The organism is Blautia massiliensis (ex Durand et al. 2017), from assembly GCF_051861785.1.
GTDB lineage: Bacteria > Bacillota > Clostridia > Lachnospirales > Lachnospiraceae > Blautia_A > Blautia_A luti_A.
In genome coordinates, this window is record NZ_CP146725.1 from 3,198,015 (window position 1) to 3,255,685 (window position 57,671).

Sequence of the window (57,671 nt, forward strand, 5' to 3'; positions counted from 1 at the left end):
TTTACAGCGACGATCTTGGAATTGCTGCTCTTCCAGGTGATTTTCTGCCCTTTTTTGAGACCGGTGATCTTCAGTGTTCTGCTCTGCCCCTTGATCATGGTAAGCTTGGAAGAACTGATCCTGGGAGCGGCCTCTGTAACACAGACTGTGCCAGGCAGAATTGCCGATTCTGCCGGAAGCATGGCCAGTACAAAGACTGTTATCAGAGATATCAGGATTTTTTCCATTTTTTCATAGAAATCCCTCCTTCGAAAAAAATAGGATGGTTCTCTTTATTGATTATAAGTAAAATTCCGGAGAAGGGCACTGGCATTTGTGACAGTAACTTGGTTATAGAAAAGAGAAAGTTATGTATGCTGTTCCCGATAGGCAGAAGGGGTGATCCCCATTTTCTTTTTGAAGCTGGTGCTGAAATAATATTGATTGGCATAACCACATTTCAGGCTGATCTCCTTCAGACTCATAGTAGTCGTAGTCAGGTAACGGGCGGCTGCGGAAATTCGCTGAGATGTGATAAAGTCACTGAGACTGATTCCCTGATTTTTTTTGAAAAGAGCACTTAAATAAGCAGGGCTTACATTGGCAGAGGCAGCAATATCATTGAGGCAGAGCGTATTGTCAGTGTAGTGTTCGTTGATATAGGAAATCACCAGTTCGCAGAGCTTCTGGTGATAATCATTCATGGAGGAATCAAGCTTCCGGCATAAAAGATGGCACAGATCCTTCAGCCATTGACATAGCTCTTCCGTATTATGAAACTCATTTATGTGGTTGTAAACATACAAAATTTTAGCTTCAAGGTCATGCGTATCCAGATTTAATTCATAGAAAAATTTCAGGATCCGGCCAAGAAGAGAATAAATCTGTATGAAAGCGAAATTCTTTGTGCGAAATTTCTGAGTGAGCCAGTCGGAAAACTTCTGAAACCAGAGATCTATGGCAGCGGTATCCTTTTTGCAGAGAAGCCGGATCAGTTCATCCTCCTTTGTATCTGAAAAATCTGCAACAGACAGATCGGAACCCAGAGCCTCTCTTCCGTCAAAGATATTCTGATGCGGGAAAAAGAATCTGTATTCCAGTGCATGTACGGCGCTTTTATAAGAATGGTTCAGGTTCCAGAAATCCTGGACAATTGTTCCGATACCTGCATTGAGAGAAAGTCCCAGTGGCTGGCAGGCATCTGCGATTGAGGAAATAAGTCCGCTGGTAAGCTGGCGGAAGCTGTTGGACTGACAGCCGCTGTGTCCCAGAATGCACAGATAGCCATCCATATCCGGGAGAAGATACACAAAATCAAGAGAAGCGGTTTCCTCAGTTATCAGATCCTGAAGGTTGAAAAGCTCCATCTGAAACTTTTCAATCCCGTAAACAGCTTTTAGATCCGGAGCATTTTCAAGCTCCAGAATAACAACTGCATAAAAATCATAATTCAGCTCCAGGTTCAGATACTTAAGATAAGGCTTCAGTCGGTAGGCTGCTTCAGAAGACGGAAGGTGTGTGATCTCGCGGAAAAATTTTTCCGTAAGAAGAGGCCTGCTTTGTTTCAGAAGCTGGAGATTTTTCTGTTCCTTTTCCATCAGTGCAAAAGCGTTTTTTACCTTCTGGATAAGATAGGCATAATCCAGAGGCTTTTCGATATAATCCAGAGCACCGAGGAGCAGAGCGCGTCTTGCATATTCAAATTTATCATAGGCACTGATCAGGATGATCTTCACCATAGGATTGATCTCAAGAGCCTGACGGCTCATGGAAATACCGTCAAGATCAGGCATTTCAATGTCAGAAATGATCAGATCTGCCGGTTCTTTTTTCATGGCTTCGATAGCAGAGGTTCCATTGTAGCAGACATGGATGATCTCTGCATTCAGCGTTTCCCAGTCTATGTTTTTTTCGATACCTTCTGCAGATAAGTAATTATCATCTACGATCATTATTTTTTTCATCGATATCTTCCTCCATCTGTTCGAATTCAATGGTGACGTATGTGCCGTTTCCGGGGTTGCTGCGGATCCTTACGGAACCGTTTCCGTATAATGGGTTGGAAATACGGGAACTTACGTTGGAAATTCCAAAATGCTTCTCATAATCAATAACATTATGCTCAATAGCATGGCGCAGCTGTGCAAGGGTTTCATAGTCCATGCCGGCACCGTTATCCTCAATGGAAATCACAACCGTATCATCGCCATAAAGAACATGGATCGAAATGAAAACAGCTGGTGTGCCTGAAGAAATCCCGTGCAGAATGGAATTTTCGAGAAATGGCTGAAGTGTAAACTTGCAGATCAGGAAATTTTCGATTCCATCTTCTGCTTCGATCTCCCAGTCCAGATTATCTTTATGACAGAGCTTTTCCATTTCCAGATAAAGCCGGGCAATTTCCAATTCATCTTTAATAGGAATAAGTTCCTTTGATTTACGCAGGGTAAGACGGTAAAAGGCAGTCAGATCTGCGATCATCTGATCAGCAATGTCAAGCTTTCCAAGGGACTGGCAGGTACGGATCGATCCCAGGATATTATAAAGAAAATGCGGATTGATCTGTGACTGGAGCAGCTGGTATTTCAGACGCTCTTCGTTTACGGAAAGATTTACAATGGACTTCAGGTTTCCGGCTATTGTGTGCTGCATATCTTCAAAGGTGATGCCCAGTCTGTCAATCTCATCATACCTGGAAGGGTCATCCGGGTGGGGAACAGTAACGATAGACAGATGTTCCGGGTCATGTCCCAGCTGAAAGGCTTCCATTGCATAGGAAAGTGCAGTGATCTTCCGGGTTAGATTTTCGGAAAACAGGATCACGATGATAACAGTAAGGGGCAGAAAAATAAGGACAGTGATCAGTAAGGCACGGATCAGGATGTGTGTGTTGCCCCTAATGTAGCTTTCAGGGATTTCGGTAACATGGAGCCAGCCATTGCTTAAGGTGCAGCAGTTATAATATTTGTCGCCGCTGTGAAAAGAAGAATCTGCATTTTCTTTGAGTTTCTGAAACTGTGCTTTGGAAATTTCGGATAAATTCAGTGAGGATGTATTTTTCGCTGCAATCTCTCCGTGATCTGTGAGAATGTAGCTGTATATGCGGGAATCCAGAGCAGCAGGCTGCAGATAAGTGGTAAGCTCTGAGGTGTCCAGAGCAATGCCGTAGGCGTATTCCAGAATACCGGTGGCCTGATTTTTCAGTGCCCGGACGCAGAGGATCACATCGGCGGATGATTTTTTTGTGGACAGTATTTTAGGCAGCGGCATATTGGAAACCGGTATCCAGACAGAGGAAAAGCCTGAACCGGAAACAGTATTTTTATCCAGACCATATGCAGAAAGCTCATCTGTGGAAAAGAAGTACAGGCCTTCTTTTGAACCGAGCTGAGCGGGCTGCAGAAAAACATATATATGGAAGAAATCGAATGTGGATTTATACAGCGAAATATTGTTTTTCACAGCGGTGAATTTTTTCAGTGCATCTACCTTATTAGAGGAAGGCTGATTTAGGGAGTACATTTGAAACTGTATGGTATCTGCTACATTTTCAACCTGACCGAGGCGGTCGTTCAGCTGAGAGACCAGCTGCTTGTCAGTCATTACGGCAGAATCGATGATACGATCTCTGGCAATGTTATAGGAAATGTGATAGCTGATGAAGGTCAGGGAAATCAGAGGTACCATAGTTGCAATCAGAAATGCGAGCAGGAGCTTATAGCGAAATGAGGAAAAACTGGGTGGGATACATTTGTGGAATTTCATAGTACATATTCTCCTTTATGTCAAAAACAAATTAATGAAACCGAATTCAGCTGTGAAAAAAGCCGTTACAAATATAGATTATATAAAAGGATTATAAAAAATTAACAACAAAAATACAAGAGAACGAAAAATAATATAAATAAATCATAAAATATTGTATTTAGAATGAGGGGGCTCTCTGGTATCCTTAAACCATCAAAAACAGGTGTGGACAAACACGAAAATGTCCAGAAAGGAAGAAAGATATGAAGAAAAAAGTAATGAGTGCAGTTTTGGCAGCAGCGATGGTTGTGGGTATGGCAGGTAACGTGGTTACTGTTTCCGCAAAGGAAAAATATGATCTTACCTTATACAGCGTCAACACCACAGACCCGGATTTTGAGGACTGGCTTGCAAATGTGGAAGATGCCACGGGCCTGAACATTAATGTAATTGCGGCACCTACAGATACAGATACCCGTCAGCAGAAGATCACCACAATGCTTTCCACAGGAGATACTTCCGTGGATGTCATTGAGATCAACGATGAGATGAGCGCGGCATTTAAAAATTCCGGATGGCTGGAAGGACTGAATGATACAGTAATGACAGATGATATCATTGATCAGTTTGCTCAGGGATATGTAAAGGATATGATCACAGATAAGGACGGAAACATCGTCGGTGTTCCAGGCTATACAGGATATCTTGCATTCTGGGTAAATCAGGAGATCATGGATGAGGTCGGAATCAAATCCATTGATACAAAAGAGGATTTCATGAAGTATATGAAGGCTGTTTCCAAGGACGGAAGATTCGGCTACGGCGGTTCCTGGGAGAAAACCTATGCATTTAACGAGCTTGCACAGTTTGTAAACATGTTCGGCGGCGATTATTTTGACTGGACCAAAGAGGAAAACAAGGAAGCAGTTCAGTTCCTTCACGATCTGGTTGCTAATAAAGAAACATCCATCGAACAGATTGCAGATAAATATGACCAGATGAATCCGAAGATCAATGACGGAAAATACGGATGCTGGTTCATGTGGGGCCTTGGAACAGATTATGCAAAGGCAGATATGCTTGGCGCAGATAAGATCCACATGGAAATGGTACCGGATTTCAGCGGTAAGGGAGAGCGTGCAATCTTTACAGATTCCTGGAACTATGTTCTCAACAAAGCATCCAAGAATAAAGATGCAGCTGTGAAATTCCTCCAGTATATGGCTGATGAAGGCGGAATGGAAGCTTCCTATAAAGCATTTGACAGATATCCTGCAAGAAAGGATGTTGCAGAGAAGGTAGTTCCGGATTCTGACCCGGCAAAAGAAATGTACAGCAGATATGCAAATGAATGCAATGTACAGGGACGTCCGATGGTGGCACAGACAATGGAATTTATCAGCGATATGGGAACAATCTTCCAGTCCTGTATGAAAGACGAGATCACAGTTGATGAGTTCTGCAAGAAGGCTCAGGATGTGGTAGATATGTATAAGTAAAAGATATAAAAAAACAGCAATGTAAAGCAGAGGTAAAAGTCTGCTTTACATTGCCTGATGAACAGGGAGGAAAGTTCCATGACAATAAGCAAAAAAACTATGAAGTGGATACCGTGGCTTTTGATCCTGCCAGTTGTACTGATTCGAGGTTTTACAACAGTATATCCCATTCTGATGACTGTAAAAAACAGCTTCTTTAATATCAGTATCCTTGCAGGTATCAATGAATTTATAGGCTTCAAGAATTACCTGAAGGTATTTTCTGATCCTAAAGTGCTCACATCGATCAGCTTTACGGCAATATTTGTGGTTGCTTCCATGATCCTGCATGTGCTCCTCGGAGTTATCCTGGCACTGATCCTGAATATGAAATTCAAAGGTCGCCGTTTTCTGAGGACCATCGTGCTGATCCCGTGGGCTATGCCTGCAGTAGTAGCCGGTATGGCTGCAAAATGGGCATTTAACAATGATTATGGTCTGATCAATGATTTTATCCGCTGGTTTGTACCGGGTTACCAGAACAGCTGGCTGATCAATACAGGTACTGCAAGAGCAGCGGTAATTGCAATGGACCTGTGGAAGGACCTTCCGTTCTTTGCAATTCTTGTACTTTCCGGACTTCAGTTTATTTCCGGCGATATCTATGAGGCAGCAAAGGTAGACGGTGCAAACGGGATCCAGAGCTTTTTCCGGATCACACTTCCGCTGATCACAAAAAATGTCCTGACTTTATGTATTCCGTTCACACTCTGGAGACTGACAACCTTCGATCTGGTTTATTCCATGACATCCGGAGGCCCTGGAGAGGATACTGCGCTGATCGCATACAGAATCACAACAGAAGCATTTACAAATCTAAACGTAGGATATGCTTCGGCGCTGGCTATGCTGCTGTTTGTTGTAATGGCGATCTTCAGCTGGCTGAATATACGTGTTATGAATAAGTTTGACAGTTAGGGGGAATTATCGTGAAGAATACAGGAAAATATAATGTTTATCATGGAGTGGTAGCCGTTGGAAGATGGGTTCTGTTTGCAGTCGTGGCTTTTCTGATTCTGTTCCCGGTCTACTGGATCTTTATTTCTTCGATCACACCGGCTGGAGAACTGTTTAAAACACCGATCGATTATCTTCCGGATCATCCTACACTGGAAAGCTATAAATTCCTGATACAGAATGTAGGACTGCTTTCAAAGATCGGAAATACAGTTCTGATCGTCGGCCTTACACTTGTGATCAGTACCGTGCTGTGTGCAATGGCTGCCTATGGTTTCTCAAGATTTAATTCAAAGGGAGTTTCTGTTGCATTTGCATTTGTTCTGGCTACCATGCTGATCCCTGAGGTTGTCACAGCCCGCCCGCTGTATGAGTTTATGCAGAAGGTAAAGCTGTATGATACATATCCGGGACTTATCCTTCTTTATATCAGTACCGTTATACCGTTTACGGTTCTGATCCTCAGAAACTTTGTCGGTGAGATCCCAATCTCACTGGAGGAGGCAGCTGCTATTGACGGCGCATCTTTTTCACAGAGACTGTTTACGATCGTTCTGCCGCTGATGAAGCCGGCGATCGCTACGGTTTGCATTATCAACTTTATTACCTGTCTGAATAACTTTTTCACACCGTTGTTTTATTCAAACGGTATTCAGGTACTTTCCGTTTCCATCGTACAGCTTCCGTTACGTGACAATATGTATGGAGTTCCGTGGGATCTGGTCAGCGCCATGGGATGGATCATCCTTCTTCCGATCATTATCTTTGTAGCTGTTTTTGAGAAACAGATCATGGATGGTATCATGGCAGGTGGAGTAAAAGCGTAAATATTTTTAATTTCCAAAAGAGAGGAGAAAACAGATATGTATCAGGCATTTACAGGCGGACTGGGAGGAATCGCACTTGCAAAGCATGGAAAAAGCCGTGCGATCAACGCGGAAAATCCGCATGGAGAAAAAGGCAGAGGCGGTATGGCTGCAAGTCATCTGGGACCATCCAGAAAAGGAAGCCCGTGTCTTAAGGATATTGAGCCGGGAACTGTGGTAACTCTGGCAGAAATGGAAGGACCGGGACAGATCAATCATATCTGGATCACCGTTGATAACAAGACTACAGAGGCAGATTGCTTTGTACTGAGAGATCTTGTGATCCGTATGTACTGGGATGACGAGGAAACTCCTTCCGTGGAAAGTCCTCTGGGTGATTTCTTCTGCTGCGGATTCGGAAGAGAATGTTTTGTAAATTCTGTTCCGGTGGCTGTTGTTCCAAACAGGGGCTTTAACTGCTATTTTCCGATGCCGTTTAAGAAGAAAGCAAAGATCACACTGGAAAACCAGCATGCAAATAAAATCCCGGCTTTCTTTTATCAGGTAGATTACTGTCTCTATGATGAGCTTCCGGACGATATTGCTTATTTCCATGCGCAGTGGAGACGGGAACGGTTGACAGAAAAAACAAAAGATTATACAATTTTGGATGGAGTAAAAGGAAAAGGCCATTATATAGGAACCTATATGGCACTTACCACACTGGAACGTTACTGGTGGGGCGAGGGAGAAATGAAGTTTTATATTGACGGAGATGAGGAGTATCCGACCATCTGCGGAACAGGAACGGAAGATTACTTTGGAGGTTCCTGGAGCTTTGCCAAACAGGTGGATGGAAAAACCGTGGAACAGAATTATAACACACCATATCTGGGATATCCGTATTATTCTGCCCATGACGAACTGATCCACAATTTTTATCATAATGATGACTGCCCGCCAATGCGAGGCTTTTACAGATGGCATTTACAGGATCCGATCTGCTTTGAAGAGGATCTTCGCGTTACGATTCAGCAGATAGGTGTCGGATACCGTGGCCTGTTTGAACGACAGGATGATGTGGCAAGTGTAGCGTACTGGTATCAGACACTTCCTCATGCACCGTTCCAGCCGTTGATGTCAAAAGAGGATAGATGGCCCAGATAAAAAGGGTGGTAGAGATTGAAAAAACAGGTATTTTGCGGGGTATTTGCCCTGGCTCTGGCAGTGACAGGATGTGGAGCCCAGAAGAAGGAGACTGCATCTGATATTGTGCCGGAGAATAGACAGGAACTGACGATCCTTCATGTGGATGCAGACACAGAGGGCTTTGATTCTTTTATCAGTCAGGCGGAAAAGGATCTTGGAATAGAGATCCATATCGAAAAATGTCCGTCTAATGCGGACAATCGCCAGGCCAAAATAGCAACTCTTCTGACATCAGGAGATGATTCTGTTGATCTGATCACAGTAAATGATGAGATGATATCCGAATTTAAGCATAAGGGATTTCTTCTTCCGCTGGAAGATACGGTTATGACAGAGGAGACAGCGGCGAATTTTCCACAGGAATACCTGAAAGAAATATGCATGTCAGACGGACATATTTTTTCGGTACCGTTCAGGATGGATATCATGGCATTCTGGGTGAACCAGGGATTGCTGGATCAGGCTGGTCTGGACAGACTCTCCGGTTTCAGTGATCTTGAGATCCTTCAGAAAAAGCTTCAGAATACGGGAAAATATGCATACGGGGATGCATGGGAGATTTCCTACATATATAACAGTATCAGCGAGTATGTCAATTTTTTCGGAGGAGATTATACAGACTGGACGGATCCGAAAACCAGAGAAGCGGCAGAATATATGAAGCGAATGCTGGATACAGGGATGATATCAGAGGAGAATCTGATCGACCAGCATGATCAGCTGAATGAAAAATTTATAAACGGCCAGTATGGATGTATGTTCATGTATACCGGTGCGTTGAGGACCTTTCAGAATGCAGGCGTATATGGAAAAGATAAGATCCATATGGCACTATTTCCGGAATTTGCCAAGAAGGTGACCAATGTCGCAACCTGGCAGTATGTACTGAATAAAAATTCTGATCATAAAGAAGCAGCTCTGAAGTTCCTTCAGTATGTGTCCGGATATGAGGCCAGTAAAAATTACGGACAGCTGACAAAAATGTGTCCGGCAAGACTGGATGTGATCGAGGATAAGAATTTTGATCTGGATGGCATTGAAATGATCCGGCAATATCTGAAAGATTATAAGCTGAAGGCAAGACCACTGTGTGCCGATTCCATAGAAGCTGTTTCGTCCATGGGAACGGAATTTCAGAAATATGTGCTGGGACAGAAAACAGAAGCGGAATTTTTTGCCGGGGCACAGGACTGCATAGACCAGTATTACAAAAAAGCATCGTACTGATGCTTTTTTTGTTTTGAAAAAATAAGAACTTTTTTTCAAAACATATTGACAAATATTTTACATGGTGATATCTTAAAGACTGTAGATGTTAGCACTCCACTAAAATGAGTGCTAACAGATATAAAAAAAGAATCAACATCCGTCAGGAAAGAATAAAAAGGAAAGGAGATGGCTTCATGGAAGAGGTGTTGGATGAGCGCAAGCAAAAAATCTTAAAAGCAATCATCAAGACCTATATGGAGACCGGAGAACCGGTTGGTTCCAGGACCATTTCCAAGTATGCGGATCTCAATGTAAGTTCCGCAACGATCCGAAATGAAATGTCAGACCTGACAGATATGGGCTATATCGTCCAGCCTCATACCTCAGCAGGAAGGATTCCTTCAGATAAGGGCTACAGACTTTACGTCAATGAGCTGATGAAGGAGAAGGAAGCAGAGGTTGCAGAGCTGCGAGATCTGATCATTGAGAAGACAGATAAGATGGATAAGGTGCTTAAGAAGGTTGCGAAGGTTCTTGCTTCCAATACCAACTATGCTACCATGGTTTCCGTTCCGCAGTACAGCGGCAACAAGATCAAGTTCATCCAGCTGTCGAGAATGAGCGAGCTTCAGCTTGTGGCAGTGGTTGTCAGTGACAACAACACAGTCCGGAACCAGATCATCAATCTGGATGAGGAAATGGACGACCAGACGATCCTGAAACTGAATCTTCTTCTTAACACCAATCTCAATGGGATCCCAATCCAGGATATCAACCTTGGGATGATCGCCAGACTGAAGGAACAGGCAGGCAGCCACAGCGGTGTGGTGGCAACGGTTCTGGATGCAGTGGCAGCCACCATTCATGTGGAAGAGGAAGATATGGAGATCTATACTTCAGGTGCAACGAACATCTTCAAGTATCCGGAGCTTGCCGATAAAGAGAAGGCAACGGAGCTGATTTCCGCATTTGAGGAGAAGCATGAACTTGCCGATCTTGTAAAAGAACAGATGTCAGATGGAGAGAATACAGGAATCCAGGTTTACATCGGTGATGAGATGCCGATCCAGACCATGAAGGACTGCAGCATTGTAACTGCCAGATATGAACTGGGAGACGGAATGTACGGAACCATCGGGATCATCGGTCCCAAACGAATGGATTATGAGAATGTAGTGGACAGTCTGAAGGAACTGAAGAATCATCTGGATGACGTTTTGAAAAAGAAGAAAACTTAGAAAGGCGGTAGAAAAAAAGTGTCGGAGGAGACAAAGAAAACATCCGAAGAGCAGGAAGCGGAGAAGGAAATCCCCGTAACTGACGGAGATCAGGAAGAAGAAAACCTGACACCGGAGGGAGAAGATCTGCCGGAGGAAGAAAACAATACTCCAGGCGAAGAAGCTGCCTCAGAGGATAAAAAAGAAGAAAAATCAAAAGCTTCCTTCTTCGGAAAGAAGAAAAAAGATAAATCTGAGCAGAAGGTGGAGGAACTTACCGATCGCCTGAAGCGTACCATGGCTGAATTTGATAATTTCCGTAAAAGAACGGAAAAAGAAAAATCCAGCATGTACATCATCGGAGCAAAAGAGATCGTTGAAAAGATCCTGCCGGTTGTGGATAACTTCGAAAGAGGTCTTGCACAGGCACAGGAAGGCGATGCTTTTGCAGATGGAATGAAAATGATCTACAAGCAGCTTACCACAACACTGGATGAGCTTGGTGTGAAGCCGATCGAAGCAGTTGGAAAGGAATTCAACCCGGATTTCCATAATGCAGTGATGCATGTGGAGGATGAAGAGGTTGGAGAGAACATCGTGGTGGAAGAATTCCAGAAAGGTTACACTTATAAGGATTTTGTAGTACGCCACAGCATGGTAAAAGTTGCTAACTGATTAATTGTTAACAAGTTGTAATTTTACAGATACAGACTAAAACAGGAGGAAAAAATCATGGGAAAGATTATTGGTATTGACTTAGGTACAACAAACAGCTGTGTAGCCGTAATGGAAGGTGGACAGCCGACAGTTATCGCAAATACAGAAGGCGCAAGAACAACACCATCCGTTGTAGCATTCACAAAAACAGGAGAGCGTCTGATAGGTGAGCCTGCAAAACGTCAGGCAGTTACAAATGCAGACAGAACGATCTCCTCTATCAAAAGAGAGATGGGTACCGATTACCGTGTAACCATCGATGACAAGAAATATTCTCCACAGGAGATCTCAGCAATGATCCTTCAGAAACTGAAAAAGGATGCAGAGGCATATCTTGGTGAGAAAGTAACAGAGGCAGTTATCACAGTTCCGGCTTACTTCAACGATGCCCAGCGTCAGGCTACCAAAGATGCAGGTAAGATCGCAGGTCTTGATGTAAAACGTATCATCAACGAGCCTACAGCAGCAGCTCTTGCATATGGTCTTGACAATGAGAAAGAGCAGAAGATCATGGTATACGACCTTGGCGGCGGTACATTCGATGTATCCGTAATCGAGATCGGTGATGGCGTTATCGAGGTTCTTTCCACAGCTGGTAATAACCGTCTTGGTGGAGATGACTTTGATAAGAAGGTTACAGATTACATGCTTTCCGAGTTCAAGCGAACAGAGGGCGTAGACTTAAGCAACGACAAGATGGCTCTTCAGAGACTGAAAGAGGCAGCTGAGAAGGCTAAGAAAGAGCTTTCTTCTGCAACAACAACAAACATCAACCTTCCGTTCATCACAGCTACAGCTGAGGGACCGAAGCATTTTGATATGAACCTTACAAGAGCTAAATTTGATGAGCTGACACATGACCTTGTAGAGATGACTGCTGAGCCGGTTCGCCGTGCACTGTCTGATGCAGGTATCACAGCTTCCGAGCTTGGCCAGGTACTTCTGGTTGGTGGTTCTTCCCGTATCCCGGCAGTACAGGATAAGGTAAGACAGTTAACAGGCAAAGAGCCGAGCAAGAACCTGAATCCGGATGAGTGTGTTGCACTTGGTGCTTCCGTACAGGGTGGTAAACTTGCAGGTGATGCAGGTGCCGGTGATATCCTTCTTCTGGATGTTACTCCGCTGTCTCTGTCCATTGAGACAATGGGTGGTATCGCAACTCGTCTGATCGAGAGAAATACTACAATTCCTACAAAGAAGAGCCAGATCTTCTCCACAGCAGCAGACAACCAGACAGCTGTAGATATCAACGTTGTACAGGGTGAGCGTCAGTTCGCAAAAGACAACAAATCCCTCGGCCAGTTCCGTCTGGATGGAATCCCGCCAGCACGTCGTGGTGTTCCGCAGATCGAGGTAACATTTGACATCGATGCCAACGGTATCGTTAATGTATCTGCTAAGGATCTTGGAACAGGTAAGGAGCAGCACATCACGATCACAGCTGGTTCTAACATGTCCGATTCCGATATCGACAAAGCTGTCAAAGAAGCAGCTGAGTTCGAGGCTCAGGATAAGAAACGTAAAGAGGCAATCGATACAAGAAACAATGCAGACTCCATGGTATTCCAGGTTGAGAATGCTCTGAAGGAAGCAGGCGACAAGCTTGATGCAAATGATAAAGCAAGTGTTGAGGCAGACCTCAATGCACTGAAGGATCTTCTTGCACAGACAGCAAATGCACAGGAGCTTACTGATTCTCAGGTTGCAGACATCAAAGCTGCACAGGAGAAGATGATGGAGAGCGCTCAGAAGCTGTTTTCCAAGATGTATGAGCAGACTCAGGGAGCTCAGGGTCAGGCTGGTCCTGGACCGGATATGGGTAACATGGGCGGAAACGCTGGTGCCCAGGGCGGAAATGAAGCAGGATACGGCGATGATGTTGTAGATGCTGATTACAAGGAAGTCTAAGACAAGTAGGAAATAATTACAATGGCTGATAAAAGAGATTATTATGAAGTCTTAGGTGTGGATAAAAACGCCGATGACGCAACATTAAAAAAAGCATATCGTAAGCTGGCCAAGAAATATCACCCGGATGTAAATCCGGGTGATAAAGAGGCTGAAGCGAAATTCAAAGAGGCGACAGAGGCTTACTCCGTTTTAAGTGATGCCGACAAGAGAAGACAGTATGATCAGTTTGGTCATGCGGCATTTGAAAACGGCGGTGGAGGCGGAGCCGGCGGCTTTGGCGGATTTGACTTCAACGGCGCAGATATGGGAGACATCTTCGGAGATATCTTCGGAGACCTTTTCGGCGGCGGAGGCAGAAACAGACGGGCCAACAACGGACCGATGAAGGGCGCCAACCTTCGTGCACGTGTGAACATTACTTTTGAGGAAGCGGTTTTCGGATGCGAGAAAGAGCTGGAGATCGTTCTGAAGGATGAGTGTACCACATGTCACGGAACCGGAGCGAAACCTGGAACATCACCGGTCACATGTCCGAAATGTAAAGGCCAGGGTCAGATCGTTTACACTCAGCAGTCCATGTTTGGTATGGTACGTAATGTTCAGACCTGTCCGGACTGTAATGGAACCGGTAAGGTGATCAAGGACAAATGCAATGCCTGCCATGGAACCGGATATACCTCTTCCAGAAAGAAGATCCAGGTATCTGTACCGGCAGGTATTGATAATGGTCAGTGTATCCGTATCCGCGAAAAAGGCGAACCGGGAACCAACGGCGGACCGAGAGGAGATCTCCTGGTGGAGGTAAATGTAGCCCGTCATCCGATCTTCCAGAGACAGGATATGAATATCTTTTCAACAGCTCCGATCACATTTGCACAGGCTGCACTTGGCGGGGAGATGCGTATCAATACGGTAGACGGTGAGGTTGCCTATGAGGTGAAGCCGGGAACACAGACTGATACAAGGATCCGTCTGAAGGGCAAAGGTGTTCCGTCATTACGTAACAAGAATGTTCGTGGTGATCACTATGTAACCCTGGTAGTCCAGACTCCGACTAACCTTAATGAGGAGGCAAAGAAAGCTTTGGAGGCTTTTGATGCGGCATGCGGCAACCGTCCGGCAGCAGACAGTACAGCCGAGACTTCCGAAAAATCTGAAAAAACAGAAAAGAAGAAAAAAGGTTTCCGTGAGAAAGTAAAGGAAATATTTGAGGAATAAATGAACATAAAACAGGAAAGAGGCGCAAAAAGCCTCTTTCTTTTTTTTCTGTATTCGTGTATATTAAAAGAAGTGCCCGTTTTCGGGACAATAGAAAACAGGCGACAGACTGGAATGAAAATCCGTAAATGTGTATACAGCATAAGGAGATATAAAATATGAAATGGAACCGTTTTACACTTAAGACAAAAACAGAGGCAGAGGATATTGTGATCTGTACACTTGCCGAGGTGGGGATTGAAGGTGTGGAGATTCAGGACAAGCAGCCGCTGACCGATGAGGATAAGGCACAGATGTTTGTGGATATCATGCCGGAGGGACCAGCAGATGACGGGATCGCATATCTGAATTTCTATCTGGAAGAGGATGCAGATACAGAAGCCATCCTGAAAGATGTAAAAGAAGCCCTGGAAGATTTAAGAAGCTTTGTGGATATCGGAGAAGCCACTATCACAGAGTCCCAGACAGAGGACAAGGACTGGATCAATAACTGGAAACAGTACTTCCATCAGTTCTATGTAGACGATATTCTGATCGTACCGTCCTGGGAAGAAGTGAAGGCAGAAGATAAGGACAAGATGATCCTCCACATTGATCCGGGAACTGCCTTTGGTACAGGAATGCATGAGACCACACAGCTTGTGATCCGTCAGCTGAAGAAATTTGTGAAGCCGGGAATGGAGATCCTTGATGTGGGAACCGGAAGTGGAATCCTGGGGATCGTTGCACTGAAGCTTGGTGCAGGTCATGTGGTTGGTACAGATCTTGATCCCTGTGCAGTTCCGGCAGTATCTGAGAACAAGGAGGCCAACCAGATCGAGGAGAAATCCTTTGACATGATGATCGGAAATATCATCGATGACAAAGAAGTTCAGGATCAGGTCGGATATGAGAAATATGATATCGTAACTGCAAACATTCTGGCAGATGTTCTGGTACCGCTGACACCGGTGATCGTTGCACAGATGAAAAAGGGCGCTTACTACATTACATCAGGCATTCTGGATGTAAAGGAGGATGTCGTAGTGAAGGCTGTAAAAGACGCCGGACTGACGCTTGTTGAGGTGACTCATCAGGGCGAGTGGGTATCTGTGACAGCAAGAAAGGACTGATCTCATGCAGCGATTTTTTGTGGAACCTCATCAGATCGACAGGGACAGACATGAGATCCGTATCACAGGAAATGATGTCAATCATATTGTCAATGTGCTCCGCATGAAAAAAGACGAGGAGCTCTGGATTAGCGATAAGGAAAAAGAATATCACTGTGTGATCGAAAACGCAGGGGAGAATGAAGTCCTGCTTCATATCCTCTATGTACAGGAGCCGGATTATGAGCTGCAGAACCGTATTTATCTTTTTCAGGGACTGCCGAAGGCTGATAAGATGGAGCTGATCATCCAGAAGGCAGTAGAGCTTGGAGCATATTCTGTTGTTCCTGTTTCAACCAGGCGCTGCGTGGTAAAACTGGATAACAAAAAAGCAGAAAAAAAAGTATCCCGCTGGCAGCAGATCGCAGAAAGTGCGGCAAAACAGTCCAAGCGTATGCTGGTGCCGGAGGTACATTCTGTGATGACCTTTAAAGAAGCCCTTGTCTATGCAAAAGAACTGGATGTTCTATTGATCCCTTATGAGCTTGCAAAGGGAATGAAAGAGACGAAAGAACTGATCCGGTCGATCGAACCGGGAAAAAGCATAGGTGTCTTTATCGGCCCTGAGGGTGGCTTTGAAGAGCAGGAAGTGGCAGATGCCATGGAAGCCGGTGCGAAACCCATCACCCTGGGACACCGGATCTTACGGACAGAAACCGCGGGGCTCGCAGTACTTTCTGTTCTGATGTTTCAACTGGAGGATGAATAGATTATGGAAGCATATTTTGACAATTCCGCGACAACGAGATGCTTCGATGAAGTAAAGGATATTGTCTGCAAAACCATGACAGAAGATTTCGGAAATCCTTCTGCCATGCATAAAAAGGGAATGGAAGCGGAGAATTATGTCCGCAGAAGTGCCCAGACCCTTGCAAAATTACTGAAAGTGAATGAAAAAGAGATTCTTTTTTCCTCCGGTGGAACAGAATCGGATAACCTTGCTATCATCGGTGGTGTGGAAGCTAACAAGCGTATGGGAAACCATATCATCACAACTGCAGTAGAGCATGCAGCAGTGGCCCAGCCTTTTGCTTATCTGAAGGAACAGGGCTATGAGGTGACCATTCTTCCTGTGGATCATCAGGGCGTTGTAAAGCTGGATGCACTGGAAGCGGCTCTTCGTCCGGATACCATTCTGGTGTCTGTGATGTACGTGAACAATGAGGTGGGAGCCGTGATGCCGGTAGAAGAGATCGGAAAGCTTGTCCATGAAAAAAGTCCGAAAGCACTTTTTCATGTAGATGCCATCCAGGCGTTCGGAAAGTATCGTATCTATCCGAAAAAGCTGGGGATCGATCTTCTTTCCGTGAGCAGCCACAAGATCCATGGACCAAAGGGCGTAGGCTTTCTCTATATTAACGAAAAAGTAAGAGTACAGCCGCAGATCCTTGGCGGCGGACAGCAGAACGGTATGCGTTCCGGAACAGACAATGTGCCGGGAATCGCAGGCCTTGGCGTTGCCGCAGATATGGTATACACAGATTTTGATAAAAAGATACAGCACCTCTATGCTCTGAAGGAGCGGATGGCAGAGGGACTTTCAAAGCTTGGCGATATCACTGTCAACGGAATGCCGTTAATGGAGGGAGCGCCACACATCATGAGTGTAACCTTCCACGGAGTACGGAGTGAGGTTCTTCTCCATACGCTGGAAGAATTCGGAGTATATATTTCCGCAGGAAGTGCATGCTCCAGTCATAAGAGAAAACCAAGTGCAACACTGACAGCTATAGGCTTGAGCAGAGCCGATGTGGAAAGTACCGTCCGCATCAGCTTCTGTGAGGAAAATACCTTTGAAGAGGTAGATTACTGCCTGGAAGCACTGGGAAAAACAATTCCGATGCTGCGCAGGTATGCACGTCGATAGAGAATACAGAAGAAAGGGATTTTTATGTTAGTACATGCATTTCTGATCAAATATGCGGAAATTGCCCTTAAGGGAAAAAACCGCTATCGTTTTGAAGATGCTCTCGTACATCAGATGGAGATCGCACTCTCCAAGATCGAGGGAGATTTTGAAGTAAAAAAAGAGCAGGGAAGAGTTTATGTATTCTGCCCGGAGAATTATGATTACGATGAGGCTGTAGATGCGCTGCAGCATGTATTCGGTATTGTAGGCATCTGTCCGGTTATGATCTATGAAGAACAGGGCTTTGAGAAGCTTGCCGAAGATGTTGTGGGTTATATGAAGCAGTGGCATCCGGACTTTAACGGAAGCTTCAAGGTCTGGACACGCCGCGCAAAGAAATCCTATCCGATCAGCTCCATGGAAGTCAGCGCTGAGCTTGGCGGACGTATCCTGGATGCGTTCCCGGAGGCGAGTGTAGATGTTCATCATCCGGAGCTGGATCTTTCTGTTGAGATCCGTGACAAGATTTACGTATATTCCCAGACCATTCCGGGCGCAGGCGGAATGCCCATCGGAACAAACGGAAAAGCCATGCTTCTTCTTTCCGGTGGGATCGACAGTCCGGTTGCCGGCTATATGATCGCAAAACGTGGTGTCAAGATCGATGCGGTATATTTCCATGCACCGCCCTACACCAGTGAGCGCGCAAAACAGAAGGTAGTGGATCTTGCCCGCCTGGTAGCCAAATACAGCGGACCGATCCGTCTCCATGTAGTTAACTTTACAGATATACAGCTTTATATTTATGATCAGTGTCCTCATGATGAGCTTACTATTATCATGAGAAGATATATGATGCGTATTGCCGAGCATTTCGCTAAAAAAGACCGTTGTCTCGGACTTATTACAGGTGAGAGCATCGGACAGGTTGCAAGCCAGACCTTACAGAGCCTTGCTTCTACAAATGAGGTCTGCACACTTCCGGTATATCGTCCGGTGATCGGCTTTGATAAAGAGGAGATCGTCCGTATTTCCAGAAAGATCGATACCTTTGAGACTTCTATTCAGCCGTTTGAGGATTGCTGTACCATCTTTGTAGCGAAACATCCTGTAACAAAGCCGAATCTTAAGGTGATCCGCCGTTCTGAACAGAAGCTTTCTGAGAAGATCGATGAGCTTATGGAAACGGCTCTGAATACCACAGAGATCATTGAAATTCAGTGATCCGTTTTAGATAAGAAAAAACAAACAGGGAACCTCGCTGCAGAGGTTCCCTGGAATTACCGATATATCAGGAAAAGGGAGTTCATTGAGAACAGAAGAATTCTGAAAGCATGAAAAAAGAGGAACTGTATCCGATACAGTTCCTCTCAAATATACAGTATAGATTAGTCGATTGTATATTTGGAAATAATCTGCATTACGTTATCCAGAGCAGCGCCATCTGCATGGATGTTGAGGTCGATCGGCTTGGAAAGATCCAGGCTGAAGATACCCATAATAGATTTTGCATCGATCACATATCTTCCGGATACTAAATCAAAATCGCAGTCGAATTTGCTGATCTCGTTTACGAATGCTTTCACCTTATCGATGGAATTCAGTGAGATTTTAGCTGTTTTCATTATAATAACCTCCCTTGATAAATTTTTGTTGTTTTACAGCTTTCATCTTACCTGTCAGTACCCAAAAAGTCAAGGTGAAAAGAGATAAAAATTGTTCTAATAATTAGTTAAAGTGTAAAAAAAGTGAGGAAAAATGGGAAATAAAGTTGCATTACACAATCTGGGCTGCAAAGTAAATGCCTATGAGATCGAGGCCATGCAGCAGCTTCTGGAGGAGGCGGGATATGAGATCGTGCCTTTTGAGCCGGGAGCGGATATTTATGTGATCAATACCTGCACAGTAACCAATATTGCAGACAGAAAATCAAGACAGATGCTCCACAAAGCAAAAAAAATGAATCCGGAAGCGATCGTGGTGGCAACGGGCTGTTATGTACAGACCGGTGGCGAGAAACTGGAAAAAGACGAAGCTATTGATCTTGTTCTGGGAAATAACCAGAAGATCAATATTGTGGAGGCACTGTCCGAATATGCGGAAAACAAACCGGGCCATGGTTCCCATGTGATCAAGATCAATCAGACAAAAGAGTATGAGGAACTTTCCATTGATCATACAGCAGAACATGTAAGGGCATATATCAAGGTTCAGGACGGATGCAATCAGTTCTGTACGTACTGTATCATTCCCTATGCAAGAGGCCGTGTCAGAAGCCGGAATATTGAAAGTGTGCTGAAAGAGGTCCGTGCACTTGCGGAAAAAGGGTATAAGGAAGTGGTCCTTACAGGAATCCATTTAAGCTCCTATGGAGTGGATTTCCCGGAGGAGAAAAAAGAGACACTGCTTTCTCTGATCCGTGCTGTGCATGAGATCGAAGGAATCAGGCGTATCCGTCTGGGATCGCTGGAACCGGGAATCGTTACAAGAGAATTTGCGGAAGGGATCGCGGCGCTGCCGAAGGTATGCCCGCATTTCCATCTTTCCCTGCAGAGTGGCTGTGATGAGACCCTGGAGAGGATGAACCGCAGATACAGAAGCGGGGAATACAGAGAGCGCTGTGAGCTTTTAAGAGAAGTGTATGGAAATCCGGCACTGACAACGGATGTGATCGTAGGCTTTCCGCAGGAATCGGAGGAAGAATTCCGGAAATCCTATGATTTTGTGGACAGCATCCGTTTTTACGAGACTCATATCTTCAAATATTCCAGAAGACAGGGAACAAAGGCGGCTGCCATGGACGGACAGCTGACAGAGGCGGAGAAATCCTTCCGCAGTGAGAAGATGATCGAGCTGCATCATCGTCATGCAGGGGATTATGAGAAATCCATGCTTGGCAAAAACCTGGAGGTACTGATCGAGGAAGAGTATACAAAGGATGGACGGACCTGGTATCTGGGACACAGCCGGGAGTATATAAAAACTGCTGTACCGAAATCGGAAGCTTATGGCGTAAATGATATCGTAATCGTAAAGGCAGAAGGCTTTCTTGAAGAGCATATCATGACCGGTGAAGCCGTGGAGTGAAGAACGGGATCGTATGTTGAAAGGTTGTTTGTTCACTGGTAATATTTTGCGAAGCGTGTTACTGAGAACGGAGTGAACAGTAACGTTGACAGTTTGTATTCGCAATCCTCGTTAAATTTAAGATTGTAATTTATGTAAATTTATATTAAAATAAAAAAGAATATATTTTAAGGACGTGAGAGACAATGGCAGAGAATAATCTGGGAAATACACAGTATTTCAGAACAAAACCGGATCAGGAGCTTCAGGTAAAAGAAGTCCTGGATCTGGTGTACAATGCAATGGATGAGAAGGGATACAATCCGGTGAATCAGATCGTAGGATATATTATGTCGGGAGACCCGACCTATATCACAAGCCACAAGGGTGCGAGAAGCATGATCATGAAGGTGGAGCGTGATGAGCTGGTAGAGGAGCTTCTCACCGAGTATATCAAGAATAAGTCCTGGGAACGGTAATATGAGAGTACTGGGACTGGACTATGGCTCGAAGACCGTTGGGGTTGCAGTGAGCGATCCCCTTGGTCTGACAGCCCAAGGTGTGGAAACCGTATGGCGCAAGCAGGAAAACAAGCTTCGTCGTACACTGGCACGTATTGAAGAGATCATTTCGGAGTATCAGGTTACGGAGATCGTTCTGGGATATCCGAAGAACATGAACAATACCGTAGGAGAGCGGGCCGAGAAATCTCTGGAATTCAAGGAAATGCTGGAGAGACGTACAGGCCTGCCTGTTATTATGTGGGACGAAAGACTGACTACCATGGCGGCGGACCGCACCCTGGAAGAGACCGGCGTGCATAAGGAAGACCGCAAGCAGTATCTGGATCAAGTAGCAGCAGTCTTTATTTTGCAGGGATATCTGGATGCTGCCGCACATAAGAAAGAGCAGCAGGAAGAATCGGAATCATAACCCGGAAATACAGATATTTTTACAAGAACGGATAAGGAAGAATTAAATATGGAAAAAATAATATTTCAGTCAGACGACGGCACAACTGCTGAGTTTTACGTAGAGGGGCAGACCAACATTGCGGGTGTGACTTATCTTTTGGTGTCCGATTCACAGGATGAGGAAGCAGACGCATATATTCTGAAGGACATTTCCGCTCCGGGAAGCACGGAAGCCTGCTATGAGATGGTTGAAGATGAGGGTGAGCTTCAGGCCGTGTATGCGGTTTTTCAGCAGATGCTGGATGACGTGAATTTTGAATGGAGGAGCGATTTTTGAAAAGCGAGAACAACGAGGACAACAGAAACGCAGAGAGCAGAACAGTAAGTTCCGCAGGCGGCACCAGAAGACAGGTGCCAAGACAGAAAAATGCCGGATCAAGGACAAGACAGTATCGTGGAGGTAAAAACCGCCAGGATAAACCATTCCGCCCGTCAGTGAAGAAAACAGCCGCAGGCGGTGCTGTAAAGAACAGCAGCAGAAACACACAGAGACCGGTTAAGAACAGCGGCAGACCATCCGGACGGAAAAACAGCCGCAGATCATCCTCAAAACTTAAGATCATACCACTTGGCGGTCTGGAACAGATCGGAATGAACATCACCGCTTTTGAGTATGAAGACAGTATTGTAGTGGTAGACTGTGGACTTTCTTTCCCTGAGGATGATATGCTGGGAATCGATCTGGTCATCCCGGATGTAACCTATCTTAAGGAAAATATTTCCAAGGTTAAGGGATTTGTGATCACCCACGGACACGAGGATCATATCGGAGCCCTTCCTTATGTACTGAAAGAGATCAATGTTCCAATCTATGCTACAAAGCTGACACTGGGACTGATCCGCAACAAACTGAAAGAGCACAATCTTGTGCGTTCTACGAAACTGAAAGAAGTAAAACACGGACAGGTGATCAATCTCGGAGATTTTGCTGTGGAATTTATCAAGACCAACCACAGTATCCAGGATGCATCCGCGCTTGCCATTTACTCTCCGGTAGGAATCGTGGTACACACAGGAGACTTCAAGGTAGATTACACACCGGTATTCGGAGATGCCATCGATCTGCAGCGCTTTGCAGAGATCGGAAAGAAAGGTGTACTTGCATTGATGTGTGAGAGTACCAATGCGGAGAGACCGGGATTTACCATGTCTGAGCGTACGGTGGGACATGTATTTGATAATCTTTTTAATGAGTACCGTACATCCAGGATCATCATTGCGACTTTTGCGTCCAATGTGGACCGTGTGCAGCAGATCATCAACACTGCATACCGTTTCGGAAGAAAGGTTGCGGTGGAAGGCCGCAGTATGGTCAATGTTATTTCTGTAGCATCAGAACTTGGATATCTGCAGATTCCGGAGAATACTCTGATCGAGATCGATCAGGTGAAGAATTATCCGGATGACAAGGTAGTTCTGATCACAACCGGAAGCCAGGGTGAGTCCATGGCGGCACTTTCCCGTATGGCAGCCAATATCCACAAGAAGATTACCATCAAACCGAACGATACCATCATCTTCAGTTCCAATCCGATCCCCGGAAATGAAAAAGCAGTTTCCAAGGTTATCAATGAGCTGTCCATGAAGGGCGCCAAGGTTATTTTCCAGGATGTCCATGTTTCCGGACATGCCTGCCAGGAGGAAATCAAGCTGATCTACTCCCTCGTAAAACCGAAATATGCCATTCCAATCCATGGTGAGTACCGTCATCTGACTGCACAGAAGCACATTGTGGAAGATCTGGGAATTCCGAAGGAGAATATTTTTATCCTTTCTTCCGGAAATGTTCTGGAGTTGGACGGACAGGATGCCAAGGTGACAGGAAGCGTTCATACAGGGGCGATCTTCGTAGACGGACTTGGTGTTGGCGATGTGGGAAATATCGTACTCCGTGACCGTCAGCATCTGTCAGAAGATGGAATCATGATCGTAGTTATGACACTGGAGCGCCACAGTAATGTGGTTCTTGCAGGACCGGATATCGTTTCCAGAGGTTTTGTGTATGTAAGAGAATCTGAGGATCTTATGGAGCATGCCAGACAGGTTGTGGAAACTGCGCTGGATTCCTGCCTGGAGAACAATATCACTGACTGGGGCAAGATCAAAACCGAGGTCAAGGATGCCCTTGGAGAGTATCTGTGGAAACGGACCAAGAGAAATCCTATGATCCTGCCTATCATTATGGAGGCGTAGGTTCATGGATGAGATCAGCATGGAGATCGAGAAGCTTCTCGATGCTGTGCACAGAAGCGGTGAATATCAGGAATATCAGAAGCAGGCAGCCCAGCTTGAAACGGATCCTGAGCTGAAGGCCAGAGTGATGAAATTCCGTGGAGATAATTTCAGACTGCAGAATCAGTCAGATAAGGATGAGCTGTTCCAGATCGAGGAACAGCTCAACCAGGAGTCTGCAAGTCTGAGACAGAACCTGAAAGTAAATGCCTATCTCGATGCTGAGCTTGCACTGTGCAGACTGATGCAGCGGATATGCAGGACGCTGGTGGACGGGATCGACATACAGATTCCTGACTTATAGGAGGAAAGACTATGGCAGACACAAGAGACAAGGTTGGCAGGGCCGGCGTTTTTCTGGCTGGAGGGGTGTTTAAAGCAGCTGTATATATCTTTATTATCGTATTTCTGATCTGGGTTGGAAAATCAGCATATCAGTTTGGCTACGATGTGTTTAACCAGCAGGCTATGAGCCCGGGAGAGGGACAGCAGGTCACGGTAGTCATAAAAGAAGGTGCCTCTGCATATAAAGTAGGCAAGACACTGGAGCAGAAGGGGCTTATCAAGGATGCGCTTGCATTTACCATACAGGAAAGAATGTCCGCATATCACGGACAGATCAAAGCAGGTACATACCTTCTCAGTACAGCTTATACACCGACCAGGATCATTGCAGTGCTGTCAGGAGAAGAGAGCAAGGAAGGATCGAACAGCCAGTGATCGTAGAAGAACGCATGCAGACCTATATCAATTCACTGGATATGGGGAATACTCCATTTCTGCAGGAGTTGGAGACAAAGGCACTTGCAGACCGGGTGCCGATCATCCGGAGAGATATGCAGAGCTTTATGAGGATGCTTCTGGCACTGAAACAACCGAAGCGCATTTTGGAGGTGGGGACTGCCGTAGGCTTCTCCACACTTCTTATGTGTGAGTATGGGCCGGAAGATATGGAAATTGTTACCATAGAGAATTATGAAAAAAGAATTCCTGTCGCAAAGGATAATTTCAGGCGCGCAGGAAGAGAGTCACAGATCACGCTTCTGGAGGGAGATGCCGGAGAGATCCTGAAGAATCTTACCGGAACCTTTGATATGATCTTCATGGACGCAGCCAAGGGCCAGTATATCCACTGGCTTCCTGACGTGCTGAGACTGATGAAAGAGGGAAGCGTGCTGGTATCTGACAACGTGCTGCAGGAAGGGGATATTATTGAATCTCATTATCTTGTGGAACGGCGTAACCGTACAATCTATAAAAGAATGAGAGAATATCTCTGGCAGCTGACTCACAGTCCGGTGCTTCGTACATCGGTGCTTCCTCTTGGAGACGGAGCGGCTGTAAGTGTAAAAACAGGAGAACAGGTTTATGAAACGACCAGAACTATTGGTTCCGGCGAGCAGCCTTGAGGTTTTAAAGGTTGCCGTCATATATGGTGCAGATGCTGTTTACATCGGTGGAGAAGCTTTTGGACTTCGTGCAAAGGCTAAGAATTTTTCAAAAGAAGATATGTGTGAGGGAATCGCATTTGCCCATTCCCATGGTGTAAAGGTTTATGTGACAGTAAACATCCTGGCGCATAACCGTGATCTTGAGGGTGTAAGGGAATATCTTCAGGAACTGAAGGAGATCGGACCGGACGCACTGATCATCGCAGATCCGGGAATCTTTATGTATGCAAAGGAAATCTGCCCGGAGATTGAGCGTCACATCAGTACACAGGCAAATAATACCAATTATGAGACTTACCGTTTCTGGTATAACCTTGGTGCCAAACGTGTGGTAAGTGCAAGAGAGCTTTCTCTGGAAGAGATCCGGGAGATCCGGGCACATATTCCGGAGGATATGGAGATTGAAACGTTTATCCACGGCGCCATGTGCATTTCCTATTCCGGAAGATGTCTTCTCAGTAACTTTATGGCAGGAAGAGATGCCAATCAGGGAGCCTGTACCCATCCCTGCAGATGGAAATATTCTGTTGTGGAGGAGAAGCGTCCGGGAGAATACATGCCGGTATTTGAAAATGAGAGAGGAACTTTTATTTTTAATTCCAAGGATCTCTGTATGGTAGAACATATGGAAGATATCCTTACAAGCGGTATTGACAGCCTGAAGATCGAAGGACGTATGAAAACAGCTCTTTATGTGGCAACGGTGGCAAGAACCTACCGCAAAGCCATTGACGACTGTATGGAAAGTCCGGAAAAATATCATGCGAATATGCCATGGTATCAGGAGCAGATCTCAAACTGTACTTACCGTCAGTTTACCACCGGATTTTTCTACGGAAAGCCGGATGAGAATACCCAGATCTATGACAGCAACACGTATGTAAGAGAATACACATATCTTGGATTTGCAGAAGAGATCGATGAGAGAGGTCTGGCAAGACTGACACAGAGAAACAAGTTTTCTGTAGGAGAGACCATCGAGATCATGAAACCGGACGGAAGGAATATTCCGGTCACAGTGGAAGCCATTTATAATGAAGAGGGCGAAGCTATGGAGAGTGCACCACATGCTCAGCAGAGGATCTATGTGAAACTGACTGAGATGCCGGAGGTATTTGATATTCTCCGAAGAGGTGAATGATCCGAAAGGGTGGATAAGAGAGTAAAGGGGAGAACGAAAAGAACGTTCTCCCCTTTACTGATTTTCAGGAAAAAGAGTACGGAGTTTTCGAAGAGCGTTCTTTTCGATACGGGATACATAGGAGCGGCTGATGGAGAGATTTTCAGCAATCTCTCGCTGGGTCAGTGGCTCCTGGCCATTCAAACCGTAGCGGCAGCAGATCACCTGGTATTCCTTTGGGGAGAGTACTGTCCGGATATAACGGAGAAGATAGGAAATGCTGTCCCTTTTGAAACAATCATCCACAACATCAACGGGTGGACTTTCAATGATATCGAGAAGGCTGATCTCGTTGCCTTCCCGGTCTGTGCCGATGGGTTCATAGAGAGAAACTTCTCTGGAACGTTTCCTGCGGGCACGGAACATCATGAGAAGCTCATTGTCAATGCACCGTGCAGCATAAGTGGAAAGCTTGGAAGTCCGGCTGGGATCAAAGGTGGAAATGGCTTTGATCAGACCTATGGTGCCTATGGAGATCAGATCATCCGGATCCTCGTCACATCCCTGATATTTTTTTGCAACATGTGCTACGAGGCGGAGATTGTGTTCGATAAGGATATTTTTTGCTTCCGGATCGCCCCTTTGGAGCTGCAGAAGATAGAACTGCTCTTCCGCAAAAGAAAGCGGTTTCAGAAAGGTTTTCAAGGGTTCACCTCAAAGGGGATTTCCTTATAGCTTATGAGCCGGACGTGCTTTTCGTGCTTTTCCAACAGAAACTTTATAAAAAGGACAGAGGCGAACACCTGTTGCGCCACATTCTGATCTGGTGTATAATCATAAAATACGAGTGACAACAATCAGTGTATATTGATGAGGAGTATATATTTTGAAAAAGAGGATAGAACAGCTTCTTAACGGAAAATTTATTTATGAACAGCCTGGGCTTCTGTTTTCACAGGACCGTATTTTCGCTACGCTGAAGGCAGGAGAGACTACAAAGGATGAGATTTATTTCGGTACCGATGACAACCGCAGGATCAGTGGCTTTGTGACTTCATCTGACCGGAGACTGGTGCCCGGATTTGACCGCTTTTCCGGAACCACAGTGCGCATGCCTTATGGGGTAGATGCAGAGGGAATGAAGCCGGGAGAGAGCTTTGAAGGCTGGCTGTGTTTTACTACCAGTATCGGAGAATATAAGCTGCCGTTCACTGTACAGGTACAGACGGAAGAGGTGAAGAGTGCAGGCAGAAAGGTATCTTCTCTGGAAGAATTTCTGCACATTGCAAAGGAAGATTTCCATGAGGCTTACCGGATCTTTACAGAACGACATTTTTCCCTGATCCTGAGTGATCAGAGTGAGAAGATCCGTTCTCTTTATGCAGGAATGTCACAGCAGCCGGTGACCTATCAGCATCTGGAGGAATTTCTGATCGCAGCCGGTGCCAAGGAAAAGGTGACATTGAGTCTGAACAGAGAAGAGGCCGGTTTTTATGATGTCAGTGAATCTGTTCAGGAATCCCTTTATATCCACAGGAGCGGATGGGGACACCTGCGGGCAGATATTGAGGTAAACGGGGATTTTCTGGAGGCAGGCAAGCATGTGGTCACAGAAGAGGATTTTATCGGAAGTACCTGTGAAATAAACTATGTGATCCGCCAAGAAAAACTGGGAAAAGGAAATCAGTACGGCGAGATCATTGTAAAAACCCCATACCAGAAACTGGTATATCACGTTCTTGCATCCAGAGGAACTGAGAGTGCCGTGAACCTGGATCTTCTGGAAAAACAGTACAGGATAGCTCTGATGAAGGAATACCTGGGATATCTCTGTAAAAGAACAGATTTTCAGGCCTGGACAGCCTCTACTCATGAGAAGCTTGACCGTATGGGCGAAAACGGATTGAAATATCCGGAATATCAGCTTCTGGAAGCCTATCTTCTTCATCTGGAAGGAGAAGATGACCAGGCTTCAGAAATCCTTGAGCGTTATCAGAATAAATCCTTTCATCACAATGAACTGGAACTGGCAGGGATTTATTTGTATCTGTGTACACAGACCGGGCTGTACCGGGATAAGGAACAGGCCCTCCGCAAGGTACAGAATTTCCAGATGCAGAAGGAAGACAGCTTTATCCTTCTGAAACTGGTATTTGAAATGGATCATACGCTTTCTCCGTCAAAAAAGATCTTTCTGATGGAGGAACTTTTTGAGCGGGGATGTACAAGTCCTTTTCTGTATCTGGAAGCATGGAACCGTATTTGTGCAGATATGTCTCTGCTGCATCGAATCAATGGGTTCTGGGCCCAGGTATTCCTTTTTGCAGGAAAAGAACAGATGCTGACGGAAGAGCTGGTCATGCGCCTGGCATATCTTTCCGGTTATGAGAAAGCTTTTAGCGAAAGTCTGTACCGTGCTATGGCCATGGGATGTGAAGCCTTTCCGTCGGATGATACCGTGGAAGCTATCTGTAAATATATTATGAAGGGAAATCCAAGAAAACCGGAATATTTTCAGTGGTTTTCCGCTGCCGTGGACCGCGGGATCCGGATCACACGGCTGTATGAATATTATGTGGAAACACTGGATACTTCTTATCGGAGAGTCCTGCCGAAACCGCTTTTGATGTATTTTACCTATAACAACAATACTCTCGGTGATTCCAAGCGTGCCTATCTGTATGCATGCATCATTGCAGGGAAGGAACGTGATCCACAGACATACGAAAGTTATCGTGAAAGCATGGAGGAATTTGCTTTCCGTAAGTTACGGGAAGGTCGGATGAATGAAAATTATGCCGCTGTTTATCAGGAATTCATGCGGGAACCATCGGACAGCGAAAAAGCGCAGGTGATCGCCTCCAGAATGTTTACCTGCCGGCTGTATACGGATGATCCGAAGGTCCGCAGTGTGATCGTCCGTCACAGACAGATGAAACAGGAAGAAATCTATCCGTGTATCCATGGGATCGCTTACCCAAGGATCTGCAGCGAAGATGCGGCCGTTGTATTTCAGGATGAAAAACAGAGACGTTATGTTGCTACGGTAGATTATAATCTGACACCACTTTTTGATGATCGTGAGATGGTTCCGGCAGTGTTGGAAAAAGGGGCGGATGAACCGGCTGTGCTTTTGTATTACTGTCAGGGTCAGGAGATCAGTCGTAAGAATCTGGGAATTTTTCAGAAACTGGTCCTTTCACCGGCGTTTACCGATGAATATAAGAGGCTGATCCGCAAAAAGATCCTGGATTATTATCAGGATCACGTGCAGGGAGAAGATCTGGATGCCTGTCTGGAGATGATGGATTATCGGGAATATGCCATGGTCGACCGGAAAACCCTTCTGGAGATCCTGATCCAGCGGGGACTGTTTCCGCAGGCTATGAGCGTGGTGGAAGCATTTGGATTTGAAGGAGTAGAGGAGCGTGCTCTTCTGAAGCTGGTAAGCCGTATGATCATCCGCTGTGACTGTGCGGAAGACGAAGAGCTGATCGCACTTTCCTCTCATGTATACCGACAGGGAATCTATGATGAAGTGATCCTCATGTATCTGATGAAATTCCGGTTTGGACCTGTGGATGAACTTCTGGATATCTGGAAAAGTGCCTGTGGGTTTGATATGGATACCTATAATCTGGAGGAGAGGATCCTTTCTCTTCTGATGTTTAACTGGGATTACCGGCCAGAGGGTGAGGATATCCTGAAAGCATATATCCGCCATTCCGGAAAAGAGAGTGTGATCGGTGCGTATCTGACTCTGATGTCTTACGGAATGTTTGTAAAAGAAATGCCGGAGATGCCTGGACTTAAGGAGTATCTGAAAAATCGCAGAGAAAAGGAGTGGCCCGGAGACCGGATCTGTGACCTGACCCTTCTGAAACTGCTTTCCGAAGAAAAAACTTCTGATGAAGAAAATCTGGAAATGGAGGAAAAAATCCTCTCTTCCTGTGTAAAGGAAGGAATGATATTTGAGTTTTTCCGAAATCTGGATCAGAGTATCCTGCGACCGTATCAGCTGGATGATAAGACTTTTGTAGAGTATCATACTTCACCGGAGGCTTCGGTCACACTGTATTATTGCCTGGATACAGGTCTTGGAACTGTACCGGACTATAAAAGTGAACCGCTCAAAAATATCTATGAGGGAATTTTTGCCAGAGCATTTACATTGTTTTATGGAGAGACCCTGCGATATTATTTCCAGACAGAAGATGAAACCGGTGTACACAAAACGGAAGAAAAAATACTGACCATGAACCAGAGTAATGACCAGGCATCCAGCAAATATCAGCTGATCAATCAGATACTCTGTGCAAGGAAACTGGAGAAAGACACGGAAGTGAAGGAGAAGCTGGCACAGTATCTCCGTCAGGAACAGTACGTTAATGAAATGTTTGTCATAGAGAAGGAACCGGAAAGATGAATGAAATTCGTGACTTGATCATAGGAATTGATATTGGAAAAGAATACACACAGATCTGTTATTATGACAGAAAAGCAGAAGAAGCCCGTTCTCTTTCCATGAAGGTAGGAGCCAGTCAGTACGAAGCTCCGGGCTGTATCTGCTATCGTACCGATCACGGTGATTACTGCGTAGGCCTGGAAGCAGAGTATTTTGCCAGGGAAAAGGGCGGGATCATGATCGGAAATATTTATGATATCTGTCAGAAGGAAGAAAAGATCCAGGTGGCAGGAGAGGAAAAAGAGCCGGCAGAGCTTCTGGCACATTTTCTAAGGGGAATCTTGAAATTTCTGGGAATCCAGGATATCGTAAAGAATACCCGGTGTCTTTGTATCACATCGCCGGAGCTTAATACACTTCAGGTACGGAATTATCAGAAGGCCTGCAGCCTTGCAGGTTTTTCCCGTGAGAAATATATGCTTATGGACTATGGCGAGAGCTTTTATTATTATGCACTGGGACAGAAACGGGAAACCTGGAATCGAAGTGTAGGCTGGTATGCCTTTGCAGGCAATACGGTAACTTTCCGGAAGCTGACCATCAACGGCTCTTCCAGACCGGTGCTTGTAAAACTGGAGGATCCGGTCAGTACAAAGCTTGAACCGGAAGATGAGATCCGTGATGTGGAATTTTACCGTTTTATCAGTAAGACTCTCGGCAAAGAGCTCTTCTCCAGTGTGCAGATTACGGGAGAAGGATTTGACCAGCAGTGGGCACAGCAGTCTGTAAAGCTCCTGTGTCATCAGGGACGGAAGGTTTTTTACGGAAACAATCTTTTTGCAAAGGGAGCCTGCATAGCCGGTAAGGACAGGCTGGAGGATAAAAAACTCAAAGGTTACCGCTATTTAAGTGATTCGCTGGTGACTGCGGACGTAGGAATGGATATGCGGGTGATGGGCTCTCCGGCTTACTATCCGCTGATCGAAAGCGGCAGCAACTGGTATGAATGCAGTGCATCCTGCGAGCTGATCCTGGATGATACCAGTGAACTGGTATTTGTAGTAAGTATTCCGGAAGAAACCGAGAAGAAACGTGTGGCCATGGCACTTGAGGGTCTGCCAAAGCGGCCTAATCGGACTTCAAGGCTTTCCCTCACGCTGAAATACGTATCGCCGAGAGACTGTGAGATCACAGTAGAGGATCTGGGCTTTGGCGAAATGTATCCTTCCAGTGGGAAGATCTGGAGGGAACTGGTACGATGGGATGAGCAGGAAGAAAGGAAGCAGGAATGAGCGGATATATTTTATGTCAGGTAAAAAAGGCTGAGAAGCCGTTTTATATCGAAAATATCAGTACCAATATCTATTCTATAGAAGAACTCTGCTATTATCTTTATAACAATCTTTATCTTGTGGACAGCTCATTGATCAGCAGTAAGCTCTGTACCTGGCTGGAGGAAGAACTGGAGCTTCCGAAGCTTGCGGCCAAGCTGAAACCTTATATTGGAAGAGAGGCCGGACTTGAAGAAGTACTGTATCCGATATTTAAAGAGATCAATTATCTGGCTTATGAAGAGCTTAAGACCTTAAACGGGCGCATTGAAGCCAGAAAACGTGAACCTGAAGAAATACGGGAGAAACGCAAAGGTGATGCGCTGATGGAGAATCGGATGTATGTGAATGCACTCCGTGTTTATCAGAAGCTTCTGGAGCATGGCGGGAAAGAAATCACCGGAGAGATGCGTGAAAGGATCCTGCATAATCAGGGATGCGCATACAGTTACCTGTTCCAGATGGATAAAGCGCTGGATTGCTTTTGGAAAGCATGGAAGGAGAATCATTCAGAGAAAGCGATGAAGGTTTATCTTCTGGCCTACCGCAGTGTTCACAGTGAAGAAGAATACAGGAAACGACAGGAAGATCTGAAGACAGATGAAATGGTAAGGCAGGAAACAGACCAGGCTCTGAAAGGCTTTGCAGGTCTCCCGGAGCAGCATATCGCATCCGGAGAAACCGACAGGATCCTGGAGGATCTCACAAGAGAATATCACAGAAGTACCGGCTCTTAAAGCTGTTCAAGAAGTCCCAGCAGGATCTGCCGGGCTTCTTTTTTTGTATATACGGATTCTTCCTCAGACAGGGAACAGAGGTAATCATTCAGGGCCTGTCCGATACTGGTCTCTTTCAGATAGATACAGAGAAAAGTATCTTTTTCGGAAAGAAAGCAGAGAAAAACGGAATAGTCAGACAGAACTTCCAGATGGATTCCGGTTTCAGGAAGTACGGAAGGCTTCAGGATCCTGCATTTTTCATGTCCCATATCTGTGTCAAGAAGATGCTTGAGGGCTTTTTTTCGTTCTTCTTTCGGAAGAGGGGTCTGATGGTAGGAATAAGGTCCGTCAAGGAGTCCGGTACGGGCAAATTTCCGGATCCCGCTCAGTGTAAAATAATTGCAGGAAAAGGCAGCTTCTGTAAAAGAAAAGGAAGGCTGGTTCAGAACCGCTGCCAGCTGGGTATAGACCGGATCGGAAAGATCGATATCCCGGTTATCAAACAATGACTGAATAAAGCCCGGACCATAGGACATCAGTGCAAGGCAGGGATGAGATTCCAGTGCAAAATTTGTTGAGATCTTTGTCTGCATGATAGAACCAAAGATATTAAGGATCCTGTCCGGAGAATCCGACTGCAGGAAGAATTGGCTGGAATTCTCAAGAACCCGCCGGAATTCCTGTTGATATGCGTGGATCGCTTCCGGATTTTCAGTAAAAATACAGGTCATCATATCCGAGGATAACAGCAGCAGCTTTTTTTCAGTGAGTAAGAAAAAAGGAAACAGTTCATAGCTGGAAAACTCTCGGCCTGTCTGAGTATAGTAATAATATGGCTGGTAGCCCACAAAACCTGACAGGATCGGAAGGAGTGTGCAGAGAAAGGTTTCCAGATTCATGTTGTAATCCGGTGAGGCGGACGGGTTCTGGTGAAGCGGCAGGATCTGGATCACCGGTGGCAGTTTCTCATATTTGGGATAAAGATGGGAAAAGATCTGTACAAGAAGCCGGCAGTTGGCCGGAAGGTTGGTACGGATCGTTTCAGAAGAACCGGAAGACAGGATATCCTCAAAAAGGCTCAGGACCTTCTTTTCCACATCAAGAGAAAAAGTTCCACGGTAAAAGGGAAAGGATGGAAGCCTGAGAAAACCCTCCCGGGAAATGACCTGCTGGGAGCTGATAACACCCAGAAGCTCCTGTATATATTTGCGGTTGTAATATATTTCTTTTCCGATTTTTTCTATTTTATATAATTCCATCAGTTCCCTGCGCTGGGAAGGATTGATCCGGAGGGAATCGCAGAACTGGCGCACAAAATCAATACCGGGAAGACGTTTCCCTGTGATCATACGCTGTAGCGAGGTACGGTCAAGTCCCGAAGAAGCAGATAACTGATAAACGTTTTCTCCTGTATCCTTTAGGTATTCCCGGCATTTGTTGCTGAAATCAGACATAGTAGTACTCCTTTTGGTGCTTATATGACATTATTATACGAAAACAGATCATGAATTGCAATAATTTGTAAAAAAACAAGGCACAATTAGAAGCACATATTGCGCAGGTCTTTCTTTAAAAATAAAATGTTAATATCAGAAAGAGCATGAGGGAGGAAAACACGGCAATGGCAGTGATGACGATCGCGATATGTGATGAAATACGAAAGGATGCACAGAAGCTGTACAGGCAGCTTTCCACACTGGTCCCTGATGCAGAGCTCCTTCTGTATCGGACAAGAGAGAGTCTTCTGAAAGGACTGGCAGAGGGACACAAGATCTGCGATCTGATATTTCTGGGGCTGGATGGTGATCAGGGCAGGAGTCTGGAAACTGTACGGACAATGCGCCTGAAAGGACATTATATCCCGGTTGTGCTGGTGGCAGAGAATGAAAAATTCTATAAAGAAGCATTTGAAGTGTTTGCCTATAACTATCTGGTCAAACCGGTTGAAAGTGGAGAACTGGAACATGTTCTGGCACATATCCTGGAGGTATGCAGGCGTGAAGGCGGAAGAGCGCTGTATTTTCGCTACAGGACACATGTTTATACACTGCAGCACGATCATCTGGCATATATATCCAGTAGTCTTCACAGTGTGACATTTCATCTTACCGATGGAAAAAAGATCAGCTGCAGAGCCAGGCTGGGGGATTTTTCGGGACAGCTGTCAGACAGCAGCTTTCTGAGATGTCATCAGAGCTTTTGTATCAACATGGAGAAGGTAACTTCACTTAAGAAGAACAGTTTTGTGGTCGGACAGACGGAAATCCCAATTTCCAGAACATATCTGAAAACGGCCAGAAAGAAATACAAAGATTATCTGGCAGAGCAGAAGGTTTGCTCTTGACAGCTCCTTTTGGGTATGTTACTATAACCATGCGCTTTCGCGTGGTAGAGTGACCATGTGATAAAGAGATAACCGAAAAAAGGAGAATGACCATGAAAAAAAGAACAGTTGCAGTAGTAATGGCGGCAGCGATGACAATAGGAATGATGGTAACAGGAGTGAGTGTACAGGCAGGTGTTGAGGATAAGACCCTGATCGTAGGATTTGATGCTGAATATCCTCCGTTCGGATATAAGGATGATAACGGAGAATATGTAGGATTTGACCTTGACCTTGCCCAAGAAGTATGTGATAATCTTGGCTGGGAACTTGTTAAGAAGCCTATCAACTGGGATTCCAAGGATATGGAGCTGAACTCCGGAACGATCGACTGTATATGGAATGGATTTACTATCAACGGACGTGAGGATGACTATACATGGAGTGATCCATACATCAACAATGAGCAGGTGATCGTAGTTGCCAAGGATTCCGGAATTGAGAAGCTTGCGGATCTTAAGGGCAAGAACGTAGTTGTACAGGCTGCATCCGCTGCACTGGACGCATTGAACAGCGATGACAATAAGGAACTGAAGGACAGCTTTGCATCTCTTACAGAGAATCCGGACTACAACACTGCATTTATGAATATTGATTCCGGAGCTGCAGATGCTGTTGCTGTTGATATCGGTGTTGCTAACTATCAGCTTTCCCAGAGAGGCAAGGATAAATATGTGATCCTTGACGAGCCAATCCAGAACGAGCAGTATGGCATCGGATTCAAGAAGGGAAATGATGAGCTGAAGGATCTCGTATGGGATGAGGTCAAGAAGCTTGACGAGTCCGGTGAGGTTGACAAGCTTGCAGATAAGTATGAACTGGATAAGAGCATGCTCTGCATCAGCGAGGACAAGGATAAGACAGAGAATTCTGATTCAGCAGAAGCTGACACAGAAGAAAGTGCAGACAGCACAGAGAAAGAAACCGATTCTGAATCCAAATGATCCGGTACAGATCCGGCACAGTAAAAGCTGTGAAGATATTTTTTTACGATATTCGACAGCAGTAGAAATAAGAAACATAGCAGAAGCTTTTGAAGCTTCCGCATAAAAAGGAAATGAGGGTGCTTCGGCGCAGAAAGAGCTGCCGTGCACGCTCATTTCCTGTTGTTTACAGGAATTACAGGTATCAGCCCGATAAATGGGACTGATACTCCGAACCAGGAGGAAAAAAATGAGTTTTAATGTAATGCTCCAGCAGCTGGCAGGAGGAATGCTGGTCTCTATTGAGATCTTTTTTATAACCTTGCTGTTTTCTCTGCCGCTGGGACTTCTGATCTGTTTTGGCAGAATGTCCAGAAACAAAGTGATCCGTACCATTGTATCCGGTTACATATCCATCATGAGAGGAACGCCGCTGATGCTGCAGCTGATGGTTGTATATTTCGGCCCTTATTTTATCTTCGGGATCCGTATTTCCATGGGATATAGTCTGATCGCTGTATTTATCGCATTTGCCATCAACTATGCAGCTTACTTTGCAGAAATCTACCGCGGCGGCATTGAATCCATGCCGGTGGGACAGTATGAAGCTGCAAAGATCCTTGGATACAATAAGGTACAGACATTTTTCCGCATCATCCTTCCACAGGTGATCAAGAGGATTTTGCCGTCTATTACGAATGAGGTCATTACGCTGGTCAAGGATACTTCCCTTGCGTTTGTTGTGGCAGTTGCGGAGATGTTTACCATTGCCAAGCAGATCGCAAGTGCACAGACAACAATGATGCCATTTGTGATCGCTGCGATATTTTATTATGTGTTCAACCTGATCGTGGCTGTTGTGATGCAGAAGGTTGAGAAAAGTATGAATTACTACCGCTAACCGGAATGGAGAGTATAAAATATGAAATTATTTGAAATGAAACATATCAAAAAAAGCTTTGACGGACTGGAAGTTCTCAAAGATATCTCTCTTGACGTGGAAGAGGGAGAAGTTTTAAGTATCATCGGTCCTTCCGGTTCCGGCAAGTCAACCATCCTGCGTTGTGCCACAGGACTTGAGACGCCGGACAGCGGCGAGATCATCAAAAACGGTGATGTGGGACTGGTGTTCCAGCAGTTCAATCTGTTTCCGCATTTTTCCGTACTGAAAAATATAGTGGATGCACCTCTGAAGGTGCAGAAGAGAAAGAAAGATGAGGTTTACGCCCAGGCAAGAAGCCTTCTTAAGAAAATGGGCCTTGCAGACAAGGAGGAGGCATATCCTTTTCAGCTTTCCGGAGGACAGCAGCAGCGAGTTTCCATTGCCCGTGCGCTCTGTATGAATCCGAAGATCCTGTTTTTTGATGAACCTACATCTGCACTTGATCCGGAACTGACCGGTGAGATCCTGAAGGTTATCAAGGATCTTGCTCAGGAGCATATCACCATGGTGATCGTTACTCATGAAATGAATTTTGCAAGAGATATTTCCGACCGTATCATCTTTATGGATAAGGGTGTGATCGCAGTGGAGGGAACGCCGCAGGAGGTATTTTCTTCCGAAAATGGCAGAATGAAGGAATTTTTGGGAAAATTCCATCAGGGTATGGAGTAACAAACGGTTGCTTTTAAAGAGGCAATGTTATATAATTTCAAGAGGCGTGAATTAACCAGAACCGGGCAGATAACGGATCTTTCGCCATTCCGGCCCGGAGGTATGTGATCAGGAGGTAGTAATGAATACAGACAGATATGTTAGCCCGCTGTCAGAGCGGTATGCAAGTAAAGAGATGCAGTATGTTTTTTCCCCGGACATGAAGTTCCGCACATGGAGAAAGCTGTGGATCGCACTTGCTGAGACGGAACGTGAGCTTGGCCTTAACATTACTCAGGAGCAGATCGACGAAATGAAGGCTCATGCGGATGATATCAATTATGATGTGGCTAAGGAGCGTGAGCGTCAGGTTCGCCATGATGTAATGTCTCACGTGTATGCGTTTGGCGTACAGTGCCCGAAGGCAAAAGGCATCATCCATCTGGGAGCAACCTCCTGTTATGTAGGAGATAATACGGATATCATCGTTATGACAGAGGCGCTGAAGCTTGTCCGCAAGAAACTTGTGAACGTGATCGCAGAGCTTTCCAAGTTTGCAGCGCAGTATAAGGACCAGCCAACTCTGGCGTTTACTCATTTCCAGCCGGCACAGCCTACAACTGTAGGTAAGAGAGCAACTCTCTGGACTCAGGAATTCCTGATGGATCTTGAGGACCTTGAGTATGTATTAAGCACTATGAAGCTTCTTGGCTCCAAGGGAACAACCGGTACACAGGCTAGCTTCCTGGAACTTTTTGACGGGGATCAGGAGACCATCGACAAGATCGATCCGATGATCGCAGAGAAGATGGGATTCAGATCCTGCTATCCGGTTTCCGGACAGACCTATTCCAGAAAGGTTGATACCCGTGTGCTGAATATCCTTGCGGGAATCGCTGCAAGTGCACATAAGATGTCCAACGATATCCGTCTTCTTCAGCATCTGAAGGAAGTAGAGGAGCCATTTGAGAAATCCCAGATCGGATCTTCCGCTATGGCATATAAGAGAAATCCGATGAGAAGTGAGAGAATCGCTTCCCTGTCCAGATATGTGATGATCGATGCACTGAACCCGGCGATCACATCTGCAACACAGTGGTTTGAGAGAACTCTGGACGACTCTGCAAACAAGCGTCTCAGCGTTCCGGAAGGATTCCTTGCGATCGACGGAATCCTGGATCTCTGCCTCAATGTTGTAGACGGACTGGTTGTTTATCCGAAGGTTATCGAGAAGAGACTGATGTCTGAGCTTCCATTTATGGCAACGGAGAATATCATGATGGATGCAGTTAAGGCAGGCGGAGACCGTCAGGAGCTTCATGAGCGTATCCGTGAGCTTTCCATGGAAGCAGGAAAGAACGTGAAGGTAGAGGGTAAAGATAACAATCTTCTTGAGCTGATCGCAGCAGATCCGGCATTTAACCTGACTCTTGAGGATCTTCAGAAGGCCATGGAACCGTCCAGATATACAGGACGTGCCAAAGAGCAGACAGAAGCTTTCATTGCAAATGTGGTACAGCCGGTGCTGGATGCGCATAAAGATCTGCTTGGCGTTAAGGTTGAGATCAACGTATAATGCTGTAAGCATAAAAAGAACACAGACAGGAATGTCAGTTTTCTGTGGATGATATACAGATAACATGGCATTCCGAATAATAGAGAAAGACACAAGGAGGAACTGTGTTATGGTAACTGCAGTAGTAGGAGCAAACTGGGGAGATGAAGGTAAAGGCAAGATCACAGATATGCTTGCTGAGAAAGCCGATATCATCGTAAGATTTCAGGGTGGAGCCAATGCGGGCCACACCATCGTAAATGATTACGGTAAATTCGCACTTCATACACTTCCGTCAGGTGTGTTTTACGGACATACGACCAGTGTCATCGGAAACGGTGTTGCACTGAACATTCCTGTATTCTTTAAAGAGTACAATGAAGTGGTAAGCCGTGGAGTACCTGCACCGAAGATCCTGATCTCCAACAGAGCACAGATGGTAATGTCTTACCACATTCTGTTTGATCAGTATGAGGAGGAGCGTCTTGGCGGCAAGGCTTTCGGTTCCACAAAATCCGGAATCGCTCCGTTCTATTCTGACAAATATGCAAAGATCGGCTTCCAGGTAAGTGAGCTTTTTGATGAGGAAGCACTGAAAGAGAAGGTTGTACGTATCTGCGAGACCAAGAACGTAACACTTGAGCATCTCTATCATAAGCCTCTTCTGAAACCGGAAGACATCATGAATGAGCTGATGGAATACAAGAAGATGGTTGAGCCATACGTATGCGACGTATCGCTCTATCTCTGGAATGCACTGAAAGAGGGAAAACAGGTTCTTCTTGAGGGACAGCTTGGAACTTTAAAAGACCCGGATCACGGAATCTATCCGATGGTTACATCCTCTTCCACACTGGCTGCTTATGGTGCCATCGGTGCAGGCCTGCCTCCATATGAGATCAAGAAGGTCGTAACCGTATGCAAAGCTTACTCCAGTGCGGTTGGAGCAGGTGCATTCGTTTCTGAGATCTTCGGCGAGGAAGCAGATGAGCTGAGAAAACGTGGCGGTGACGGTGGTGAGTTCGGTGCTACTACAGGCCGTCCGAGACGTATGGGATGGTTCGACTGTGTTGCATCCAAATACGGATGCCGTCTCCAGGGAGCTACAGACGTTGCTTTTACAGTACTGGATGTTCTGGGATATCTGGATGAGATCCCGGTTTGCACAGGCTATGAGATCGACGGAGAGGTAACAACAGAATTCCCGACAACTGTGCAGCTTGAGAAAGCAAAACCGGTTATTGAGAAGCTTCCGGGATGGAAATGCGATATCCGTGGAATTAAAAAATATGAGGATCTTCCGGAGAACTGCAGAAAATATGTAGAGTTCGTAGAAAAACATATTGGATTTCCGATCACAATGATCTCTAACGGACCAGGAAGAAGCGACATCATTTACAGATAATTATTTTTACAGTATCAGGATTATGACAATAGGAAGCGCCGGGGAAAAATTTCTCCGGCGCCCTTTTGGTTCAAAGAGATATTCAGTTAAAATAACAGATAGAATAGCTGATGTATTATGTGAAAGGAAGCTCAATGAAAAATTTTAAAAGAATCGCGGCACTTGCAGGTGTTGTCATATTACTTCTTATATTCTGCCTTCCAATGGCATTTGCCTGGGGAAGCAGTGAAAACGCCCAGGCTTTGTTCCGGGGGGCTTTTGCGGCAGCCGTTCTGGTACCGATCGTAGCGTATGTTTTCTGGATGGCGTACCGGATCTGGGGAAATAAGAAGCCGAGAGAGGATGAAAACCGTATGATCGAGAATATTATTTTTGATGTGGGAAATGTGCTGATGGGCTATGACTGGGAAGAGTATCTTCGGAGCTATGACTTCCCGGAAGAAAAGTATCAGAAAATCGCAGATGCAGTATTTCGAAACCCGATCTGGGAGGAACAGGACCGTGGACAGCATGAGGAGTCCTGGTATGTAGATAAATTTGTGGAAAGTGCACCGGAATATGAAGCAGATATCCGTGAGGTGGTACGACGTGATCCGGAGTGTATGCATCTGTATGATTATGCGGAAACCTGGGTGAAATATCTCAAAAATCAGGGATATCATCTCTATGTCCTTTCCAACTACGGAACTTATATGCTGGATCGTACAAAGCAGGATATGTCTTTTCTGAAATATATGGACGGAGTGGTATTTTCCTGTGATGTGCAGCAGATCAAGCCTGAGGTGGATATTTACAAAACACTTCTGAAGCGTTACAGCCTGAAACCGGAGAAGTCGGTATTTCTGGATGATCGTGCCGTGAACTGTGAGGGAGCCGGAAAAGCCGGTATCCATACCATCCAGTTTGAGAATCTGAAGCAGGCGGCGAAGGCGCTTGAGAAGCTTGGTGTGAAATGACCTTCAGTGTGAAAAGAGAAACGCAGAGGGCCTGCACCATCGCGAAGCCCTCTGCATTCTAAAGGGGAGGATATGATAAGTATCTCCCGGAACGGCATCTGCTATACAGAAAATATATAAGATCTTGTAATCTTTTATTCCCTGTTCTTCTTCCGGTATTCACCGGGAGTCATTCCATATGTTTTTTTAAAAGTACGCATGAAATGCTCCGGACTTTCATACCCTACAAGTTCACAGATCGCAAGATTGCTGAGAGAGGTTTCACGCAGAGCATGACATGCCTGGTTCAGTTTGATATCCCGGATGATCTGTAAAAATGTCCGTCCGGTACTTTCCTTGATCAGAGTACTGAAGTGGGAAGTACTATAGCCAAAATGCTTCGCAGCTTCACGTAAGGTAACACTCTGGTAGTGACGGTTCAGGTAGCTGAGGATTTCCGTTACAGAATTTCCGGTGCTGTCCTTTGTAAGGATGGATTCAATATCATTTTCGTGAAAACGCAGCAGCATGGCCCAGAATATGACCAGCATGGAGTTGAGAAAGGTGCAGCTGTATTTTGCGTGGCCGAGATATTCGATATAGAGATTTTCCAGCATGTCATGGATCTGTGCATCATTTCCACTGTGAAAGATCAGATAATTTCCCACGGTCTTGCGGTACAGCACATGGGCAAAAAACTGCGTCAGGGCACTGTCAGCAGTCAGTGACTGGAAGAATGTGGAATGAAAGGTGGAGCTACGTACCAGAATATTAAAAGCAACACTGTCATCAAAGATCCCCACACTGTGAGTGGTATGCGGTGGGATGATACAGATATCTCCGGTATGTAAAGTGTGTTCGATCCCCTGTATCCCAGTGTGGGCAGTTCCGTCATACAGACAGAGAATCTCAAAAAATTCATGTTCATGGGGAAAAACAGGGGTATAGCGGTAATGCTTGGAAAGCACGATATTGCCATTTATATCATGAAAAAGATCGATTTCTTTCATATAGGGATACCAGGCTTCGGTCTGAAGCTCCGGTACATAAAGCCGGTGTTCATAAATCTTTTTACGGTCCAGTGTCAGGCAATATTCATGAAAAGTCTCCGGATGTTCCTTCTCCTGCAGATAAAGTGTCTTATAAAAAGTCTCATCGTCGTTGTAGGAATAAATATATTTCTGAAATTCTTCTCTGGTAAGCTTCATAACTGTCCTCTTTCCATGTGGTTATTTCATAACAGTTGAGTAAAGTATATCATAATCACCAGAAAAAACGTCAGTGTTTTATAAGAAAAATCACAATTGGAAGAAAAAGTGAAAAAGTGTATAGTAATGCAGAAAGAATCATCGAAGAACTGGATGAAAGGAGATTAACCATATAATGGCAGAGGTAAGTATTGATCTTAATATGGTCCGTGTGACCAATGAGGATTTTGTAAAAAAAGCAGAAGCATGTACACCGGAGTTACTGAAAACGGTAGTTCGTCCGGTTTCTATTGTAGACATCGTAAAAACAGAGGAGGTCTATCCTGAGGTTCACAAAAAGGATGAGATCAAAAATCTTTCAGGCTATCATCTTGCAAAGGGAGACAAGATCTGTCTGGATTTTGGAGATCATCAGGTAGGATATGTGACTCTGAAGCTGAACTCCGTAGGAAGCCCTCAGGACGCACCGGCATTTTTCAGATTGAAGTTCGGAGAGATCGCCAAGGAGATGACCGAGGATTCTGCAGACTATGACGGATGGATCAGCAGAAGCTGGATACAGGAAGAATTTATCCATATCGATGTTCTTCCGGCAGAGCTGAAGCTTCCGAGAAGATATGCCTTCCGTTATATGGAGATCGAAGCTATAGATACTTCCATGAAATGGCAGATGGTAGTGGAAGATGTGTTCTGTACCAGTGTTTCTTCTGTCAGAATGGAAGATGTGAAGCCGGTGGAAAGCGAGGATGAAATGATCCGCAGACTGGATCGTGTCAGCCTTCGTACCCTGCAAAACTGCATGCAGACCGTATTTGAGGACGGCCCTAAGAGAGACCGCCGTCTGTGGCTTGGAGATTTAAGACTTCAGGCGCTTGCAAATTATGAGACATTCCACAACATGAAACTGGTAAAAAGATGTCTGTATCTGTTTGCAGGACAGACAAAGGACAATGGACAGGTAAGTGCCTGCCTTTTCACAGAACCGAAATTTATTGTGGATGATACCTTCCTTCTGGATTATTCCATGTTCTTCGGAGCAGCCCTCTGTGACTACTACGAAGCATCCGGTGACAAGGAGACCTTAAAGGATTTAAGTGCCTGTGCATACCGTCAGATGGAAATCGCAAAAGAGCAGTTTGATGAAAACGGACTTATGAAAAACGGGGATGGTTTCTGGGGTTTTATCGACTGGACAGAGGGTCTGAACAAGCAGAGTGCAATGCAGGGTGTTTATATCTACTGTGCGAAGAAGGTACAGAAGATCGCAGAGCTCCTCGGAGATACGGAAAAAGCAGAAGAGCTGAAAAAAGAGGCTGAGGCAAAAACAGCGTCTGCAAAAAAATATCTTTTTGATGAAAAGATCGGGCTGTTCGTCAGTGGCGACGAAAAACAGATCAACTATGCAAGTCAGGTATGGATGATCCTGGCGGAAGCAGTCAGCGGCGAAGAAGGAGCAGAAATACTGGATCGTCTGGTGGAACTGAAACCGGAAAAAGGAATGGTTTCTCCGTATATGAACCATCATTTTGTGGAAGCACTTCTGATGTGTGGTAAAAAAGACCAGGCAATGGAATATATGAAATATTACTGGGGCGGAATGATAAGCCACGGTGCGGATACATTCTGGGAGCTTTATAATCCGGAAAATCCTTCAGAATCTCCATATGGAAGCAGCATTGTCAACAGCTACTGCCACGCATGGAGCTGCACTCCGACTTATCTTCTCAGAAAATATTTTAACTGAAGCAAGTAAGTCCCCTGTGAGGGCGCGAATTTATGCGATCAGCATAAATTCTGTGCATTGCGAAGCGTGTTACTGAGAACGGAGTGAACAGTAACTCTGAAACAGTTAAGACAGGCGGAAAATCCGCCTGCTCTTGACACTACCGATTTGCACTATATAAAGCAAGGGTAAAAAGCTCTGTGAAAGAACTTTTCACCCTTCACTATCATAGAAGAATCTTATTTACTGACTTTTTCGCACAGTCTCTCTGCAGTTTACTATTGCTTTTTTGGCAGCATCAAAATCCTTTTCTAGTACATAAATACATGTTGTTTCATTCTTATGATCAATTCCCGATGCAAAAGTATGATAAAAAATCAAGAAAAAAAGATTATTGATAAATGTTGCTTTTTTCAACCTGGTTTCATAAGGAATATTATTTTCATTCAACGCTTGTGTTAACCGCACGAGATGATCCATATTATCAGTTTCACATAATTTAATTTTTCCATTATCCTGAATATACTTCATAAAACCACCTCCGTGCTATATGTACACATATAAGAATAAATAATTTTATTTTGCCACTTGATACCTTTTCCCATTATTGTATGTATTATAATTTTCAGTTGTACGTATCAATAATTTTGTTGTTTTTAAATTTTCTGTTTCTTATTAAAAAACATAATTGCAGGATACACTAACATTTTTTCCATTCACAGTCCCACTGATATAAGCACCAACTTTATGTCCTAATCCATATCCATACTTTCCTTTTGGCCAATGAGTTGTTGTATTATAGTTATTAATAAAGGTTGCACTACTCGATTTGCTATTAGTACCAAGATCTTGACCCCAAACTATTTTTTTTCTGTCATATTGTAATTTCCTGATATTTTTGTCCAATCACCTCCTGCAGTTTTAAGGTAAGCCCAAGTTCCATCATCGTACCAAGAAATTCGGGCATTTCCTTTCCATCCATAGAATGTATTGCTATTTGCTTGAGACGGTGCTCTTTTATCACCGGCTTTTTCATCGCCTACAGATATAATGGCTATAATTTCCTTTCCATCAGCACTAGGAGAACACTTAATGTTTTCATCTTCAACATTATATGAAGAGACGAAGCCACTTTTAACATCTTGAATTGTTACAGTTGTTACAATTCTATTTTTTACATCTTTTGCATCCAGCTTTGATGCTACTTTAACGTTATTATTATTTGCAAAAGCAGTTGTACATATAGAAAATAAACATACAGCAGCAATCATACATCTACATAACTATTTGTTAGTCTTCATAAATGTATCCCTCCACTTCTTATATCATTCGTTCTTTATAATAACTGCTAAGGACTGTAATAAGTGAAATACTGAATTCTATTCCCCATATTATAAAAAATTTTCTCAATATTTCCTGTTGTTAACGAAACTGTACTTGCTGAAAAGTAGCTATGTGATTGAAAAAATGGCAGAATTGGCAACTTTAACGACAGAATCAGGCGAAGCAATGCAATTTCCCAGAGTATCACATAAATACGTCCGGGAATACGATTCTTCAGACATGCATGTGCCATCAAAACCAGACCAATAAACATACTTGAAATAATCAGCATCTGACGTATCATAGTCCAGCACCTCATTTCTCCAGCATTTTCTTTATCTGCCTACGTTCCTCCTCTGATAATTTTTCATGACTCACAAAGGAAGCAAAAAAATTTATTTTTGATCCGTGAAACAGTTTATCAATGAGTTCCTTTGTTTCAAATTCTTCAACATTCTCTTTGGAAATCAATGGTTTGCACATATAGTTGCTTCCATAACGTTCAATAGCTCCTTTTGCAACACATTTTTTAATAACCGTATAAGTAGTATTTTTATTCCAGCCAATCTCTGCGTTTAAAATTTCCGAAATATGTTTAGCTGAATCATCTCCCTCCTTCCATAAAACCTCCATAACTTTAAGTTCTGAATCATATAATTTCGTATTCATAATTACTCCTCTTAGACTATTGCAATAGTTTATGTATTCATACTATTATAATAGTCTCGAATTGTCAATCCAATCTGTTTCAAATCAAATGCCTGCTCCAATTCAAAAGTTACTGTTCAGGGGCAATGTCATTTACTTAAGAGGCAAATAATAGAAATATATTCGACAAGCGTCATAGGCTTACTATATTTAAGGATTTATCTGAAAACTGAAGCGGCTTGTTTGACAAAAAGCAGTTCTTTATAGCAGTTATTTTTCTTAATGCAACAAAAATATTGGAAAACATCTGTTTATGGGTAATCTTAACAAAGGTAAGCAAAAATTTATTTTTTACTTCCCATTTATGCATGATTGTTCTGGCAAACACTTCCTGAACGATATATGTATATTTTTTACTATGGAATGCTTTCAGGCATAACGGATATTTTAAGTCACGATATGCATTTTCCTGTGACCATCGGAGATGATAGAGTTCCTTGAGATCATCCATATCAAATTCAGTATCAGGAAGATTTGTAATCAGATTTTCATAAATGCCTGGCGCAATCTCAATTCGGACAATCCGTAAGGATAGCAGATATTCTGTGGATGTTTCTGAAATAAAATCCATTGGAACATCTTTACAGACATAACGGTAATTCTCCAAAAGTTCCGGGTGTTTCAAATTCTTTTTGGCTTTAGGACAATAAGCGGGAATCCTCGGCAATTCAATTACCGAGATGAAAGCGCAGGATTGTGCATATCTGCACATTGAAATAATATAATAATCTCCCAATCCCTTGATATTAATGCCGTAACCGGCATATAATCATTCGAAAATATGTTCGATTTTTATTGCACATTTTTACCCGATATGTTATACTATATGTATGAAAGAAAATCTAATACATTACAGGACTTGTGTGTGCAATATTAATTACCATATGGTGTGGTTGGTGAAATATCGGCGGAAGATATTAACCCCAGAAATTGAAGAATACCTAAAGGAATTGGTGCAGCAGATTGCTGAAGATAAAGGTTTTACTGTTCATTTATTTGAATGTGGTGAAGGTGATCATGTCCACTGTTTTGTATCAGCTCCACCCAAATTGTCCATAACAGCGATCGTCAAGTATCTGAAGGGGATCACCGGCAGAAAACTGTTCGAACGTTTTCCGGAAATAAGAGACCAGCTATGGAAGGGAGAGCTGTGGAACCATTCCTATTATGTGGAAACGATCGGATCTGTATCGGAGGAAAATATCCGCCGTTATATTGAGCATCAGAGCAAGTCGTATTAAACCAAGGTGGAGTGTAGATCTCTATCTGCATAGCTGTCCAAAGGGGGAAGAGGAATGCTGCTGTCACACAGAACATCTGTAAAGATCCGGCCGGAATATTCTAATATCATAGGGCATATGTGTTATGCAGCTTCCAAACTCTGGAATGTCTGCAACTATGAACGTCATCATTATAAAGAGCTGGGACTGGAAAAGTATCCTGACTGGTATTATCAGAAAAAAGCGCATAAAGGAGATCTGTGGTACAGACAGCTTCCGTCACAGACCGCACAGGAAACCTGCAAGCAGCTGGACAAAGCATGGAGATCTTTCTATGTCCTGAAAAAGACCGGAGGGATCAAAAATCCAAATCCGCCCCGTTTTAAACAGGATAATATACCGGTCACATACATGCAGATGGGGATCCGGCATGAGAAAGGTTCAGACCAGCTGCGGCTGTCTCTGCCAAAGGATCTGAAAAGCTATATGGAAGGAACCTATGGGATCCATGAAAGATTTCTATATCTTGAAAATAAGATTTTCAGGAACATGGATCATGTAAAACAGCTGCGGATCTATCCGCCGGAAAATGGAAAAAGTGACCTTATCGTTATCTATGAGATTGAAGAACCAGAGCAGCTTTCTCAGAATGGACATTACTTATCTATTGATCCTGGCCTTCACAATCTGATGACCTGTTATGATTCCGGAAATGGAAGGACTTTTATCCTGGGAAGGAAATATCTTTCTCTGGAAAGATATTTTCATAAAGAAATCGCCAGGGTGCAGTCTGTATGGTATACGCAGCAATCGGAAAGAGGAATAAAATATCCAAAATCATCGAAACATACCCGGAGACTTTGCAGGAAAAAGCAGAATGCAGTGAAGGATTACCTTCACAAAGTAACCAGATGGATTGCAGAATACTGCAGAAAAGAAGATATCCGCTGTGTGGTTGTGGGGGACATCCGAAATATCCGTAAAGAAAAAGATATGGGACACAAGACCAACCAGAAGTTTCACGGACTGCCATATAACAGGCTGTATATCATGCTGGAATATAAGCTGAAACTGTATGGGATCCGATTGATAAAACAGGAGGAAAGCTATACCAGCCAGTGCAGTCCGTTATCACCGGAAGTATCAAAAAGATATGCAGAAGCATCAAACCGAAAAGAACGGGGCATGTATATAAGTGACAGAGTAAGCTACAATGCAGATGCAGTAGGCGCATTTAATATCCTGCGGAAATATCTTTCCGCGTCCGGAAAAGAGAAGACACTGTCCGTAACCGGACTAAAAAATCCAGAAATAATAAAAGTAGCTGTATAGCCGAAAGGCAAGCAGTATTGGTGTCATGGACGCACCCTGAAAAAAGGCGGTATCCCGCCAGATTTCAGATGCTCTGGTAACTAAGTTGCCGAGTAGTTCACTAAAAAATTTTCCTAAGTAAATGACATTGCCTCTGAACAGTAACTCAGTGTGATAAAATAACTCGGATATGAAACAGATGTATTTGATTTCTTCGCCAAAAGATGATATAATAAACAGAAATTGCGAAGCGGAATATAAATCTCCGTCTTATTTATCTAAAATTTTGGAAAAGAGGATCAGACAATGAGCGATATGACAATTCTTGAGCAGTGGCGTTCCATTGCTTATAATCAGAATGCAGATAAGAATAAGCTTCAGCGCTTCTGGGCAAATTATTTTAACATTGAGAAGAATATTTATGAGCAGCTTCTTGAGAACCCGGATGAGATCGTTTCCGGAACTGTAAAAGAGCTTGCTGAGAAATACGGTCAGGACGTTATGACTATGGTTGGTTTCCTTGACGGAATCAATGACAGTCTGAAGGTTCCGAACCCGATCGAGACTATGGATGAAGATACCAAGGTAAACCTTGCATTTGATAAAGAGGCACTCTATAAGAACATGGTAGATGCCAAGGCTGACTGGCTTTACAACCTTCCTCAGTGGGACAAGATCTTTACAGAAGAGAAAAAGAAAACCCTCTACATGGAGCAGAAGAAATCCGGCACAGTTGTGAAACCGCACAAGGTCGGAAGAAACGATCCGTGCCCATGCGGAAGCGGCAAGAAATACAAACACTGCTGCGGAAGATAATGAGCGTAAAGAAGAATCTGGATTACATTATCGTGTTAGGTGCCCATGTGGACGGAACACGGATGACACTTGCCCTTCTGGAACGAGCCAGAAGGGCCCTTCTTTATCTTGAAGAAAATCCGGGTACGAAGGCAGTGCTCTCCGGAGGAAAAGGCGATGGAGAAAACATTTCCGAGGCAGAGGCCATGTATCGTTATCTTACCGGTCACGGAATAGACGGGGACAGACTGATACGGGAAGAGGAATCTACCAGTACGAAAGAGAATTTGGAATTCAGCCGCAGAAGGATCGGAACCACAGACTGTTCCGTAGGCGTGGTGACGAACAATTTTCATGTATGGAGAGGAGCAGCCATTGCAAGAAAATGTGGATTCCGGGAAGTGGCCATGGTACCTTCCAGGTATCGAAGCTGGCGTCTTTTTATTTACATTCCCCGTGAGATTCTGGCCATTATCAAAGACAAACTCATGGGAAATCTGTAGATCTGTGCGAGAAGAGAAATCTCAAAAATTTTGTCAACATGCGTTGACAAATAAAAATACTGCGCTTATAATGAATCACAGAAAAAGAAATAAAAAACACGTTGACGAGACGAGTAAGCTGTGAAACGTTACAGAGAGAGATGTGAAGTGCTGGAAACATCTTATCGGGAAACAGTCGAAGACTACCTCCGAGTGGCCCCAATCCGGTCCGGTGATTCCGTTATCATCATAATTGAGAGGCTTTGTATCCTGGCATGACCGGGCAGCAGAGCAAGCAGGGTGGAACCGCGAGAATGAATGAACTCGTCCCTTACAGTATGTGATGTACTGTGAGGGACTTTTTTTATTGCAGAATCTCTTGCAAAAGCAGATACATACTGTGTACCATAAAAACTTCATTTAAAATGAAAGGAGAAACAACAATGATTATTACATTAAAAGACGGCTCAAAAAAAGAATATGCAGAAGCAAAAGCTGTGATCGATATCGCATATGACATCAGCGAAGGCCTTGCACGTGCTGCATGTGCAGGAGAAGTAAACGGAGAGGTCGTAGATCTTCGTACAGTTCTTGACAGCGACTGTGAGCTGAATATTCTTACAGCGAAAGACGAGAAAGGCCTTGCAGTTCTCCGTCATACAGCATCTCACGTAATGGCACAGGCTGTACAGAACTTATACCCGGAGGCAAAGGTTGCCATCGGACCCTCCATTGATACAGGCTTCTACTATGATTTCGACCACGAGGCATTTTCACGTGAGGATCTTGACGCCATTGAGAAAGAGATGAAAAAGATCATCAAAAAAGGCGCAAAGATCGAGCGTTTTACAAAATCCCGTGAGGATGCCATCGCATACTTTAAAGAGAAAAATGAGCCATACAAGGTTGAGCTGATCGAGGATCTTCCGGAGGGAGAAGAGATTTCCTTCTATTCACAGGGAGACTGGACAGACCTCTGTGCAGGCCCGCACCTGATGAGTGTAAAAGGCATCAAGGCATTCAAGCTTCTTTCTTCTTCCAGCGCATACTGGAGAGGCAGTGAGAAGAACGCAATGCTTACACGTATCTACGGAACAGCCTATGCTACAAAGGATGAGCTGAAAGAGCATCTGGAGCAGATGGAAGAAGCAAAGAGACGTGATCATAACAAGCTTGGCCGTGAGATGAAGATCTTCACAACTGTAGATGTGATCGGACAGGGACTTCCGCTTATCATGCCAAACGGTGTGATCATGATGCAGGAGCTTCAGCGCTGGATCGAGGATGAGGAGACAAAGCGTGGATATGTAAGAACAAAAACTCCTCTTATGGCAAAGAGCGATCTTTACAAGATCTCCGGACACTGGGATCATTACAAAGATGGTATGTTCGTACTTGGTGATGAGGAGAAGGACAAAGAGGTTTATGCACTTCGTCCGATGACATGTCCGTTCCAGTACTATGTATACAAAGCAGAGCAGCACAGCTACCGTGATCTGCCGATCCGTCTCGGCGAGACCTCCACACTGTTCCGTAATGAGGATTCCGGAGAGATGCATGGCCTGACACGAGTTCGTCAGTTTACTATTTCCGAGGGACATCTGATCGTAAGACCGGACCAGATGGTAAAAGAGTTCAAAGACTGTATCGCACTTGCCCAGTACTGTCTGCAGGTACTTGGTGTTGAGGAAGATGTAACCTATCATCTTTCCAAATGGGATCCGACAAACAAAGAGAAATACATCGGTGAGCCGGAGGTATGGGAAGAGACAGAAGGCCATATCCGCCAGATGCTTGAGGAGCTGAACATTCCATTCACAGAGGATGTGGGCGAGGCTGCTTTCTACGGACCGAAGGTTGATATCAACGCAAAGAACGTATACGGAAAAGAAGACACCATGATCACGATCCAGTGGGATGCACTTCTTGCAGAGCAGTTTGATATGTACTATATCGATGAGAATGGCGACAAACAGCGTCCGTACATCATCCACCGTACATCCATGGGATGCTATGAGAGAACACTGGCATGGCTCATTGAGAAATACGCAGGAATGTTCCCGACATGGCTCTGCCCGGAGCAGGTTCGTGTGATCACGATCTCCGAGAAGTACAACGATTATGCACAGAAGGTTGAAGCTCAGATGAGAGAAGCAGGAATCCGCTGCTCTGTGGACGGACGTTCCGAGAAGATGGGATATAAGATCCGTGAGGCACGTCTTGAGAGAGTACCTTACATGCTTATCGTTGGTGCAAAAGAGGAAGAAGAGGGTAAGGTTTCCGTAAGAAGCCGCTATCTTGGCGATGAGGGAATGAAAGAGCTTGGTGAGTTCATTGACTTCATCAAAGAAGAGATCAAGAACAAGACGATCCGTAAGATCGAGGTTCAGGAAGAGAAGAAATAAACAAAACAGATGATTGACGGATAAATAAAAGGCGACCCGTGTGATAGGCGGGCCGCCTTTATTTTTGATCCGGCAATATTGAGGCCACGCTGTGATGCGGAGGCGGTCAGTATTGTCGGATATTTTTTATTTAAAATATTTCTCCCTCACGAGCTCAACCGGCATGTCCAGTCCGGTCCAGATGTGGAAAGCCTTTACACCCTGGTGGAGCAGCATGTACATTCCGTTAAAGGTCGGACATCCGGCTTCCCGGGCTTCTCTGAGAAGTCTTGTTTCTCTTGGTTCATATACAACATCGGCTACGGTAAGTTCCGGATGGAACAGAGCCTTGTCCGGGATTACGGTGCCTGTCACATCCGGAACCATTCCCACAGAAGTTGCATTGATGAGGAGATTGCTTTCCTCCAGTGCGTCCTTCAGCGCAGTGTGATCATCCATCTCATGAAGGATCATCTCACATTCTGTCATATGAGACATTTTTTCTGCCATGGCAGCAGCACGTTCCCAGTAACGGCTGGTAGGACGTGCAAAAACATGGATCTTTTTTGCACCCTCCAGTGCGGACTGACCGCAGATCGCCATTCCGGCACCGCCGACGCCCATAACGGTGATGGTGCGCCCCTTTACATCACAGCCGGCATCTCTGGCAGACTGGGTAAATCCATAACCATCAGTATTAAACCCCTTTAATTTTCCATTGTCGTTGCGTACGGTATTTACCGCTCCGATCAGCTGGGCAGTGGGAGAAAGCTCGTCCAGAAGCTCCACGATCTTATTCTTGTTTGGCATGGTCAGGTTAAAGCCCTTGATCCCACAGGCTTTCAGTCCTTCCACAGCCTGGGGAAGGGTCTCCTCTGTTACATCAAAACAGAGATACACATAATCAAGTCCGAGATAACGGAATGCCTCATTGTGCATTAAAGGTGATACGCTGTGTGCGACGGGGCTTCCCAGAAGGCCGGTAAGCCCGGTATGTCCGGTAATATTGATCATTGTTCGATTCCCTCCTGTATCTCATAAAATAAAATTTCTTTACGAAATATAATAAAAAATATTTTAGCACTATAAAGCGCGAAAGTCAACAAATACAAATAATGTACGGAAATTTATACATTTTTGTCGCCGATTCATAGAAAAAATCTATAAATGTCGATACAGACAGAAACGACCCGATAAGTTAGGAGAATCGACATCCGGATTTGACAAAATATGCAAAGAGCCTGCCCTATAATAAATACACTTACCAAAGCTGAGAATCGATGGCAGACGAAACAGCAGTGGGGGAGGCTTATGTATCAGAGGATGTACATAGATATCGTTTTTATGACGAATTTTCTTATGGATTACATGCTTTTAAGACTTGTGGGAAAATTTCTGCATCTTGACGGGAAACGCAGAAGATGTGTGATATCCGCTGCCTTTGGATCTTTTGTATCCTGCCTGCTTGTATGTGTACCTTTTAAGATCATTTTTCCTGCCACTGTACTGATCCATGGCGGCTGCGCTTTTTTTATGGCGTCGTTTGCTTTTCGACTGAAAAAAGGCGGCCTTCTTGTAAAAACCATTCTGGCTCTGTATTTCACAGCTTTTGTGGTTGGCGGGATCTATCAGGCACTGGAAACGGAAAGAACCATGACGGTGAAAATATTTCTGCTTTTTCTGGCAGGGATTTATGGCACACTTTATACTCTGGGATGTGTGACCGAGACCTTCCGGTTTGGAAGAAGAAATATTTTTCCGGTCACTTTGAAATATCAGGGGAAGCTGCAGCAGACATACGGCTTTTATGATACCGGAAATCTTCTTATGGATCCTGTGAAAAAACAGCCGGTATCGATCATCAAACAGGAACTTTTGGGAAGCCTGATATCGAAAGAGCAGGTGAAAAAACTGATGGATATAAAAGATAAACCAGAGGAGCTGGAAAATACAGGATCTGTCAGCCTGCAGCCGCATTTTCTGAGCTGTCATACCGCAGATGGAAAAAAAGGACTGCTGCTGGCAGTGATCCTTGATGAACTTCTGATCCAGACTCCCGAAAGGGTGGTACATGTAGGAAAACCGGTGCTTGCCATAACATCCGAGCCCTCAGCTTTGGGAGAAGAGTACGAGATACTTTTGAATTCCAGACTATTAAATTGAGAAGGGGGCTTATGTTATGAACAGAGCAGCTGCAAGATCCTATCCGTTTCAGGTGATCCGGAAATTTATGTTCAATCGTCCGGGAGAGGTTTTTTATATTGGTGGAAATGATATCCTTCCGGCGCCGTTGTCAGCGGAACGGGAGGCTGAAGTGATCGAAATGCTGGGAACAGAAAAGGAAAAAGAGGGCAAGTCGGTTCTGATCGAGCACAATCTACGGCTGGTGGTTTATATTGCAAAGAAATTTGATAATACAGGGGTAGGTGTGGAGGATCTGATCTCCATCGGAACCATAGGGCTCATAAAGGCTATCAATACCTTTGATCCGGTAAAAAATATCAAGCTTGCCACCTATGCATCACGATGTATCGAAAACGAGATCCTGATGTATCTGAGGAGAAACAGCAAAACAAAGATGGAGGTTTCCATTGATGAGCCGCTGAATGTGGACTGGGATGGAAATGAGCTGCTGCTTTCGGATATCCTGGGAACGGATGACGATGTGATCTCCAGACGTCTGGAAGATGAGGTGGAGATCGCACTTCTTGGAAAAGCCATCAGCAAACTGACAAAGCGGGAACAGATGATCATCCGTCTGCGATTCGGTATCGGAAACCGGGAAGGAAGCGAGAAAACACAGAAGGAGGTAGCGGATCTTTTAGGAATTTCGCAATCCTACATTTCCCGCCTGGAAAAGCGGATCATGAAGCGGCTGCGGAAAGAAATCGTAAAGTATGAATAGATGAAACCGGAAAAAACGGTTTACCGGACAGGGACAACGTGTTATATTGAAAAAAAGAGCGGAAACAGTCATTTTCCGGTAAACGAGGAGCTTGAAGAAATACGATGGACAGAGAAGAGCTTGACCGTTATCTGAGAAAGGTAACACCAAGAGAAAAAGAGATTTTGGAAGGGATTTCCCTGGAGGAACTGCAAAGGCAGGATACCTGCCGTTTTGCAAAGGCCGGCCAGGGAACTTATCTTTTTGAGGGAAGCCTGTTTATGGCACCGGGAGAAAAAATCGTGGTAAGCAGGCAGGACCGCTATGTGAAAGTCCTGCCCCACCAGCATGATTATATAGAGCTTTGTTATCTCTGGTCAGGAAGCTGCAGTCAGACCATAGAAGGGAAGAAGATCGTTACCAGCGAGGGCGATGTCTGTATTTTTGATACCCAGGCAGTGCATGCGATTGAGGCGGGCGGTGAAAACGATATTCTGGTAAATATCCTTATGAGCCGGGAATTCTTTGACACTGCGTTTCTGAGCCGAATGCCGCGTCAGGGAATAGTTTCGGAGTTCCTTGCGGAATCAGTGACCAGAAGCAGGAAGAAAAAGCATTATCTGTATTTTAAAACCCATGGGAACAACCGGGTGGGTGAGATCATGGAGCAGATCATATCTGAGTATTATGCCCGGGATATCGGTATGGAAGAGGTGATGGAAAGCTATGTGATCATTCTGTTTACAGAGCTTCTCAGGAACTGGCGGGACGAGACAAAGAAACAGGCATCTGTTGCAAAGGAGGTACAGATCCTGGAGCTTCTTTCCTATATCGAAAAAAATTACGAGACATGCACACTTCCGGAAATGGGAAGGGCATTTGGAATGCATGGCAATTATCTCACAGCTCTTCTGAAAGAAAAAACAGGAAGAAGCTTTGTGGAACATGTTCAGGAACAGCGCTTGAAAAAAGCAAGGATGCTTCTGGAAACAACGGAACTGCCGCTTTCAGAGCTGATTCCACTGTGTGGTTACAACAATATGAATTTCTTTTACCGGAAATTCCGTGAGGCAGAGGGGTGTACGCCGGCGCAGTATCGGAAAGAACATCGAAACACCTTATAAATGGTTAATATTTTGATGAAAAAGCGTTATTGAAGGATGACGCTTTTTTTGTTACCATCTCTGTAAGAACTGACAATATCATGGAAAATCGGGGGTAGAACCTATGTTAAAAATCAATGAGATCCGTATGGATTATGAGAAAGAACAGATTGGAATCACACATATTCCGGAGTTCAGCTGGACATTAGAAAGTGATAAGAGAAATGTGCGCCAGGATACCTGGGAACTGGAAATTGCCGAGGATAAGGCTTTTGAGAAAAAAGTATGTAAAAGCGGAAGAGTGAACAGTGATGCATCTGCGCAGATCATTCCTGAGAATGTGAAACTGGAATCCCAGAAGAAATATTTTGTCCGTGTAAAAGTAACCGCCAACGGAGAAGAAACAGAATGGGCAGAGACAGCGTTTGTCACAGGAATTCTGGATAACAGTCAGTGGAAAGCGGTGTTTGTATCCGCGGAGGAAGAGGCAGATAAGGATAATTCCAAGGGTACCTATGTAAGAAATGAATTTACAGTGAAAAAACCGGTAAAAGAAGCCTATGTATCCGTAACTGCACTGGGACTGTATCATTTCTATCTCAATGGCAGAAAAGTAGGAAATGATGAACTGACACCAGGATGGACATCCTACCGTAAACATCTTTGCTTCCAGACTTACGAAGTAACGGATTACCTGAAAGAAGGCAAAAATGCGGCAGGTGCTGTGCTGGCAGCAGGCTGGTATAAAGGTAAAATGGGATTTGAAGGCCTTGAAAAGAGCAGAAATCATTATGGAGAGAATACTGCACTTCTGGCGCAGATGGTGATTCGTTATGTGGATGGGACCGAAGATCTTTTTGTGACAGATGAGAACTGGAGCGGTGCAGATGCACCGGTTGTGTTTGCGGAGATCTACGATGGTGAGATCT

The 57,671-nt window shown here is 44.6% G+C and carries 55 protein-coding genes (2 of these 55 cut by a window edge); 42 read left to right on the forward strand and 13 right to left on the reverse strand.

Going from position 1 to position 57,671, the window contains the following annotated elements; all coding sequences use genetic code 11:
* The 3 genes from V9W66_RS15035 to V9W66_RS15045 form a co-directional block, all read right to left on the reverse strand.
* Window positions 1-227, reverse strand: partial view of an Ig-like domain-containing protein gene (locus V9W66_RS15035; RefSeq protein ID WP_144094575.1) — the 5' portion only. The gene continues 640 nt to the left of window position 1, outside the view; the window shows 227 of its 867 coding nt (coding positions 1-227); it begins with the start codon at window positions 225-227; the stop codon falls past the left edge of the window.
* A 120-nt stretch (window positions 228-347) separates the two neighbouring features.
* Complete coding sequence (locus V9W66_RS15040) at window positions 348-1,943, reverse strand: response regulator (RefSeq protein WP_243121776.1); 1,596 nt, start codon at window positions 1,941-1,943, stop codon at window positions 348-350.
* Window positions 1,918-3,744: a sensor histidine kinase gene (locus V9W66_RS15045; protein WP_243121775.1), complete on the reverse strand. Its 1,827-nt coding sequence runs from the start codon at window positions 3,742-3,744 to the stop codon at window positions 1,918-1,920. The genes V9W66_RS15040 and V9W66_RS15045 overlap by 26 nt, the downstream gene beginning before the upstream one ends.
* Before the next feature lie 245 nt (window positions 3,745-3,989).
* Here V9W66_RS15045 and V9W66_RS15050 point away from each other — a divergent pair, with 245 nt between their 5' ends.
* The 13 genes from V9W66_RS15050 to thiI all read left to right on the forward strand — a co-directional run bounded on the left by V9W66_RS15050 (window position 3,990) and on the right by thiI (window position 18,732).
* Window positions 3,990-5,225, forward strand: coding sequence for an ABC transporter substrate-binding protein (locus V9W66_RS15050; RefSeq protein ID WP_144100609.1), 1,236 nt, complete (start codon window positions 3,990-3,992; stop codon window positions 5,223-5,225).
* 78 nt (window positions 5,226-5,303) lie between these two features.
* Window positions 5,304-6,182, forward strand: a complete 879-nt coding sequence (locus V9W66_RS15055; protein ID WP_144094569.1) for a carbohydrate ABC transporter permease — start codon at window positions 5,304-5,306, stop codon at window positions 6,180-6,182.
* A gap of 11 nt (window positions 6,183-6,193) precedes the next feature.
* The gene (locus V9W66_RS15060) at window positions 6,194-7,048 is read left to right on the forward strand and encodes a carbohydrate ABC transporter permease (protein WP_118624107.1); all 855 of its coding nucleotides are present in this window, start codon (window positions 6,194-6,196) and stop codon (window positions 7,046-7,048) included.
* A gap of 36 nt (window positions 7,049-7,084) precedes the next feature.
* Window positions 7,085-8,194 (forward strand): glycoside hydrolase family 172 protein, encoded by a 1,110-nt coding sequence (locus V9W66_RS15065; RefSeq protein WP_144094567.1) that lies wholly within the window; start codon window positions 7,085-7,087, stop codon window positions 8,192-8,194.
* A gap of 15 nt (window positions 8,195-8,209) precedes the next feature.
* Complete coding sequence (locus tag V9W66_RS15070; RefSeq protein ID WP_243121774.1) at window positions 8,210-9,463, forward strand: ABC transporter substrate-binding protein; 1,254 nt, start codon at window positions 8,210-8,212, stop codon at window positions 9,461-9,463.
* Window positions 9,464-9,639: 176 nt separating this feature from the next.
* Complete coding sequence (gene hrcA / locus V9W66_RS15075) at window positions 9,640-10,683, forward strand: heat-inducible transcriptional repressor HrcA (protein WP_144094565.1); 1,044 nt, start codon at window positions 9,640-9,642, stop codon at window positions 10,681-10,683.
* Window positions 10,684-10,701: 18 nt separating this feature from the next.
* Window positions 10,702-11,337 (forward strand): nucleotide exchange factor GrpE, encoded by a 636-nt coding sequence (grpE, locus tag V9W66_RS15080; RefSeq protein ID WP_144094563.1) that lies wholly within the window; start codon window positions 10,702-10,704, stop codon window positions 11,335-11,337.
* Between the two features lie 57 nt (window positions 11,338-11,394).
* Window positions 11,395-13,287: a molecular chaperone DnaK gene (dnaK, locus tag V9W66_RS15085; protein ID WP_144094561.1), complete on the forward strand. Its 1,893-nt coding sequence runs from the start codon at window positions 11,395-11,397 to the stop codon at window positions 13,285-13,287.
* Window positions 13,288-13,308: 21 nt separating this feature from the next.
* Window positions 13,309-14,508, forward strand: coding sequence for a molecular chaperone DnaJ (gene dnaJ / locus V9W66_RS15090; protein WP_144094559.1), 1,200 nt, complete (start codon window positions 13,309-13,311; stop codon window positions 14,506-14,508).
* A gap of 158 nt (window positions 14,509-14,666) precedes the next feature.
* A complete protein-coding gene (gene prmA, locus V9W66_RS15095) occupies window positions 14,667-15,620 on the forward strand; it encodes a 50S ribosomal protein L11 methyltransferase (RefSeq protein ID WP_144094557.1) in 954 nt (317 codons plus the stop codon).
* 4 nt (window positions 15,621-15,624) lie between these two features.
* Window positions 15,625-16,368, forward strand: coding sequence for a 16S rRNA (uracil(1498)-N(3))-methyltransferase (locus tag V9W66_RS15100; RefSeq protein WP_021652333.1), 744 nt, complete (start codon window positions 15,625-15,627; stop codon window positions 16,366-16,368).
* Between the two features lie 3 nt (window positions 16,369-16,371).
* Window positions 16,372-17,526, forward strand: coding sequence for a cysteine desulfurase family protein (locus V9W66_RS15105; protein ID WP_144094555.1), 1,155 nt, complete (start codon window positions 16,372-16,374; stop codon window positions 17,524-17,526).
* Between the two features lie 24 nt (window positions 17,527-17,550).
* The gene (gene thiI / locus V9W66_RS15110; RefSeq protein WP_015527083.1) at window positions 17,551-18,732 is read left to right on the forward strand and encodes a tRNA uracil 4-sulfurtransferase ThiI; all 1,182 of its coding nucleotides are present in this window, start codon (window positions 17,551-17,553) and stop codon (window positions 18,730-18,732) included.
* Window positions 18,733-18,896: 164 nt separating this feature from the next.
* On the opposite strand, the gene V9W66_RS15115 is transcribed toward thiI, so the two are convergent.
* A complete protein-coding gene (locus V9W66_RS15115) occupies window positions 18,897-19,133 on the reverse strand; it encodes an HPr family phosphocarrier protein (RefSeq protein ID WP_015527084.1) in 237 nt (78 codons plus the stop codon).
* Between the two features lie 133 nt (window positions 19,134-19,266).
* Between V9W66_RS15115 and mtaB the strand changes: the two genes are divergently transcribed.
* The 9 genes from mtaB to V9W66_RS15160 all read left to right on the forward strand — a co-directional run bounded on the left by mtaB (window position 19,267) and on the right by V9W66_RS15160 (window position 26,372).
* Complete coding sequence (gene mtaB / locus V9W66_RS15120; protein ID WP_144094553.1) at window positions 19,267-20,595, forward strand: tRNA (N(6)-L-threonylcarbamoyladenosine(37)-C(2))-methylthiotransferase MtaB; 1,329 nt, start codon at window positions 19,267-19,269, stop codon at window positions 20,593-20,595.
* Between the two features lie 185 nt (window positions 20,596-20,780).
* Window positions 20,781-21,053: an IreB family regulatory phosphoprotein gene (locus V9W66_RS15125; RefSeq protein WP_015527087.1), complete on the forward strand. Its 273-nt coding sequence runs from the start codon at window positions 20,781-20,783 to the stop codon at window positions 21,051-21,053.
* Window position 21,054: 1 nt separating this feature from the next.
* The gene (gene ruvX, locus V9W66_RS15130; RefSeq protein ID WP_021977653.1) at window positions 21,055-21,507 is read left to right on the forward strand and encodes a Holliday junction resolvase RuvX; all 453 of its coding nucleotides are present in this window, start codon (window positions 21,055-21,057) and stop codon (window positions 21,505-21,507) included.
* 48 nt (window positions 21,508-21,555) lie between these two features.
* The gene (locus V9W66_RS15135; RefSeq protein ID WP_144094551.1) at window positions 21,556-21,825 is read left to right on the forward strand and encodes a DUF1292 domain-containing protein; all 270 of its coding nucleotides are present in this window, start codon (window positions 21,556-21,558) and stop codon (window positions 21,823-21,825) included.
* A 281-nt stretch (window positions 21,826-22,106) separates the two neighbouring features.
* Window positions 22,107-23,741 (forward strand): ribonuclease J, encoded by a 1,635-nt coding sequence (locus V9W66_RS15140; protein WP_144094614.1) that lies wholly within the window; start codon window positions 22,107-22,109, stop codon window positions 23,739-23,741.
* Window positions 23,742-23,745: 4 nt separating this feature from the next.
* The gene (locus V9W66_RS15145) at window positions 23,746-24,084 is read left to right on the forward strand and encodes a YlbF family regulator (RefSeq protein ID WP_144094549.1); all 339 of its coding nucleotides are present in this window, start codon (window positions 23,746-23,748) and stop codon (window positions 24,082-24,084) included.
* Window positions 24,085-24,095: 11 nt separating this feature from the next.
* Window positions 24,096-24,500, forward strand: coding sequence for an endolytic transglycosylase MltG (locus V9W66_RS15150; RefSeq protein WP_144094547.1), 405 nt, complete (start codon window positions 24,096-24,098; stop codon window positions 24,498-24,500).
* Complete coding sequence (locus tag V9W66_RS15155; protein WP_021652340.1) at window positions 24,497-25,189, forward strand: O-methyltransferase; 693 nt, start codon at window positions 24,497-24,499, stop codon at window positions 25,187-25,189. The genes V9W66_RS15150 and V9W66_RS15155 overlap by 4 nt, the downstream gene beginning before the upstream one ends.
* A complete protein-coding gene (locus V9W66_RS15160; RefSeq protein WP_015527092.1) occupies window positions 25,149-26,372 on the forward strand; it encodes a peptidase U32 family protein in 1,224 nt (407 codons plus the stop codon). The genes V9W66_RS15155 and V9W66_RS15160 overlap by 41 nt, the downstream gene beginning before the upstream one ends.
* A 54-nt stretch (window positions 26,373-26,426) precedes the next feature.
* Here V9W66_RS15160 and sigK read toward each other — a convergent pair whose 3' ends face one another.
* A complete protein-coding gene (gene sigK / locus V9W66_RS15165; RefSeq protein ID WP_144094545.1) occupies window positions 26,427-27,056 on the reverse strand; it encodes an RNA polymerase sporulation sigma factor SigK in 630 nt (209 codons plus the stop codon).
* Window positions 27,057-27,237: 181 nt separating this feature from the next.
* Between sigK and V9W66_RS15170 the strand changes: the two genes are divergently transcribed.
* The 3 genes from V9W66_RS15170 to V9W66_RS15180 are packed head-to-tail and all read left to right on the forward strand — an operon-like array spanning window position 27,238 to window position 32,824.
* A complete protein-coding gene (locus V9W66_RS15170) occupies window positions 27,238-30,777 on the forward strand; it encodes a DUF5717 family protein (RefSeq protein ID WP_243121772.1) in 3,540 nt (1,179 codons plus the stop codon).
* The gene (locus V9W66_RS15175; RefSeq protein WP_144094542.1) at window positions 30,774-32,048 is read left to right on the forward strand and encodes a DUF5716 family protein; all 1,275 of its coding nucleotides are present in this window, start codon (window positions 30,774-30,776) and stop codon (window positions 32,046-32,048) included. The genes V9W66_RS15170 and V9W66_RS15175 overlap by 4 nt, the downstream gene beginning before the upstream one ends.
* A complete protein-coding gene (locus tag V9W66_RS15180) occupies window positions 32,045-32,824 on the forward strand; it encodes a hypothetical protein (protein ID WP_144094540.1) in 780 nt (259 codons plus the stop codon). The genes V9W66_RS15175 and V9W66_RS15180 overlap by 4 nt, the downstream gene beginning before the upstream one ends.
* Here V9W66_RS15180 and V9W66_RS15185 read toward each other — a convergent pair.
* Window positions 32,821-34,260 carry a helix-turn-helix domain-containing protein gene (locus V9W66_RS15185; protein WP_144094538.1) on the reverse strand — a complete coding sequence of 480 codons (1,440 nt, stop codon included), beginning with the start codon at window positions 34,258-34,260 and terminating at the stop codon, window positions 32,821-32,823. The two genes, V9W66_RS15180 and V9W66_RS15185, sit on opposite strands and share 4 nt — an antisense overlap.
* Window positions 34,261-34,427: 167 nt before the next feature.
* Here V9W66_RS15185 and V9W66_RS15190 point away from each other — a divergent pair, with 167 nt between their 5' ends.
* From V9W66_RS15190 to V9W66_RS15220, 7 genes are all read left to right on the forward strand, one after another.
* On the forward strand, window positions 34,428-35,150 hold the full coding sequence (locus V9W66_RS15190) for a LytR/AlgR family response regulator transcription factor (protein WP_186290081.1): 723 nt from the start codon (window positions 34,428-34,430) through the stop codon (window positions 35,148-35,150).
* Between the two features lie 92 nt (window positions 35,151-35,242).
* Window positions 35,243-36,133, forward strand: coding sequence for an amino acid ABC transporter substrate-binding protein (locus V9W66_RS15195; RefSeq protein ID WP_144094534.1), 891 nt, complete (start codon window positions 35,243-35,245; stop codon window positions 36,131-36,133).
* A gap of 229 nt (window positions 36,134-36,362) precedes the next feature.
* Entirely contained in the window at window positions 36,363-37,013 is a 651-nt protein-coding gene (locus tag V9W66_RS15200) for an amino acid ABC transporter permease (protein ID WP_144094532.1), read from the forward strand.
* A gap of 21 nt (window positions 37,014-37,034) precedes the next feature.
* Window positions 37,035-37,727, forward strand: coding sequence for an amino acid ABC transporter ATP-binding protein (locus V9W66_RS15205; RefSeq protein WP_144094530.1), 693 nt, complete (start codon window positions 37,035-37,037; stop codon window positions 37,725-37,727).
* A gap of 121 nt (window positions 37,728-37,848) precedes the next feature.
* The gene (gene purB / locus V9W66_RS15210; RefSeq protein ID WP_144094528.1) at window positions 37,849-39,282 is read left to right on the forward strand and encodes an adenylosuccinate lyase; all 1,434 of its coding nucleotides are present in this window, start codon (window positions 37,849-37,851) and stop codon (window positions 39,280-39,282) included.
* A gap of 109 nt (window positions 39,283-39,391) precedes the next feature.
* A complete protein-coding gene (locus V9W66_RS15215) occupies window positions 39,392-40,666 on the forward strand; it encodes an adenylosuccinate synthase (protein ID WP_119240432.1) in 1,275 nt (424 codons plus the stop codon).
* 134 nt (window positions 40,667-40,800) lie between these two features.
* Window positions 40,801-41,622 carry an HAD-IA family hydrolase gene (locus tag V9W66_RS15220; RefSeq protein ID WP_015527102.1) on the forward strand — a complete coding sequence of 274 codons (822 nt, stop codon included), beginning with the start codon at window positions 40,801-40,803 and terminating at the stop codon, window positions 41,620-41,622.
* Window positions 41,623-41,756: 134 nt separating this feature from the next.
* On the opposite strand, the gene V9W66_RS15225 is transcribed toward V9W66_RS15220, so the two are convergent.
* Window positions 41,757-42,809 (reverse strand): helix-turn-helix domain-containing protein, encoded by a 1,053-nt coding sequence (locus tag V9W66_RS15225; RefSeq protein WP_144094525.1) that lies wholly within the window; start codon window positions 42,807-42,809, stop codon window positions 41,757-41,759.
* A 175-nt stretch (window positions 42,810-42,984) separates the two neighbouring features.
* On the opposite strand from V9W66_RS15225, the gene V9W66_RS15230 reads away from it, so the two are divergent.
* Window positions 42,985-44,553 (forward strand): alpha-L-rhamnosidase-related protein, encoded by a 1,569-nt coding sequence (locus V9W66_RS15230; RefSeq protein WP_144094523.1) that lies wholly within the window; start codon window positions 42,985-42,987, stop codon window positions 44,551-44,553.
* A gap of 222 nt (window positions 44,554-44,775) precedes the next feature.
* On the opposite strand, the gene V9W66_RS15235 is transcribed toward V9W66_RS15230, so the two are convergent.
* From V9W66_RS15235 to V9W66_RS15255, 5 genes are all read right to left on the reverse strand, one after another.
* Window positions 44,776-45,063, reverse strand: a complete 288-nt coding sequence (locus V9W66_RS15235) for a hypothetical protein (RefSeq protein ID WP_144094522.1) — start codon at window positions 45,061-45,063, stop codon at window positions 44,776-44,778.
* A 329-nt stretch (window positions 45,064-45,392) separates the two neighbouring features.
* Window positions 45,393-45,803 carry a hypothetical protein gene (locus tag V9W66_RS15240; RefSeq protein ID WP_144094520.1) on the reverse strand — a complete coding sequence of 137 codons (411 nt, stop codon included), beginning with the start codon at window positions 45,801-45,803 and terminating at the stop codon, window positions 45,393-45,395.
* Window positions 45,804-45,880: 77 nt separating this feature from the next.
* Window positions 45,881-46,159: a hypothetical protein gene (locus tag V9W66_RS15245; RefSeq protein ID WP_144094518.1), complete on the reverse strand. Its 279-nt coding sequence runs from the start codon at window positions 46,157-46,159 to the stop codon at window positions 45,881-45,883.
* 11 nt (window positions 46,160-46,170) lie between these two features.
* Complete coding sequence (locus V9W66_RS15250) at window positions 46,171-46,524, reverse strand: BlaI/MecI/CopY family transcriptional regulator (protein ID WP_110102485.1); 354 nt, start codon at window positions 46,522-46,524, stop codon at window positions 46,171-46,173.
* A gap of 172 nt (window positions 46,525-46,696) precedes the next feature.
* The gene (locus V9W66_RS15255; protein WP_243121771.1) at window positions 46,697-47,134 is read right to left on the reverse strand and encodes a transposase; all 438 of its coding nucleotides are present in this window, start codon (window positions 47,132-47,134) and stop codon (window positions 46,697-46,699) included.
* 259 nt (window positions 47,135-47,393) lie between these two features.
* On the opposite strand from V9W66_RS15255, the gene tnpA reads away from it, so the two are divergent.
* From tnpA to thrS, 5 genes are all read left to right on the forward strand, one after another.
* Window positions 47,394-47,804: an IS200/IS605 family transposase gene (gene tnpA / locus V9W66_RS15260; RefSeq protein ID WP_420313831.1), complete on the forward strand. Its 411-nt coding sequence runs from the start codon at window positions 47,394-47,396 to the stop codon at window positions 47,802-47,804.
* Between the two features lie 54 nt (window positions 47,805-47,858).
* On the forward strand, window positions 47,859-49,115 hold the full coding sequence (locus V9W66_RS15265) for an RNA-guided endonuclease InsQ/TnpB family protein (protein WP_243125593.1): 1,257 nt from the start codon (window positions 47,859-47,861) through the stop codon (window positions 49,113-49,115).
* Between the two features lie 285 nt (window positions 49,116-49,400).
* Complete coding sequence (locus V9W66_RS15270; RefSeq protein ID WP_021652360.1) at window positions 49,401-49,910, forward strand: SEC-C metal-binding domain-containing protein; 510 nt, start codon at window positions 49,401-49,403, stop codon at window positions 49,908-49,910.
* The gene (locus V9W66_RS15275; RefSeq protein ID WP_118609192.1) at window positions 49,910-50,392 is read left to right on the forward strand and encodes a YdcF family protein; all 483 of its coding nucleotides are present in this window, start codon (window positions 49,910-49,912) and stop codon (window positions 50,390-50,392) included. Before V9W66_RS15270 ends, V9W66_RS15275 begins: the two co-directional genes overlap by 1 nt.
* Before the next feature lie 422 nt (window positions 50,393-50,814).
* Window positions 50,815-52,776 carry a threonine--tRNA ligase gene (gene thrS, locus V9W66_RS15280; RefSeq protein ID WP_144094513.1) on the forward strand — a complete coding sequence of 654 codons (1,962 nt, stop codon included), beginning with the start codon at window positions 50,815-50,817 and terminating at the stop codon, window positions 52,774-52,776.
* 126 nt (window positions 52,777-52,902) lie between these two features.
* On the opposite strand, the gene V9W66_RS15285 is transcribed toward thrS, so the two are convergent.
* On the reverse strand, window positions 52,903-53,769 hold the full coding sequence (locus V9W66_RS15285; protein ID WP_021652363.1) for a shikimate dehydrogenase: 867 nt from the start codon (window positions 53,767-53,769) through the stop codon (window positions 52,903-52,905).
* A 297-nt stretch (window positions 53,770-54,066) separates the two neighbouring features.
* On the opposite strand from V9W66_RS15285, the gene V9W66_RS15290 reads away from it, so the two are divergent.
* The 4 genes from V9W66_RS15290 to V9W66_RS15305 all read left to right on the forward strand — a co-directional run.
* Window positions 54,067-54,918, forward strand: a complete 852-nt coding sequence (locus V9W66_RS15290; protein ID WP_186290080.1) for a sigma-E processing peptidase SpoIIGA — start codon at window positions 54,067-54,069, stop codon at window positions 54,916-54,918.
* A gap of 16 nt (window positions 54,919-54,934) precedes the next feature.
* Entirely contained in the window at window positions 54,935-55,660 is a 726-nt protein-coding gene (gene sigE, locus V9W66_RS15295) for an RNA polymerase sporulation sigma factor SigE (RefSeq protein ID WP_015527110.1), read from the forward strand.
* 104 nt (window positions 55,661-55,764) lie between these two features.
* Entirely contained in the window at window positions 55,765-56,763 is a 999-nt protein-coding gene (locus V9W66_RS15300) for an AraC family transcriptional regulator (RefSeq protein WP_144094509.1), read from the forward strand.
* Window positions 56,764-56,866: 103 nt separating this feature from the next.
* On the forward strand, window positions 56,867-57,671 hold the 5' portion of the coding sequence (locus V9W66_RS15305) for an alpha-L-rhamnosidase (protein ID WP_144094507.1). The gene runs 1,844 nt beyond the window's last position; 805 of the gene's 2,649 nt are visible here — the first part of the coding sequence; its start codon is at window positions 56,867-56,869; its stop codon lies beyond the right edge, outside the window.

Bases quoted from the DNA above. Each gene is read 5' to 3' on its own strand.
- V9W66_RS15040 (WP_243121776.1), bottom strand. From the start codon at position 1,943: ATGAAAAAAATAATGATCGTAGATGATAATTACTTATCTGCAGAAGGT.
- V9W66_RS15045 (WP_243121775.1), bottom strand. From the start codon at position 3,744: ATGAAATTCCACAAATGTATCCCACCCAGTTTTTCCTCATTTCGCTAT.
- V9W66_RS15050 (WP_144100609.1), top strand. From the start codon at position 3,990: ATGAAGAAAAAAGTAATGAGTGCAGTTTTGGCAGCAGCGATGGTTGTG.
- V9W66_RS15055 (WP_144094569.1), top strand. From the start codon at position 5,304: ATGACAATAAGCAAAAAAACTATGAAGTGGATACCGTGGCTTTTGATC.
- V9W66_RS15065 (WP_144094567.1), top strand. From the start codon at position 7,085: ATGTATCAGGCATTTACAGGCGGACTGGGAGGAATCGCACTTGCAAAG.
- hrcA (WP_144094565.1), top strand. From the start codon at position 9,640: ATGGAAGAGGTGTTGGATGAGCGCAAGCAAAAAATCTTAAAAGCAATC.
- dnaK (WP_144094561.1), top strand. From the start codon at position 11,395: ATGGGAAAGATTATTGGTATTGACTTAGGTACAACAAACAGCTGTGTA.
- dnaJ (WP_144094559.1), top strand. From the start codon at position 13,309: ATGGCTGATAAAAGAGATTATTATGAAGTCTTAGGTGTGGATAAAAAC.
- prmA (WP_144094557.1), top strand. From the start codon at position 14,667: ATGAAATGGAACCGTTTTACACTTAAGACAAAAACAGAGGCAGAGGAT.
- V9W66_RS15100 (WP_021652333.1), top strand. From the start codon at position 15,625: ATGCAGCGATTTTTTGTGGAACCTCATCAGATCGACAGGGACAGACAT.
- V9W66_RS15105 (WP_144094555.1), top strand. From the start codon at position 16,372: ATGGAAGCATATTTTGACAATTCCGCGACAACGAGATGCTTCGATGAA.
- thiI (WP_015527083.1), top strand. From the start codon at position 17,551: ATGTTAGTACATGCATTTCTGATCAAATATGCGGAAATTGCCCTTAAG.
- V9W66_RS15115 (WP_015527084.1), bottom strand. From the start codon at position 19,133: ATGAAAACAGCTAAAATCTCACTGAATTCCATCGATAAGGTGAAAGCA.
- mtaB (WP_144094553.1), top strand. From the start codon at position 19,267: ATGGGAAATAAAGTTGCATTACACAATCTGGGCTGCAAAGTAAATGCC.
- V9W66_RS15125 (WP_015527087.1), top strand. From the start codon at position 20,781: ATGGCAGAGAATAATCTGGGAAATACACAGTATTTCAGAACAAAACCG.
- ruvX (WP_021977653.1), top strand. From the start codon at position 21,055: ATGAGAGTACTGGGACTGGACTATGGCTCGAAGACCGTTGGGGTTGCA.
- V9W66_RS15135 (WP_144094551.1), top strand. From the start codon at position 21,556: ATGGAAAAAATAATATTTCAGTCAGACGACGGCACAACTGCTGAGTTT.
- V9W66_RS15145 (WP_144094549.1), top strand. From the start codon at position 23,746: ATGGATGAGATCAGCATGGAGATCGAGAAGCTTCTCGATGCTGTGCAC.
- V9W66_RS15150 (WP_144094547.1), top strand. From the start codon at position 24,096: ATGGCAGACACAAGAGACAAGGTTGGCAGGGCCGGCGTTTTTCTGGCT.
- V9W66_RS15160 (WP_015527092.1), top strand. From the start codon at position 25,149: ATGAAACGACCAGAACTATTGGTTCCGGCGAGCAGCCTTGAGGTTTTA.
- V9W66_RS15175 (WP_144094542.1), top strand. From the start codon at position 30,774: ATGAATGAAATTCGTGACTTGATCATAGGAATTGATATTGGAAAAGAA.
- V9W66_RS15180 (WP_144094540.1), top strand. From the start codon at position 32,045: ATGAGCGGATATATTTTATGTCAGGTAAAAAAGGCTGAGAAGCCGTTT.
- V9W66_RS15185 (WP_144094538.1), bottom strand. From the start codon at position 34,260: ATGTCTGATTTCAGCAACAAATGCCGGGAATACCTAAAGGATACAGGA.
- V9W66_RS15190 (WP_186290081.1), top strand. From the start codon at position 34,428: ATGGCAGTGATGACGATCGCGATATGTGATGAAATACGAAAGGATGCA.
- V9W66_RS15195 (WP_144094534.1), top strand. From the start codon at position 35,243: ATGAAAAAAAGAACAGTTGCAGTAGTAATGGCGGCAGCGATGACAATA.
- V9W66_RS15200 (WP_144094532.1), top strand. From the start codon at position 36,363: ATGAGTTTTAATGTAATGCTCCAGCAGCTGGCAGGAGGAATGCTGGTC.
- V9W66_RS15205 (WP_144094530.1), top strand. From the start codon at position 37,035: ATGAAATTATTTGAAATGAAACATATCAAAAAAAGCTTTGACGGACTG.
- purB (WP_144094528.1), top strand. From the start codon at position 37,849: ATGAATACAGACAGATATGTTAGCCCGCTGTCAGAGCGGTATGCAAGT.
- V9W66_RS15215 (WP_119240432.1), top strand. From the start codon at position 39,392: ATGGTAACTGCAGTAGTAGGAGCAAACTGGGGAGATGAAGGTAAAGGC.
- V9W66_RS15220 (WP_015527102.1), top strand. From the start codon at position 40,801: ATGAAAAATTTTAAAAGAATCGCGGCACTTGCAGGTGTTGTCATATTA.
- V9W66_RS15225 (WP_144094525.1), bottom strand. From the start codon at position 42,809: ATGAAGCTTACCAGAGAAGAATTTCAGAAATATATTTATTCCTACAAC.
- V9W66_RS15230 (WP_144094523.1), top strand. From the start codon at position 42,985: ATGGCAGAGGTAAGTATTGATCTTAATATGGTCCGTGTGACCAATGAG.
- V9W66_RS15235 (WP_144094522.1), bottom strand. From the start codon at position 45,063: ATGAAGTATATTCAGGATAATGGAAAAATTAAATTATGTGAAACTGAT.
- V9W66_RS15240 (WP_144094520.1), bottom strand. From the start codon at position 45,803: ATGATTGCTGCTGTATGTTTATTTTCTATATGTACAACTGCTTTTGCA.
- V9W66_RS15245 (WP_144094518.1), bottom strand. From the start codon at position 46,159: ATGATACGTCAGATGCTGATTATTTCAAGTATGTTTATTGGTCTGGTT.
- V9W66_RS15250 (WP_110102485.1), bottom strand. From the start codon at position 46,524: ATGAATACGAAATTATATGATTCAGAACTTAAAGTTATGGAGGTTTTA.
- V9W66_RS15255 (WP_243121771.1), bottom strand. From the start codon at position 47,134: ATGGATTTTATTTCAGAAACATCCACAGAATATCTGCTATCCTTACGG.
- tnpA (WP_420313831.1), top strand. From the start codon at position 47,394: ATGAAAGAAAATCTAATACATTACAGGACTTGTGTGTGCAATATTAAT.
- V9W66_RS15265 (WP_243125593.1), top strand. From the start codon at position 47,859: ATGCTGCTGTCACACAGAACATCTGTAAAGATCCGGCCGGAATATTCT.
- V9W66_RS15270 (WP_021652360.1), top strand. From the start codon at position 49,401: ATGAGCGATATGACAATTCTTGAGCAGTGGCGTTCCATTGCTTATAAT.
- V9W66_RS15275 (WP_118609192.1), top strand. From the start codon at position 49,910: ATGAGCGTAAAGAAGAATCTGGATTACATTATCGTGTTAGGTGCCCAT.
- thrS (WP_144094513.1), top strand. From the start codon at position 50,815: ATGATTATTACATTAAAAGACGGCTCAAAAAAAGAATATGCAGAAGCA.
- V9W66_RS15285 (WP_021652363.1), bottom strand. From the start codon at position 53,769: ATGATCAATATTACCGGACATACCGGGCTTACCGGCCTTCTGGGAAGC.
- V9W66_RS15290 (WP_186290080.1), top strand. From the start codon at position 54,067: ATGTATCAGAGGATGTACATAGATATCGTTTTTATGACGAATTTTCTT.
- sigE (WP_015527110.1), top strand. From the start codon at position 54,935: ATGAACAGAGCAGCTGCAAGATCCTATCCGTTTCAGGTGATCCGGAAA.
- V9W66_RS15300 (WP_144094509.1), top strand. From the start codon at position 55,765: ATGGACAGAGAAGAGCTTGACCGTTATCTGAGAAAGGTAACACCAAGA.